The 55,272-nt window shown below is 75.3% G+C and carries 54 protein-coding genes, 1 tRNA gene, 1 other RNA gene and 1 riboswitch (2 of these 57 only partly in view); of the genes, 20 read left to right on the top strand and 36 right to left on the bottom strand.

Features of this window, described 5'->3' with window-relative positions; all coding sequences use genetic code 11:
- Nucleotides 1-616, top strand: partial view of a cytochrome P450 gene (locus SH587_RS06345; protein ID WP_320669738.1) — the 3' end only. 647 nt of this gene lie to the left of the window's left edge; the window shows 616 of its 1,263 coding nt (coding positions 648-1,263); its start codon lies beyond the left edge, outside the window; its stop codon occupies nt 614-616.
- A 4-nt stretch (nt 617-620) separates the two neighbouring features.
- Here SH587_RS06345 and SH587_RS06350 read toward each other — a convergent pair whose 3' ends face one another.
- The gene (locus tag SH587_RS06350; protein WP_320669739.1) at nt 621-1,001 is read right to left on the bottom strand and encodes an FKBP-type peptidyl-prolyl cis-trans isomerase; all 381 of its coding nucleotides are present in this window, start codon (nt 999-1,001) and stop codon (nt 621-623) included.
- A 24-nt stretch (nt 1,002-1,025) separates the two neighbouring features.
- Between SH587_RS06350 and SH587_RS06355 the strand changes: the two genes are divergently transcribed.
- Nucleotides 1,026-1,364, top strand: a complete 339-nt coding sequence (locus SH587_RS06355) for a translation initiation factor (protein ID WP_320669740.1) — start codon at nt 1,026-1,028, stop codon at nt 1,362-1,364.
- 19 nt (nt 1,365-1,383) lie between these two features.
- On the opposite strand, the gene SH587_RS06360 is transcribed toward SH587_RS06355, so the two are convergent.
- From SH587_RS06360 to SH587_RS06370, 3 genes are all read right to left on the bottom strand, one after another.
- Nucleotides 1,384-2,514, bottom strand: a complete 1,131-nt coding sequence (locus SH587_RS06360; RefSeq protein WP_320669741.1) for an ATP-binding protein — start codon at nt 2,512-2,514, stop codon at nt 1,384-1,386.
- 66 nt (nt 2,515-2,580) lie between these two features.
- Nucleotides 2,581-3,816: a threonine ammonia-lyase gene (locus SH587_RS06365; RefSeq protein ID WP_320669742.1), complete on the bottom strand. Its 1,236-nt coding sequence runs from the start codon at nt 3,814-3,816 to the stop codon at nt 2,581-2,583.
- Nucleotides 3,817-3,821: 5 nt separating this feature from the next.
- A complete protein-coding gene (locus tag SH587_RS06370; protein WP_320669743.1) occupies nt 3,822-4,214 on the bottom strand; it encodes a RidA family protein in 393 nt (130 codons plus the stop codon).
- A gap of 114 nt (nt 4,215-4,328) precedes the next feature.
- Here SH587_RS06370 and SH587_RS06375 point away from each other — a divergent pair, with 114 nt between their 5' ends.
- The 3 genes from SH587_RS06375 (at nt 4,329) to SH587_RS06385 (ending at nt 9,168) form a co-directional block, all read left to right on the top strand.
- Nucleotides 4,329-6,275, top strand: a complete 1,947-nt coding sequence (locus tag SH587_RS06375; protein ID WP_320669744.1) for an alpha/beta fold hydrolase — start codon at nt 4,329-4,331, stop codon at nt 6,273-6,275.
- A gap of 43 nt (nt 6,276-6,318) precedes the next feature.
- Entirely contained in the window at nt 6,319-8,343 is a 2,025-nt protein-coding gene (locus SH587_RS06380; protein WP_320669745.1) for a thioredoxin domain-containing protein, read from the top strand.
- 141 nt (nt 8,344-8,484) lie between these two features.
- Nucleotides 8,485-9,168, top strand: a complete 684-nt coding sequence (locus tag SH587_RS06385) for a hypothetical protein (RefSeq protein ID WP_320669746.1) — start codon at nt 8,485-8,487, stop codon at nt 9,166-9,168.
- Nucleotides 9,169-9,217: 49 nt separating this feature from the next.
- On the opposite strand, the gene SH587_RS06390 is transcribed toward SH587_RS06385, so the two are convergent.
- The 8 genes from SH587_RS06390 to SH587_RS06425 all read right to left on the bottom strand — a co-directional run bounded on the left by SH587_RS06390 (nt 9,218) and on the right by SH587_RS06425 (nt 18,164).
- Entirely contained in the window at nt 9,218-9,850 is a 633-nt protein-coding gene (locus SH587_RS06390) for a hypothetical protein (RefSeq protein ID WP_320669747.1), read from the bottom strand.
- Nucleotides 9,851-9,881: 31 nt separating this feature from the next.
- Complete coding sequence (locus SH587_RS06395; protein WP_320669748.1) at nt 9,882-10,232, bottom strand: hypothetical protein; 351 nt, start codon at nt 10,230-10,232, stop codon at nt 9,882-9,884.
- Nucleotides 10,233-10,254: 22 nt separating this feature from the next.
- The gene (locus tag SH587_RS06400; protein ID WP_320669749.1) at nt 10,255-11,592 is read right to left on the bottom strand and encodes a glutamine synthetase family protein; all 1,338 of its coding nucleotides are present in this window, start codon (nt 11,590-11,592) and stop codon (nt 10,255-10,257) included.
- A 53-nt stretch (nt 11,593-11,645) separates the two neighbouring features.
- Nucleotides 11,646-12,026, bottom strand: coding sequence for a winged helix-turn-helix transcriptional regulator (locus SH587_RS06405; RefSeq protein ID WP_320669750.1), 381 nt, complete (start codon nt 12,024-12,026; stop codon nt 11,646-11,648).
- A 119-nt stretch (nt 12,027-12,145) separates the two neighbouring features.
- Nucleotides 12,146-12,697 carry a carboxymuconolactone decarboxylase family protein gene (locus SH587_RS06410; RefSeq protein WP_320669751.1) on the bottom strand — a complete coding sequence of 184 codons (552 nt, stop codon included), beginning with the start codon at nt 12,695-12,697 and terminating at the stop codon, nt 12,146-12,148.
- A 289-nt stretch (nt 12,698-12,986) separates the two neighbouring features.
- Nucleotides 12,987-13,505, bottom strand: coding sequence for a hypothetical protein (locus tag SH587_RS06415; protein WP_320669752.1), 519 nt, complete (start codon nt 13,503-13,505; stop codon nt 12,987-12,989).
- 6 nt (nt 13,506-13,511) lie between these two features.
- Nucleotides 13,512-13,661: riboswitch (cyclic di-AMP (ydaO/yuaA leader) on the bottom strand.
- 186 nt (nt 13,662-13,847) lie between these two features.
- Nucleotides 13,848-17,525, bottom strand: coding sequence for a DNA polymerase III subunit alpha (locus tag SH587_RS06420; RefSeq protein WP_320669753.1), 3,678 nt, complete (start codon nt 17,523-17,525; stop codon nt 13,848-13,850).
- Nucleotides 17,526-17,567: 42 nt separating this feature from the next.
- Nucleotides 17,568-18,164, bottom strand: coding sequence for a DJ-1/PfpI family protein (locus SH587_RS06425; protein ID WP_320669754.1), 597 nt, complete (start codon nt 18,162-18,164; stop codon nt 17,568-17,570).
- A 72-nt stretch (nt 18,165-18,236) separates the two neighbouring features.
- On the opposite strand from SH587_RS06425, the gene SH587_RS06430 reads away from it, so the two are divergent.
- Nucleotides 18,237-19,307: a GlxA family transcriptional regulator gene (locus SH587_RS06430; protein ID WP_320669755.1), complete on the top strand. Its 1,071-nt coding sequence runs from the start codon at nt 18,237-18,239 to the stop codon at nt 19,305-19,307.
- Between the two features lie 47 nt (nt 19,308-19,354).
- On the opposite strand, the gene SH587_RS06435 is transcribed toward SH587_RS06430, so the two are convergent.
- The 4 genes from SH587_RS06435 to SH587_RS06450 all read right to left on the bottom strand — a co-directional run bounded on the left by SH587_RS06435 (nt 19,355) and on the right by SH587_RS06450 (nt 21,677).
- Nucleotides 19,355-19,774 carry a type II toxin-antitoxin system VapC family toxin gene (locus SH587_RS06435; RefSeq protein ID WP_320669756.1) on the bottom strand — a complete coding sequence of 140 codons (420 nt, stop codon included), beginning with the start codon at nt 19,772-19,774 and terminating at the stop codon, nt 19,355-19,357.
- The gene (locus tag SH587_RS06440) at nt 19,771-19,998 is read right to left on the bottom strand and encodes a ribbon-helix-helix protein, CopG family (RefSeq protein ID WP_320669757.1); all 228 of its coding nucleotides are present in this window, start codon (nt 19,996-19,998) and stop codon (nt 19,771-19,773) included. Before SH587_RS06440 ends, SH587_RS06435 begins: the two co-directional genes overlap by 4 nt.
- Entirely contained in the window at nt 19,973-21,289 is a 1,317-nt protein-coding gene (locus tag SH587_RS06445; protein WP_320669758.1) for a hypothetical protein, read from the bottom strand. The genes SH587_RS06440 and SH587_RS06445 overlap by 26 nt, the downstream gene beginning before the upstream one ends.
- 85 nt (nt 21,290-21,374) lie before the next feature.
- Complete coding sequence (locus tag SH587_RS06450; RefSeq protein WP_320669759.1) at nt 21,375-21,677, bottom strand: hypothetical protein; 303 nt, start codon at nt 21,675-21,677, stop codon at nt 21,375-21,377.
- A gap of 145 nt (nt 21,678-21,822) precedes the next feature.
- Between SH587_RS06450 and SH587_RS06455 the strand changes: the two genes are divergently transcribed.
- The 3 genes from SH587_RS06455 to SH587_RS06465 are packed head-to-tail and all read left to right on the top strand — an operon-like array spanning nt 21,823 to nt 23,834.
- Nucleotides 21,823-22,449 carry a DUF47 domain-containing protein gene (locus tag SH587_RS06455; protein WP_320669760.1) on the top strand — a complete coding sequence of 209 codons (627 nt, stop codon included), beginning with the start codon at nt 21,823-21,825 and terminating at the stop codon, nt 22,447-22,449.
- Nucleotides 22,450-22,506: 57 nt separating this feature from the next.
- Nucleotides 22,507-23,610, top strand: coding sequence for an inorganic phosphate transporter (locus SH587_RS06460; RefSeq protein ID WP_320669761.1), 1,104 nt, complete (start codon nt 22,507-22,509; stop codon nt 23,608-23,610).
- Entirely contained in the window at nt 23,607-23,834 is a 228-nt protein-coding gene (locus SH587_RS06465; RefSeq protein WP_320669762.1) for a hypothetical protein, read from the top strand. The genes SH587_RS06460 and SH587_RS06465 overlap by 4 nt, the downstream gene beginning before the upstream one ends.
- 10 nt (nt 23,835-23,844) lie before the next feature.
- On the opposite strand, the gene SH587_RS06470 is transcribed toward SH587_RS06465, so the two are convergent.
- The 4 genes from SH587_RS06470 to lexA form a co-directional block, all read right to left on the bottom strand.
- Complete coding sequence (locus SH587_RS06470) at nt 23,845-25,137, bottom strand: Y-family DNA polymerase (protein WP_320669763.1); 1,293 nt, start codon at nt 25,135-25,137, stop codon at nt 23,845-23,847.
- A 40-nt stretch (nt 25,138-25,177) separates the two neighbouring features.
- Nucleotides 25,178-27,064 carry an LLM class flavin-dependent oxidoreductase gene (locus SH587_RS06475; protein WP_320669764.1) on the bottom strand — a complete coding sequence of 629 codons (1,887 nt, stop codon included), beginning with the start codon at nt 27,062-27,064 and terminating at the stop codon, nt 25,178-25,180.
- 105 nt (nt 27,065-27,169) lie between these two features.
- An RNA gene (gene rnpB / locus SH587_RS06480) (RNase P RNA component class A) lies at nt 27,170-27,503 on the bottom strand.
- Between the two features lie 621 nt (nt 27,504-28,124).
- Nucleotides 28,125-28,754, bottom strand: a complete 630-nt coding sequence (gene lexA, locus SH587_RS06485) for a transcriptional repressor LexA (RefSeq protein ID WP_320669765.1) — start codon at nt 28,752-28,754, stop codon at nt 28,125-28,127.
- 108 nt (nt 28,755-28,862) lie between these two features.
- Here lexA and SH587_RS06490 point away from each other — a divergent pair.
- A tRNA-Leu gene (locus SH587_RS06490) sits at nt 28,863-28,947 on the top strand.
- Between the two features lie 85 nt (nt 28,948-29,032).
- On the top strand, nt 29,033-29,374 hold the full coding sequence (locus SH587_RS06495) for a hypothetical protein (protein WP_320669766.1): 342 nt from the start codon (nt 29,033-29,035) through the stop codon (nt 29,372-29,374).
- Between the two features lie 72 nt (nt 29,375-29,446).
- Here SH587_RS06495 and SH587_RS06500 read toward each other — a convergent pair whose 3' ends face one another.
- From SH587_RS06500 to SH587_RS06525, 6 genes are all read right to left on the bottom strand, one after another.
- Entirely contained in the window at nt 29,447-30,481 is a 1,035-nt protein-coding gene (locus SH587_RS06500; protein ID WP_320669767.1) for a sugar ABC transporter substrate-binding protein, read from the bottom strand.
- A gap of 65 nt (nt 30,482-30,546) precedes the next feature.
- Entirely contained in the window at nt 30,547-30,960 is a 414-nt protein-coding gene (locus SH587_RS06505; RefSeq protein ID WP_320669768.1) for a nuclear transport factor 2 family protein, read from the bottom strand.
- On the bottom strand, nt 30,957-32,222 hold the full coding sequence (locus SH587_RS06510; RefSeq protein WP_320669769.1) for a styrene monooxygenase/indole monooxygenase family protein: 1,266 nt from the start codon (nt 32,220-32,222) through the stop codon (nt 30,957-30,959). Before SH587_RS06510 ends, SH587_RS06505 begins: the two co-directional genes overlap by 4 nt.
- 16 nt (nt 32,223-32,238) lie before the next feature.
- The gene (locus SH587_RS06515; protein ID WP_320669770.1) at nt 32,239-32,643 is read right to left on the bottom strand and encodes a nuclear transport factor 2 family protein; all 405 of its coding nucleotides are present in this window, start codon (nt 32,641-32,643) and stop codon (nt 32,239-32,241) included.
- A gap of 78 nt (nt 32,644-32,721) precedes the next feature.
- On the bottom strand, nt 32,722-33,777 hold the full coding sequence (locus SH587_RS06520; RefSeq protein ID WP_320669771.1) for a helix-turn-helix transcriptional regulator: 1,056 nt from the start codon (nt 33,775-33,777) through the stop codon (nt 32,722-32,724).
- Nucleotides 33,778-33,839: 62 nt separating this feature from the next.
- Nucleotides 33,840-34,313: a flavin reductase family protein gene (locus SH587_RS06525; RefSeq protein ID WP_320669772.1), complete on the bottom strand. Its 474-nt coding sequence runs from the start codon at nt 34,311-34,313 to the stop codon at nt 33,840-33,842.
- Nucleotides 34,314-34,519: 206 nt separating this feature from the next.
- Here SH587_RS06525 and SH587_RS06530 point away from each other — a divergent pair, with 206 nt between their 5' ends.
- The 3 genes from SH587_RS06530 to SH587_RS06540 all read left to right on the top strand — a co-directional run bounded on the left by SH587_RS06530 (nt 34,520) and on the right by SH587_RS06540 (nt 39,362).
- A complete protein-coding gene (locus tag SH587_RS06530) occupies nt 34,520-35,359 on the top strand; it encodes a PaaX family transcriptional regulator (RefSeq protein WP_320669773.1) in 840 nt (279 codons plus the stop codon).
- Nucleotides 35,360-35,544: 185 nt separating this feature from the next.
- Nucleotides 35,545-37,710, top strand: coding sequence for a thiamine pyrophosphate-dependent enzyme (locus SH587_RS06535; protein WP_320669774.1), 2,166 nt, complete (start codon nt 35,545-35,547; stop codon nt 37,708-37,710).
- Complete coding sequence (locus SH587_RS06540) at nt 37,710-39,362, top strand: indolepyruvate oxidoreductase subunit beta family protein (protein ID WP_320669775.1); 1,653 nt, start codon at nt 37,710-37,712, stop codon at nt 39,360-39,362. The genes SH587_RS06535 and SH587_RS06540 overlap by 1 nt, the downstream gene beginning before the upstream one ends.
- 54 nt (nt 39,363-39,416) lie before the next feature.
- Here SH587_RS06540 and SH587_RS06545 read toward each other — a convergent pair whose 3' ends face one another.
- Genes SH587_RS06545 through SH587_RS06585 form a run of 9 tightly spaced genes read right to left on the bottom strand, consistent with a single transcriptional unit; the run spans nt 39,417 to nt 46,705 of the window.
- On the bottom strand, nt 39,417-41,054 hold the full coding sequence (locus tag SH587_RS06545; protein WP_320669776.1) for a phytoene desaturase family protein: 1,638 nt from the start codon (nt 41,052-41,054) through the stop codon (nt 39,417-39,419).
- A complete protein-coding gene (locus tag SH587_RS06550) occupies nt 41,044-41,526 on the bottom strand; it encodes a hypothetical protein (protein ID WP_320669777.1) in 483 nt (160 codons plus the stop codon). Before SH587_RS06550 ends, SH587_RS06545 begins: the two co-directional genes overlap by 11 nt.
- A 25-nt stretch (nt 41,527-41,551) precedes the next feature.
- Nucleotides 41,552-42,424 carry an alpha/beta fold hydrolase gene (locus tag SH587_RS06555; RefSeq protein WP_320669778.1) on the bottom strand — a complete coding sequence of 291 codons (873 nt, stop codon included), beginning with the start codon at nt 42,422-42,424 and terminating at the stop codon, nt 41,552-41,554.
- Nucleotides 42,421-43,173: an SDR family NAD(P)-dependent oxidoreductase gene (locus SH587_RS06560; protein WP_320669779.1), complete on the bottom strand. Its 753-nt coding sequence runs from the start codon at nt 43,171-43,173 to the stop codon at nt 42,421-42,423. The genes SH587_RS06555 and SH587_RS06560 overlap by 4 nt, the downstream gene beginning before the upstream one ends.
- Entirely contained in the window at nt 43,164-43,997 is an 834-nt protein-coding gene (locus SH587_RS06565; protein ID WP_320669780.1) for an SDR family NAD(P)-dependent oxidoreductase, read from the bottom strand. The genes SH587_RS06560 and SH587_RS06565 overlap by 10 nt, the downstream gene beginning before the upstream one ends.
- A gap of 14 nt (nt 43,998-44,011) precedes the next feature.
- Complete coding sequence (locus tag SH587_RS06570; protein ID WP_320669781.1) at nt 44,012-44,830, bottom strand: helix-turn-helix transcriptional regulator; 819 nt, start codon at nt 44,828-44,830, stop codon at nt 44,012-44,014.
- The gene (locus SH587_RS06575) at nt 44,827-45,231 is read right to left on the bottom strand and encodes a carboxymuconolactone decarboxylase family protein (protein WP_320669782.1); all 405 of its coding nucleotides are present in this window, start codon (nt 45,229-45,231) and stop codon (nt 44,827-44,829) included. Before SH587_RS06575 ends, SH587_RS06570 begins: the two co-directional genes overlap by 4 nt.
- Nucleotides 45,232-45,269: 38 nt before the next feature.
- Entirely contained in the window at nt 45,270-45,983 is a 714-nt protein-coding gene (locus tag SH587_RS06580; protein WP_320669783.1) for an SDR family NAD(P)-dependent oxidoreductase, read from the bottom strand.
- An 8-nt stretch (nt 45,984-45,991) separates the two neighbouring features.
- Entirely contained in the window at nt 45,992-46,705 is a 714-nt protein-coding gene (locus tag SH587_RS06585) for a FadR/GntR family transcriptional regulator (RefSeq protein WP_320669784.1), read from the bottom strand.
- A 94-nt stretch (nt 46,706-46,799) separates the two neighbouring features.
- Between SH587_RS06585 and SH587_RS06590 the strand changes: the two genes are divergently transcribed.
- The 6 genes from SH587_RS06590 to SH587_RS06615 all read left to right on the top strand — a co-directional run bounded on the left by SH587_RS06590 (nt 46,800) and on the right by SH587_RS06615 (nt 54,830).
- Nucleotides 46,800-47,954 carry a M24 family metallopeptidase gene (locus tag SH587_RS06590; RefSeq protein WP_320669785.1) on the top strand — a complete coding sequence of 385 codons (1,155 nt, stop codon included), beginning with the start codon at nt 46,800-46,802 and terminating at the stop codon, nt 47,952-47,954.
- Nucleotides 47,951-49,708 carry a hydantoinase B/oxoprolinase family protein gene (locus tag SH587_RS06595; protein WP_320669786.1) on the top strand — a complete coding sequence of 586 codons (1,758 nt, stop codon included), beginning with the start codon at nt 47,951-47,953 and terminating at the stop codon, nt 49,706-49,708. The genes SH587_RS06590 and SH587_RS06595 overlap by 4 nt, the downstream gene beginning before the upstream one ends.
- Complete coding sequence (locus SH587_RS06600) at nt 49,705-51,801, top strand: hydantoinase/oxoprolinase family protein (protein WP_320669787.1); 2,097 nt, start codon at nt 49,705-49,707, stop codon at nt 51,799-51,801. The genes SH587_RS06595 and SH587_RS06600 overlap by 4 nt, the downstream gene beginning before the upstream one ends.
- Nucleotides 51,798-52,712 carry an NAD(P)-dependent oxidoreductase gene (locus tag SH587_RS06605; RefSeq protein WP_320669788.1) on the top strand — a complete coding sequence of 305 codons (915 nt, stop codon included), beginning with the start codon at nt 51,798-51,800 and terminating at the stop codon, nt 52,710-52,712. Before SH587_RS06600 ends, SH587_RS06605 begins: the two co-directional genes overlap by 4 nt.
- Nucleotides 52,709-53,932, top strand: coding sequence for a M28 family metallopeptidase (locus tag SH587_RS06610; protein WP_320669789.1), 1,224 nt, complete (start codon nt 52,709-52,711; stop codon nt 53,930-53,932). Before SH587_RS06605 ends, SH587_RS06610 begins: the two co-directional genes overlap by 4 nt.
- Before the next feature lie 103 nt (nt 53,933-54,035).
- The gene (locus SH587_RS06615) at nt 54,036-54,830 is read left to right on the top strand and encodes an SDR family NAD(P)-dependent oxidoreductase (RefSeq protein ID WP_320669790.1); all 795 of its coding nucleotides are present in this window, start codon (nt 54,036-54,038) and stop codon (nt 54,828-54,830) included.
- Between the two features lie 89 nt (nt 54,831-54,919).
- Here SH587_RS06615 and SH587_RS06620 read toward each other — a convergent pair whose 3' ends face one another.
- A protein-coding gene (locus tag SH587_RS06620; protein ID WP_320669791.1) for a hydantoinase B/oxoprolinase family protein crosses the window boundary here: on the bottom strand, nt 54,920-55,272 show its final stretch. The gene runs 1,327 nt beyond the window's last position; only the last 353 of its 1,680 coding nucleotides appear in the window; its start codon lies beyond the right edge, outside the window — the gene reads right to left on this strand; its stop codon occupies nt 54,920-54,922.

A 55,272-nucleotide genomic window follows, 5' to 3' on the forward strand; every position in this document is an offset into this window, starting at 1 on the left:
CGAGCTGGCCGAGGAGCGGCGGGCGAGCCCGGGCGACGACCTGCTGAGCCAGCTGGTCCACGCCGAGATCGACGGCGAGCGGCTGCGGACCGAGGAGATCGCCGCCTTCTTCGTGCTGCTGTCGGTGGCCGGCAACGACACCACCCGCCACACCAGCTCGCACGCGATGGTCGCGATCGACCGCGACCCCGAGCAGCGGGCGCTGCTGCTGGAGGACCCGGACGCGCGGCTGCAGGCGACCGCCGTCGACGAGTTCGTCCGCTGGGCGAGCCCGGTGATGACCTTCCGCCGGACCGCGACCCGCGACTGCGAGATCGCCGGCCAGCCGATCGCGGCCGGCGACAAGGTGGTGCTGCTCTACCCCTCCGGCAACCGCGACGAGCGGGCCTTCGACCGGCCCGACCGCTTCGACGTCGCCCGGACCCCGAACCGCCACCTCGGCTTCGGCGGCGGCGGGCCCCACTACTGCCTGGGCGCGCCGCTGGCCAAGCTCCAGCTGCGGGCGCTCTTCGGCGAGCTGCTCACCCGCTACCCGCGGATCGCGGTCGGCGACCCCGACCCGCTGGTCGGGAACTTCGTCAACGGGGTCCGCTCGCTGCCGATGACGCTGGGGTGACGGTTCAGCGGACGCCGATCAGGTCGACGACGAAGACCAGCGTCTCGTCGGGCTTGATCACGCCGCCGGCGCCGCGCTTGCCGTAGCCGAGCATCGGCGGGATCGTGATCCGGCGGCGGCCGCCGACCTTCATCCCGGCCACGCCCTGGTCCCAGCCCTGGATCACCTGGCCGCGACCGAGCGGGAACTTGAAGGTGTCGCCGCGGTCCCAGGAGGCGTCGAACTGCTTGCCGTCCGACCACGCCACGCCGACGTAGTGGACCTCGACGACGTGGCCCGACGCGGCCTCCTCGCCGTCCCCCACCACCAGGTCCTCCAGCTCGAGCTGGAAGGAGGGCGGGGTGTCGGCCGGGATCTCGACCGTGGGCTTCTCGTTCAGGGCCATGCCCAGGACGCTACCGTCCCGGGCATGCCCCGCGGCGACTCGAACCTGGTCTGGTCCAGCGACGGCGGCGATCAGCGCCGGCGCGACCGCTCGTCCGCCCGCCCCGCCCCCGCCCCGGCCGCCGGCGGCCGGGCCAAGGTCCGGCGCGAGACCGCCGGCCGCCGCGGCAAGACCGTCACGACCGTCTCCGGGCTGCCGCTCGACGACGACGGCGTGCGGGCGCTGGCCGGCCGGTTGAAGAAGCGCTGCGGCGTCGGCGGATCGGCCAAGGACGGCGTGATCGAGCTGCAGGGCGACCACCGCGACACGGTGATGGAGGTCCTCGCCGCCGAGGGCATCGACGCCGTGCTCGCCGGCGGCTGACGCGGCGACGGGCGGCGGCTCAGCCCGCGGGCCAGCCACGCCGCGCCACCCAGCGGGCCAGCAGCGGGTCGACGAACCGCCAGCCGTGATCGTCGCGGACGACGTGCTGGCCCTCGGCGCCGAGATCGTCGAGCGCCGACTGGAGGGTCGCCCGCGCCACGCCGTGGCGGTTCGCGGCCCGGCTGCCGGTCGGGGCGAGGCCGTCGGCGATCGCCGCCAGCACCGCCTTGCGGCCGGCCGCGAGCCCGTCCCAGACCGCCTGGTGGGCCTCGGCGGTGTGGGCCAGGGCGCGGTCGAGGACGGCGTCGGCCAGCGCCGCGTCGCCGGTCGCGCCCAGCTGCAGCTCGCGGTGGAGCAGGTGCGCCAGCAGCATCGTCCGCTGCGGATGGCCGGCGGCGGCGGTCGCCAGCAGCCCCAGCGCCTCGCCCGGCTGCTCCTCCAGCTCGGCGAACCGCTCGTGCAGCTCGTCGACCACCTCGTCGAGCGGCAGCGGGCCCAGCTCCAGCGGCTCGGCCTGCCCGTAGAGCGGCCGCTCGCGGTCGGCGAAGAGCGCCCGCATCAACGACGGGTGGGAGCCGGCGTAGACGTAGACCGCCGCCTCGCCGTGGTACTGGACGTGCGAGCGCAGCAGCCCGTCGAGCCGCGAACCGGCCGAGAGCAGGTCCTGGAACTCGTCGAGCACGACCAGCGTCGGCGTGCCGTCGCGCTCGTGCAGCCGGACCGGCAGGTCGAGCAGCTCGGCGGCGGCGGCCAGCGTCGCCTCGCCGTGGTCGCGGCGGCCGGCCGGCGCGACCGAGACACCGGGACCGGCCGGCGTCAGCGTCAGCCCCAGCCGCGACCCGAGCACGTCGAGCTGACCGCTGACCCGGTGGTCGCGGAGCCCGCGGTAGGCGGTGGCGATCCGGCCGCAGACCTCGGCCAGCGAGGTCACGCCGTAGAGGTCGATGTGGACCGTCCGCCAGCCGGTCTGGCGCAGGCGGCTGGCGTGGGCCAGCAGCAGCGACGTCTTGCCGAAGCGACGCGGCCCGGCCAGCCGCACGTGGGCGCGATCGGCCGCCGCCAGGTGCAGGCGCTCGAGCGCGTCGTGGCGGTCGATCAGCGCCTCGGGCGCGATCGGCGTCTCGAACGGGAAGGGCCGGACCGGGGGCACGTCGCCAGCCTACCGTCCCTGTATGGCAATCGCCATACATTTCTGTATGCCATTTCCCATACAGGCTCAGCCCAGCTCGCGGACCGCGTAGCCCGCGCCGGTCAGTGCCTCCCGGACCGCCCGCGCGTGCTCCGGGCCGCGGGTCTCCAACGCCAGTTGGACCGCCGTCTCCCGCACGTGCAGGGCGACGCCGTCGCGGACGTGCTGGACCTCGACCAGGTTCGCCCCGGTCGCGCCGACCTCGGTCAGCAGCCGCGCCAGCGATCCCGGCCGGTCGCTGACCACGGTCAGCAGCACCAGCCGCCGGCCGACGACGCTCTCGTGGCGGCGGGCGATCGCGGCGACCAGCCCCGGGTCGACGTTGCCCCCCGACAGCACCAGGACCGTCGTGCCCGACGCCGGGGCCGCGATCAGTCCCGGTCGCGCGGCGGCGGCCGAGACCGCGCCGGCGCCCTCGACCACCAGCTTGGCCCGCTCCAGCAGCGTCACCATCGCCTCGGCGATCGCGTCCTCGTCGACGCCGACGACGTCGTCGAGCAGCGCCTCGACCAGCGGCAGGGTCACCTCCCCCGGCTGCTTGACGGCGATCCCGTCGGCGATCGTCGGCGTGCCCTCGTCGACCGCGCCCGCCGCTCCGGAGCGGGCCCGCAGGTAGGGCGCGCAGGCCTCCGCCTGGACGCCGATCACGCGCACGTCCGGTCGCGCCCGCTTGACCGCCAGCGCGATCCCGCAGGAGAGGCCGCCGCCGCCGAGCGGCACCACCACCTGGGCCAGGTCGGGCACCTGCTCCAGCAGCTCCTGCCCGACGGTCGCCTGGCCGGCGATCACGTCCGGGTCGTCGAACGGGTGCAGGAAGGCCATCCCCGTCGCGGCCGCCCGCTCGCGCGCGGCCGCGACCGCGTCGATCACCGAGGCGCCGCCGCGGTGGACGCGGGCGCCGAGGCCGGCGCAGGCGTCGAGCTTCGCGATCGGCGCCCCCTCCGGCATGAAGACCTCGCACGGGACGCCCCGCTCGCGGGCCGCGTAGGCGACGGCCTGGGCGTGGTTGCCGGCGCTGCCCGCGACCACGCCGGCGGCCGCGTCGGGCCCGAGCGCGGCGACCTTCGCCAGCGCCCCGCGGAGCTTGAACGACCCGGTCCGCTGCAGGTTCTCGGCCTTGAGGACGATCGGGCCGCCGAACCGCTCCGAGAGCCCGCGCGAGCTGAGCACCGGGGTCGGGCGGACGACGTCGGCGATCGCCGCGGCCGCCCGCGCGCGCCGCGCGTCGTCGACGACCGCCCAGGGATCGACCGCGGCGTCCATCGGCGCTACCCCGGCAGCAGGACGACGGCGTCCAGCTCGACCTGGGCGCCCTTCGGCAGCGCCGCGACCCCGATCGCCACCCGCGCCGGCGGATCGTCGGCGAAGAAGCGGCCGTAGACCTCGTTGACCTCGGCGAACGCGCCCATGTCGGTCAGGTAGACGGTCACCCGGACCGCGTCGGCCAGCGATCCGCCGGCCGCCGAGACGACCGCCCGCAGGTTCTCCAGGCACTGCTGCGCCTGCTCGGCCGGGGTCGTGCCGACCAGCTCGCCGCTGGCCGGGTCGAGCGGGATCTGGCCGGAGCAGAAGAGCAGGCCGTTGGCCGCGACGGCGTGGACGTAGGGGCCGATCGCCGCGGGGGCGTCGGGGGCGTTGATCGGACGGCGAGCGCTGCTCACGGCGGGCTCCGGGACGGTCAGGGCAGGGTCCGCCGACCATACCCCGCAGGGCGGCCGGCACCGCCCGTCCAGCCGGGGATCGTCTCGGACACGGTGCTCAGTAGCCTGGCGCGTGTGCCGACCCCCCGCCGCGCGATCGCGCTCGCCGCGACCCTGCTCGTCCCGCTGCTCGCCTCCCCCGCGGCGGCGGCGCCACCCACCGCGGCCTTCCGCTCCTGCGGCAGCCAGCAGCCCGGCCGCACCCAGTGCGCGCGGGTGGCGGTGCCGCTCGACCGGACCGACGCGAGCGCCGGCGAGGTCCGCCTGGCCGTCCGCCGGACGCAGGCCGGACGGCGGCGGTTCGCGGCCCGGCCGGAGGCGGTCCTCTTCCTGGCCGGCGGCCCCGGCGAGGCGACCACGTCCTCCCACGCGGCGGTGCTGGCGCCGCTGGCCCCGCTGCTGCGCGGCCGCGACCTGCTGACCGTCGACACCCGCGGGACCGGTCGCTCCTCCGACCTGATCGTCTGCCCCGAGCTGGCCAGCCCGACCGACCTGCGGGACCGGTCGTCGCTCGCCTCGTGCGCCCGCCGGCTGGGACCGGCGGCCGACCGCTACGGCACCGCCGACGTCGTCGCCGACCTCGACCAGGTCCGTGCCGCGGCCGGCTACGAGCGGCTGCTGGTGGTCGGGGTCTCCTACGGCACCTACACCGCCCAGCGCTACGCCGCCGCCCATCCCGACCGCGTCTCCGGGCTGCTGCTCGACTCCCCGGTCGACGGCGCCGGCGACGACCCGTTCGGGCTCGCCAGCGCCCGCGCGGCGGGCGAGCTGCTGGTCCGCGCCTGTCGCGGCGGCGCCTGCGCCGGGGTCACCCGCGACCCGCGCGGCGACCTGGTCCGGCTGCAGGCCCGGCTGCCCGTGCGGGCCGCGATCGACGGCGGTCGCGGGCGGCGGGTGCCGACGACGATCGGCGGCGACGCGCTGCTCCAGCTGAGCAGCCTGGGCGACGTCGACCCGCTGCTGCGGGCGCCGCTGCCGGGGGCGATCCGGCGGGCCGCCGAGGGCGATCCGGCGCCGCTGGTCCGGCTCGCGCGCGAGACCGGCCTGCTCGACGGGCCCGACGACGACGGCGACCCGACCGCGGCCGCCGGCTCCGCCGGGCGGCTGAGCCTGGGCACGCTGATGGCGGTCGCCTGCCGCGACACCGCGTTCCCGTGGACGACGGCGACCGCGGTCGGCGAGCCGCGGCTGGCGGCCGCCCGCGCCGCCCTCGACGCGCGGCCCGCCGGCGACCGCGGCGGCTGGTCCCCGGACGCGCTGATCGCCGCCGGGATGGCCGGCAGCTGCGCCTGGTGGCCGACCGGGCCCGATCCGGCGGCCGCCGTCGGTCCGCTGCCGACGGTGCCGACGCTGATCCTCAGCGGCCGCGAGGACCAGCGGACCCCGACCGCGGCGGCCGAGCGGCTGGCGGCCCGGATCCCCGGCGCGCGGCTGCTCGTCGCTCCCGGCGCCGGCCACTCGCTGCTGCTCGCCGACCGTCCCTGCGTGCGCGGCGCGGTGGCGCGGTTCGCGACCGGTGGGGCGCCGCCGCGCTGCTCGGCCCTCCCCGCCCCGCCCGCGTCGCCGCTGCCGCCGGCGTCGGCCCGCGAGCTCGGCCGCAGCCCGCGGGCCCGCGGCCAGGCCGTGGCCCAGCGGACGGTCGACGACGCGGTCACGGTGACGTTCCAGCGGATCCTGCGCGAGCTCGACCTGACGCAGCTGCTCTCCGACGACGAGCAGGCGCCGGTCTCGTTCCGGATCGCCGGCCTCCGCAGCGGCTACCTGCGGGTGACCGACGCGCGGCTGCTGCTGCGACGGCTGGGCTACGTGCCGGGCACGGCGGTCACGGGTGCGCTGGGAGGCCGCAAGACGGCGGTCGTCGAGGTCCGCGGGCGCGGTTTGCGGCCGGGCCGCTACCGGGTCCGCAACCCGCTCGGCGACCCGAGGCGGCTGCTGGAGCTGCTCGGGCTCGACCCGGACCAGCTGGAGCAGCTGAGCGACGGGGCGACCCGGGCGATCGAGCGGCTGGCGGGCCGTCGCTGAGCGTCCGCAGGCCCGCGGGCCCGCTCTGCGAGGCTGCGGGGTGATGCCGAACGCGCTCGCCGCCGAGACCTCGCCCTACCTGCTCCAGCACGCCGAGAACCCGGTCGCGTGGCTGCCGTGGGGTGCGGCGGCCCTCGAGCGGGCGCGGCGCGAGGACAAGCCGCTGCTGGTCTCGATCGGCTACAGCGCGTGCCACTGGTGCCACGTGATGGCCCACGAGTCGTTCGAGGATCCGGCGGTGGCGGCGCTGATGAACGAGCGGTTCGTCTGCGTGAAGGTCGACCGCGAGGAGCGGCCGGACGTCGACGCGCTCTGCATGGAGGCGGTCCAGGCGATGACCGGCCACGGCGGCTGGCCGCTGAACGTCTTCCTGACCCCGGAGCAGCAGCCGTTCCACGGCGGCACCTACTTCCCGCCCGAACCGCGGCGCGGGATGCCGTCGTGGCGGATGGTGCTGGACGCGGTCGCCGAGGCGTGGCAGGAGCGGGCCGGCGAGATCCGCGGCCAGCTGGCCGACGTCGCGGCCCAGCTCTCGGGCGCGGTGCGGCTGACCCCGGCCGACGCGGTGCCCGGTCCGGAGCTGCTGGACGAGGCGGTCCGCGGGCTGGCGGCGGGCTACGACAGCGTCCAGGGCGGCTTCGGCAGCGACGGGCCGAAATTCCCGCCCCACGCGGCGCTGCTGTTCCTGCTCCAGCGGGCGACCGAGGACGACGAGCCGGGGCGGCGGGCGGCGGCGATGGCCCGTCAGACGCTGCGCTCGATGGCCTCGGGCGGGATCCACGACCAGCTCGGCGGCGGCTTCGCGCGCTACGCGGTCGACGCCAGCTGGACGGTCCCCCACTTCGAGAAGATGCTCGACGACAACGCGCTGCTGGCGCGGGCCTACGTCGAGGGCTGGCGGCTGTGGGGCGACGAGCGGCTGCGCGAGACGGCCGAGCGGACGCTCGACTTCCTGGAGGCCGAGCTGCGCGGCCCCGAGGGCGGGTTCCTCGCCGCGCTCGACGCCGACAGCGAGGGGGTCGAGGGGCGGTTCTACGTCTGGACGCCCGAGCAGCTGCGGGCGGCGCTGGAGCCCGCGGACGCGGCGGCGGCGATCGACTGGCTGGGCGTGACCGAGGAGGGGAGCTTCGAGCACGGCGCGAGCGTGCTGGAGGACCGCGGCGAGCGGCCCGACGACGCGACGGTCGAGCGGATCCGATCCGGTCTGCTGGCGGCCCGGGCGACGCGGGTGCGGCCGGGGGTCGACGACAAGCGGATCGCCGGCGCGAACGGCCTGGCGATCCACGCCTTCGCGCTGGCGGCGGCCGCCTTCGGCGACGAGCGGCGGCTGGCGGTGGCGGTCGAGGCGGCGGCGTTCGTGCGGCGCGAGCTGACGGTCGACGGGCGGCTGCGGCGGACCTGGTCGGACCGGGTGGAGGCGGACCGGGCCCGCCACGACGCGGTCCTGGAGGACCACGGGTTCCTGTTGGAGGCGGCGGTCGCGCTCTACGAGGCCGGCGGCGATCCCACGCACCTGGCGTGGGCGGGCGAGCTGGCCGACGCGATCGTCGAGCGGTTCCGGGACCCGGAGCGGGGCGCGTTCTTCTCGACCGCGGTCGACGCCGCCGAGCCGCTGCCGGTGCGCCGGATCGAGCTCGACGACGCGCCGGCGCCCTCGGGCGGCGCGGCGGCGGCCCGCGGCCTGCTGCGGCTGGCGGCGCTGACCGGCGAGCCCGAGCGGGCGGCGGCGGCCGAGGGCTGGCTGCGGCTGGCGGCGACGGTGGCCGGACGGGCGCCGCAGGCGGTGGCGTACGCCCTGCTGACCCTCGACGAGCACCACCGTCCCCCGCGCGAGGTCGCGATCGTCGGCCCGCCGGAGCAGCGGGCGGCGCTGGTGGCGGTGGTCCGCGAGCGACCGCGGCCGGGCCTGGTGCTGGCGGTCGGGGACGGCGTCGACGACGGCGGCGTGCCGCTGCTGCGCGACCGCCCGCCGCTCGCGGGCCGGGCGGCGGCCTACGTCTGCGAGCGGTTCGCGTGCCGGGCGCCGGTGACCGATCCCGACGCCCTGCGGGCCGCGCTCGACGGCTGACCGGGACCGCCGGTCTACACCGTCCAAGCGGGGCCGGGGGATCGGCGCCGTGGCCCGCGCGAGCCAGTAGGGTGCGGCGACGCGGCACCGGGGATGCCCGGGTCGCGTTGTCCCACCCTCCCTTCTCCCCCGAGGAACCACATGCAGCTTCGCACCCTGCTCGTTGCCGCCCCAGTCGCGGTGCTTGCCGTCGGCGTCCCGGCCACGGCGTCGGCCGCCACGATCGCGCCGACCAAGGCCTGCTACACGAACGTCCCGACCAAGCAGTCGGAGAACATCACCTTCACGATCTCCGGCGGTACGCCGGGTGGTCAGTACCAGGTGATCGTCGACGGCTACGGTTCGGCCACCGGCACCTTCGACGGGGCCGGCAACGCCACGCCGACGCTGACGGGCAAGTTCAGCATGGGCACGATCGGCCCGGTCAGCGGCAAGAGCTTCCCGGTCAAGGTGACCGAGTTCGGCGCCTCGGGCCCGGTCGTCACCGGCAACACCACGGTGCGCGCGACCAACGCCGCCCTCGACATCGCCCGCAAGCCGAGCAACCCGTTCCGCAAGCGGACGTGGCGCGTCTCCGGCCTGACCCCGCTGTTCGGCGCCGGCTCGCTCTACGCGTCGTACGTCAGCGGCAAGGGCTCGAGCAACAAGGTCGTCAAGCGCGTCAAGCTCGGCCGGCCGAACGCCTGCGGCTACCTGAAGGTCAAGCGCCTGCTGCCGCCGAAGCGCGCGTACCGCACCTGGACGGTCTTCGTCCACGTCGGTTCGAAGCTCGACAAGAACAAGTCCCTGGGCTTCAACTTCCGCACCTTCCGGCGCTACTACTAGCCCCGGAGGCAGGTCCGGCCAGCCGATCGTCAGTCGGCTGGTCGGGTGCCTAGCGGTACGGGACGACGTCGATGGTGAGGCCGCGACCGGCCAGCTCGTAGACGTTGTCCCGTACCGTCGCCGTCACGGTCCGCCCGTCGGCGGTTCTCCCGCGGACCATCTCGATGCCGTCCGCCATCGCCCCTCGCACGACGTTCACGGGCGGCAGTGATGCGCTCAGCGGCCCAGCTCCCCGGTTCTGGCCGACGGCGCTCGCCGGCGAGCTCGTCTGCAGGATCTGGAGGCGATTCCGCCTGGCCGCGTCGAGCGGCTGACAGGCGCCCGTCCCGTCGCCGATGACGAGGCAGACCGCGTTCGCCCCAGGGACGAGGAACCACGGTCTGCGCGGATCTCCTCCGCGCGGAACCGCTGCGCGGGCCAGCGCTGGATTGGGCCGCGCGACCGCTCTCAGGCGTGCGTCCATCGCGCTGATGAACCGGCGCACGCGTGGAGGAACGGCGACCGGCGACGGCGTCCGGAGAACGCCGAACGTCTCCGCCGCTGTAAGCCCCGGCGCGCGCTCGTCGAGATCGCGTCCGCGCTGCGGCGTCTCCGCGCCGCCTCGCTCTCGGACCGTCACGACGGACACGGCCAGCGCCGTCAGGAGCAGCGCGGCAGCGACCGCCCAGCGCAAGCGTCGCATGACGGGAGCGGTGCCGCCGGCGCCCGTCCGCCTACCAGTTCTGCCAGGCGGTGAACCAGGTGGTGTCCGACGACGAACTGACGGTGACGCGTCCTCGCCTGGGCTTGCAGCCGCAGTAGGGGTGCGTGACGCCCTGGCTGCCGGTCACGTCCGCCGGCGTGCACCAGGAGCTCCCCGCGGGCTCGCCGTTGGATTCCAGCGCGTTGACGCACGCCACCGCGTGGCCGGGATAGGCGTTGTAGACCGCCCCCGAGACGCTCGTCAGGTTCTTGCTCGAGCCGGTGACCGTACGGTCGCCCGCCGACGCGCCGTCGTACATCCACTCCTGGCCCGCGGAAGCCTCGGCGCCGCCGATCGTGCCGAGGGCCAGCGCCGACACCACGAGCCCTCGGCCCCGCCACCCCTCAGAGCACCGGCAGGTACCGGTCCAGCTCCCACCGCGTCACCTGGACGCGGTAGTCCTCCCACTCCTCGCGCTTGATCTCCACGAAGCGGTCGAGGGTGTGCTCGCCGAGCGCCCGCAGCACCAGCTCGGACTCGGCCGCCAGCTCGACGGCCTCGCCGAGGGTCTCGGGCAGCTGCTCGATCCCCAGCCGCCGGCGGTCGTCGGGCGACAGGTGGTAGAGGTTGCGCTCCATCGGCTCGGGCAGCTCGTAGCCGCGCTCGATGCCGTCCAGGCCCGCGTGCAGCAGGAGGGCGAAGACCAGGTAGGGGTTGCAGGCCGGATCGGGACAGCGCAGCTCCATCCGCGTCGCCTGCTCCTTGCCCGGGTGGTAGAGCGGCACCCGCACCAGGGCCGAGCGGTTGCGGCGCGACCAGGCCACGTAGACCGGGGCCTCGTAGCCGGGCGCCAGGCGCTTGTAGCTGTTGACCCACTGGGCGAAGATCGCCGACATCTCGCGCGCGTGGCGCAGCTGCCCCGCGATGAACGCCTTGCCGACGTCGGAGAGGAAGTAGCGATCGTCCGGGTCGTAGAAGGCGTTGCGCCCGTCGCGGAAGAGCGACAGGTGGGTGTGCATGCCCGAGCCGTTCTCGCCCGTCATCGGCTTCGGCATGAAGGTCGCGTGCCAGCCGTGCTGCATCGCGATCTCCTTGACCGTCAACCGGTAGGTCATGCAGTCGTCGGCCATCTTGAGGGCGTCCGCGTAGCGGATGTCGATCTCGTGCTGCGACGGACCGCCCTCGTGGTGGCTGTACTCCACCTTCATGCCCATCGCCTCGAGCGCCAGGGCGGTGTCGCGGCGGACGTCGGAGCCGGCGTCGAGCGCGGTCAGGTCGAAGTAGCCGCCCTCGTCCAGCGGCTCCGGCTCGCGGCTGTCCTTGAACAGGAAGTACTCCAGCTCCGGACCGACGTTGAAGCTGTCGAAGCCCATCGCCTCCATCCGCTTGATCGCGCGCCGGAGGATGTAGCGCGGATCGCCCTCGTAGGGCGTCCGCTCGGGCGTGTGGACGTCGCAGAACATCCGGGCGACGCCCTCGGACTTCGGCGTCCAGGGCAGGATCGCGAAGGTCGAGGCGTCGGGCACGGCGATCATGTCCGACTCCTCGACGGCGTTGAAGCCGGTGATCGAGGAGCCGTCGAAGCCCATCCCTCCCTCGAACGCGTCGTCGAGCTCCGAGGCGTTGACCGAGAACGACTTCAGCTGGCCGAGGATGTCGGTGAACCACATCCGGACGAAGCGGATGTCGTGCTCCGCCACCAGGCGCTTGACGTCCTCGGGGGTGCGCGGGGTGTCGGCCACGGTGTCGTTCGCTCCTGCGGAAGGGGTCGGTGCGCGCGAGCGCACGCTGGAGGCTAGCCGAGCGGCGCGCCGGGGCCGTTCGCCGTCGGGACATCATCGGCCATCCAACGTTGTCCCCAGCGCTCCAGCGCGGCGACCACCGGCCGCAGCTCGTGGCCCTTCGCGGTCAGCCCGTAGAGCACCCGCAGCGGCGGGCCGGGATGGACCTGGCGCTCGACCACGCCGCTCAGCTCCAGCTCCTTCATCCGCTGCGACAGCACGCGATCGGAGAGCCCGGGCACCGCGGCGGCGACCTCGCTGAACCGCTGCGGACCCTCGGTGAGCAGGACCGCCACGATCGCGCCCGTCCAGCGGCGCCCGATCAGCTCGACGGCCAGGTGGTAGTGCGGGCAGCACCCGCGATCCGGCAGGTCGTCCTGGTCCTCGGCGATCATCGAGTCCCTTCCCCCACGGTGCTGATCCTACGGTCGGTCGCGGCGGCGTGGCCGGTCGCGCTCGCGCGGGAACGCCGAAGGCCGCCCGATCCGGACGGCCTCCGGGGCACCACGGACGATCAGGCGGCCCGCAGCTGGCGGGACTCCTCCATCGAACCGTCGACGGGGACGTCACCGGCGATGTTGACCAGCGCGGAGAAGACCTCGACCGAGCCGTAGGCGATCGCCTCGAGCAGCTCCTCCTCGGTCCAGCCCAGCTCCAGCGCCTCCTCCTGGAGGGCGGCCGGGGGCTGGCTGCGACGCTGGAGCAGGTGGCCGACGTAGCGCAGGAGCACGTCCTGCTTCTCGTCGGCCGAGCGGAACTCGCGGGCCAGCTGGACCTCGTCGATGCCGAGGCCGGCGATCCGCGCGGTGCGGCTGTGCATCTTGATCCCCGGCGCCGAGCGGAAGTGCTCGGCGACGGCGAGCGACAGCCGCTCCTTGGTCTGGGTGTCGAGCACGCCGTGACGCAGCTCGTTGCGGAAGCGGGCGTATCCGCGGAGCGCGGCCGGCGAACCCGCGAGCACCCCGACCAGGTTCGGCAGCTGACCGGCCGAGTGCAGCGCCCCCTTCAGGACCGGGAGCGACCCCTCGGGGGCCGACAGGTCGTCGTGGATGGTGAAACGGCTCATCGCGTTGGGCATGCGCGACCTTCCAGCGGGATCTTTATTCGTACTTCATCAAGTGAAGTGGCTTACCGATGATTAGTGTAGGCACCGGATCGCTGGTATGCAAGTACCCAAGCGCGCCAGATATCACACAGGCCGACTGAGATCTGCCGCAGGCCGGTGGGAGCAGCGTTCGCGGCCGTCGCGAGCCCGGGCGAGCGGGCCGTTCGGGGACGGCGGAGCGGACGGGCGAGCGCCGTCGGTTCGAGGAAGCCTCCCCCGTGAGCGGGAGGCCGAGGAAGGCGACCGGCGGCTAGCGGCCGGCGGTCAGCGCGTGGTGCACGACGGCGGCGTCCGACGTGGTCGCGGCGGCGAGCACGAGGAACAGGCCGAGCAGCGCGGCGTAGAGGAGCAGCTTCTCCGGTCGGGCGACCGGGCTGCTGGTGCGACGGCGGGCCGGCCGACGGTTGCCGGGGCGACGGGCGACGTCGGATCCGGGGCGGGCCCCGGCGGGGACCTCGCGCGAGCGCTCCCGGGCGCGGCGGTGCCGCTCGCGCTCGATCCGGTGACGCTCGTCGCCGCGCTCCTCGTTGCTGAAGGGCGACTCGTCGACCCACTGGTACTCGACCGCATCGGGCCGGCGCTGGCGGGCCCGACGCTGCTGGGCCGCGGCCCGGGCGGCGGCGGCACGGCGGCGGCGCGCAGCGGCGGACGCCCCACGCTCGTCGTCGTAGCGCGAAGGGGTGCGCTCGTCGAGGACTCGTCGGCGCGGCGCGCTGTGACGGTAGTCCTGCGCGTCAGCCCACCAGGGTTCGTCGCGGTCGTTCGCCATGATCGGTCGGTTCTCCAGCAGCGCTTACGGGGTTAGCTGTCGGACTCGCGCTGGAGTGCGCTACGGCCGTCAGGCCGATTCGCCCCAATACATGGGTCCCCCGCTTTCCGGACGCCGGCGGCAGGCGTGGTTCCGGAAATTCAGCGTTGCGGGCAGGATAGCAGCGTCGCCGGCGACTGCACAACGCGTTCGCCGTCGAGGGCCTTCTGCACGATTCCTTGCAGGAGCAGGAAGTTCTTGTGTATCGCCCCTGTTCCGTGGCACGTACGCGCGCGCACGCGGCGCGCGTGGCGCCCCCGGGAACCGGTGGTGGCGACGCCATCCTGCGGCGCGATCGGCGGCTCAGCGGCGCCCGCCCCTCCCGCGACCGAAGTGCATGACGTTCGGGGCCACCGGCCGGAAGCCGCCGGGCCGCGGGGCGACCCCGCCGCCGACCGCGATCAGTTCCGGCTCCTCCTCCGCCTGCCGGGCGCGCTGCTCCAGCTGCTCGGGGCTCAGCGTCCGCAGGGTGCGGACGGTCGCCGCGGTGTCCTCGGTCAGCTCGTCGAGCGCCCGGATCCGCCGCACCAGCACGTTGATCTGGCCGCCGCCCGCCGGCAGCTTCTCCAGCCGCCCCTCGGCGACGACCAGCGGCTCGGTCCGGACCGCCTGCCGGTCGCGCAGGTAGACCTCCGGCGGGACGACCAGGTTGATCGTGCCCTCCTCGTCCTCCAGCAGCAGGAAGACGACGCCCTTGGCGCTGCCGGGCCGCTGGCGGGCCAGGACCAGGCCGGCGACCTGGACGCTGCGCCCGTGCCGCAGCTCCTTCAGCTGCTCGCTGATCGTGACCCCGCGGGGCTCGACCTGGTTGCGCAGCAGCCGCATCGGGTGCGGTCCCGCGGTCAGGCCGGTGGTGGCGTAGTCGGCGATCAGTCGCTCCCACGGCGTCATCTCCGCCAGCTGCGGGTCGCGGGCGGCCGGCGCCGCCTCCAGCTCGAGCGCCAGCTGGGTGCCGGAGCGCACCCGCCGCCCCGGGTTCAGCAACCCCAGCTGCCAGAGCGCCGCCCGTCGCCGACGGGCCTCCGGCACCGAACCCTCACCGTCGACTCCAGCCTGACCCACGAGCTCGTCGCAGGCCCCGGCCCAGGCCAGCTGCTCGAGCGACCCGATGCTCGTCCCCAGCCGCGTGACGAGGTCGCCGATCGAGCGCCACGGGCCGTGCGCGCGCCGCTCCTCGACCAGCGCCGCGACCTCGTGGCGGTGGACGCCCTTGACGTAGCCCAGCCCGAGCCGGATCGCCCCGTCGGCGGTGGTGGTGCACTCGGCGTCGCTGTGGCGGACGTCGGGCGGCCGGACCTCGATCCCTCGCCGGTCGGCCTCGTGGATCAGCGCGTCCGGCGGGTAGAAGCCCATCGGCTGCTCGTTCAGCAGCGCGCAGAGGAACTCCAGCGGCCGGTGAACCCGCAGCCAGGTCGACTGGTACGCCAGCAGGCCGAAGGCGACCGCGTGGGCCTTGGGGAAGCCGAAGCCGGAGAAGCCCTTGACCATCCCCCACACGTGCTCGGCCAGCTCGGGCGTGACGTCGTCGTGGGTGCGGATCGCCCCCTGCACGAACGCCTCGTGCTGCTCCTCCATCGCTTCCTCCGAGCGCTTGCGGCTCATCGCTCGCCGCACGCCCTCGGCCCGGCCGGGGCTGAAGCCGGCGAACTTCTGCGCGATCTCCACCACCTGGTCCTGGAAGAGGATCGTGCCGAGGGTCTGCCGCAGCGGCTCCTCCAGCGACGGGTGGAGGACCGGCACCCGGAAGCGCTGGGCCTCGGGCACGCCGCGTTCCTCCTCGTCCCGGAGCCGCTGCTTGCGCTCGATGTAGGGGTTGACCGCTCCGCCCTGGATCGGCCCGGGACGGACGATCGCCACCTGGATCGTCAGGTCCTCCAGCGTCCGCGGGCGGGTCCGCAGCAGCGAGCCCATCTGGGCCCGGCTCTCGATCTGGAAGACCCCGGTCGTGTCCGCCTTCTGGATCGCCTCGTACGTCTCCTCGTCGTCGAGCGGGACCCGGGCCAGGTCGAACGGCTGCTCCTGGTCGGGACGGGCGGAGATCAGCTCGACGCAGCGTTCGACGCAGGAGAGCATCCCCAGGCCGAGCAGGTCGATCTTCGCGAAGCCCGCGTCGGAGCAGGAGTCCTTGTCCCACATGATCATCTGCCGGCCCTCCATCGCGGAGGGAACGACCGGGCAGCAGTCGATCAGCGGCTGGGTCGAGATGATCATCCCGCCGGGGTGCTGCGAGAGGTGGCGCGGGAGCCCGTGGGCCATCGAGGCCAGCCGCGCCAGCCACGCCCAGCGGCCCGGCAGCCCGCGGCCCGGGTCCTCCTCGAGCGGCCGCCACGGCGGCTCCATCCCGGGCGCGACCGGCGCCGGCGGCCCGAGCGCGATCGGCTCGCGCGGCGGCGAGGAGCCTTCGTCGTGGAGCGGGGCGTCGGCGTGCGGGACGCCGCCGTCGAGCCGCAGCCCGAGGGCGGCGGCGATGTCCTCGGCCACGCTCCGCCCCGACCAGCCCTCGGACCCGCGGGCGACCCGCTCCAGCTCGACCGCCGGCAGCCCGAGCGCCATCCCCAGGTCGCGGATCGCGCCGCGGGCGCGGTAGGTCGGGAAGGCGGCCACCAGCGCCGCCCGCTCCTGCCCGTAGCGCTGGTTGACGCGCGGGATCAGGACCTCGCGGATGTCGCGCGGGAAGTCGAGGTCGATGTCGGGCAGCGTCTGCTGCAGGTCCGCGTGGAGGAAGCGCCCGATCGAGAGGTCGTTGGCGATCGGGTCGACGTGCGAGAGCCCGGTCAGGTAGCAGACGATCGAGGAGACGCTCGACCCCCGGCCGCGGCCCGGGGCCAGCAGCGCCCGCGCCGCCGCCGTGCCGCGGACCTCGGCGGCGACCTCGGCGGCGAGCTGGAGGATCTCGTGGTGGAGGTGGAAGAAGCCGGAGAGGTCGAGCTTGGCGATCAGCCGCAGCTCCTCGTCGAGCCGGCGACGGGCCTGCTCCCGGACCTGGGCCGGCGACCGCCGGTCGCTCTTCGAGAGCTGGATCCGCTCGTCCACGTAGCGCTTCTCGAACTCCTCGTTGCAGACGGCCGCGAGCTTCCGCGGCATCTCGGCGTCCTCCTGCCCCGGGTAGCGGTAGCCGACGCTCGTCGTCAGGTCGAAGCCGTCCACCAGCCGCTCGGCCAGGCGGACCGTCTCCGCCACGGCCTCGGGCTGGTCCTCGAACCGCCGGACCATCGCCTGCGGGCCGGCGAGGGCGTGGCTGTGGTTGCCGCGGCGCAGCGGCTCGGAGGCGTCGAGCGTGGTCCGGTGGCGGACCGCGACCAGCGCGTCCTGCAGCCGCGCGCGCTGGCGCGAATGGGCGTGGACGTTGCCGGTGGCCACGCAGCGCAGGCCGAACCGCCGCGCCAGCTCCGTGCGCGTGCGCGCGTGATCGCGGTCGTCGCGCAGGTAGCGGCGCTGGAGCTCGACGTAGAGGTGGTCGCGGTCGAAGACCTGGAGCAGCGAGCGGATCCCGTCGGCGTCGTCGAAGCCGTGGTCGGCGCAGCCGCTGAGGCAGACCAGGCCCTCGGCGTGCTCGGCCAGGTCGCCGATCGTGATCCACGGCCGGCCGGCGGTCCGCTGCGGATGGTCGCGCGTGCGCGCGTGGGCGACGGTCAGCAGCCGGCAGAGGTTGCGCCACCCCCGCTGGTGCTCCACCAGCAGCGTCAGGTGGCGGGTCGGCGTCCGCTCCAGCTCCCAGTCGCCGACCATCCGGCCCTCCCGCATCGGCGGCAGGCCCTTCGACACCACGGTCACCTCGGCCCCGTGGATCGCCTTCATCTCCAGCTCCGCCGCCGCCTTGGCGAACTCCATCGCCCCGGCGACCGTGTCGTGATCGGTCAGGGCCAGTGCCCCGTACCCCTCGCGCTTCGCCGCCCGCAGCAGCTCCTCCGGCAGCGACGCCCCGTCGAGGAACGAGTAGGCCGAGTGACAGTGCAGCTCGACGTAGGGCGTGGACGACACGAACGCATGTTCGCATCGCCGGCGGACGCGACCCGCACCCCATCAGCCGACCGCCGTCACCCGCGGCTCGTACTCCATCCGCAGTGCCCCGAACCGGGCCGCGTCGGCCCCGGCGAACCGCTCGACCAGCCGCAGGGCGACGTCGAGGCCGGAGGTGACGCCGCCGCCGGTCAGCAGGTCGCCGTCGTCGACCACCCGCGCCTCGGGACGGACGTCGGCCCCCGCCGCGGCCAGGTCGGCGAGCGCCACCCGGTGGGTCACCGCCGGCCGTCCGGTCAGCAGTCCGCCGCGGGCCAGCAGCATCGCGCCGGTGCAGACCGAGGCCACCACGCTGCCGGCGGCGTGGCGGGCCGCGATCGCCGCGGGCAGGACGCCGCGCTCGTGCTCGGCCCAGGTGCCGGCGCTGCTGCGCGCGGCCCAGCCGCCGCCGGGGACGATCAGCACGTCGGGACGGGCGGCCAGCGCCGCGTCGGGCAGCACCCGCAGCCCGTGGGTGGCGACGACCGGGCGCTCCAGCGACCGCTCGTCCCCGTCGACCACCAGCTCGCAGCGGAAGCCGGCGGCGGCGAGGACCTCGAACGGCGCGATCGCGTCGAGCTCGTCGAAACCGTCGTAGAGGAGGATCTGCGCATCGGGCATCGGCCGATCGTGGCGGGGCGGCGCCAGCGCGACCAGTGGCAGGAACGACCCGGTTCGTGCTATTCCTGCCATGTGCCGGCCCTCCCCCTCCCCGACGCGCCGGAGACGGCGGCGCGGCCGCACGAGGTCGTCGCGCTCGTCCTGCCCGACGTCGTGCTGCTCGACCTGGCCGCGCCCTGCCACCTGTTCGGGCACATCGGCCACCCCCACTACCGGCTGCGGGTGGCCATGGCGCCGGCGACGCCGTCGAGCCCCGACGCGCCGATCCCCGACGGGCCCGGCGACCACGCGACCACGATCGGACCGCTCGGCCTGACGCTCGCCAGCGCCCACGGGCTCGAGGCGCTCGACGACGCCGACACGATCGTCGTCCCCGGCTACGGCCGCGCGGCCCGCGTGCCGCCGCCGGCCGCCGTCCTCGACGCCCTGCGGCGGGCCGCCGCCCGCGGCGCGCGGGTGATGTCGGTCTGCACCGGGGCGTTCGCCCTCGCCCACGCCGGGCTGCTCGACGGCCGCCGCGCCACCACCCACTGGCACGACAGCGAGCGGCTGGCGACCCAGTTCCCGAAGGTCACCGTCGATCCCGACGTGCTCTACGTCGACGCGGGCGCGGTGCTGACCAGCGCCGGCGTCGCCGCGGGGCTCGACCTCTGCCTGCACGTGGTCCGCCGCGACCTCGGCGCCGAGGTCGCCGCCACGATGGCCCGCCGGACGGTGGTCGCGCCCCACCGCGACGGCGGCCAGGCCCAGTTCATCCACCAGCCGGTGCCCGACCCGGTGCCCGGCGGCGTCGACCTGGAACGGACCCGCGCCTGGGCCCAGCGGCACCTGGACCGGCCGCTCGACGTCGCGACCCTCGCCCGCCACGCCCAGGTCAGCGAGCGGACCTTCGCCCGCCGCTTCCGGGCCGAGACGGGGACCACGCCGGCCCGCTGGATCGCCCAGCGGCGGGTGGCCCTCGCCCGCGAGCTGCTGGAGCGGGACGACCGGCCGATCGAGGCGATCGCGCTCGCCTGCGGGTTCGGCGACGCCGCCGTCCTGCGCGCGCACTTCGCCCGGATCGTCGGCACCACCCCGACCGCCTACCGCCGGACCTTCCGTGGCCGCGGTCCGCTTCCGGTGGCCGCGACCGGCGGACGCTGAGCCGCCGTCGCCCGCCGGCCCGCGCGGCCGTCGTCCGGCCCGGCCGCTCACCGTCGGACCTCGCCCGGCGCGACCGCCAGCCCCGCGGCCACCAGCGCCCGGTCGCCGCTGACCAGCGTCAGCCCACGGGCGGCGGCGACCGCCGCGTAGGCCGCGTCGTAGGCGGTCAGGCCGCGCTCCTCGGCCAGCTCGGCGGCCCGCCGCCACTCGCCGCCGTCGGGCACCAGCGGCGGCGCCCCGGCCAGCGTCCGACAGGCGTCGACCAGGCCCTCGGCGTCGGCGGCCGGACGCCGCCAGCCGCGCAGCACGACGTTCGCCAGCTCGTAGAGCGTCAGGTCGAGCAGCCGCAGCTCGACCCGCCGCGCGATCCGCCGCTCGACGATCCGCCGCGCCGGATCGTGGTCGGGCTCGCCGTCCGGGCGGGCCCAGGCCAGCCAGACCGAGCTGTCCAGCAGCAGCGGGCTCATCGGGCGTCGCGGTCGCGCCGCACCAGGTCGGCCGCGGGCGCGGCGTCGATTCCGGCGAAGCGGCCGGCGACCCAGGTGGCGGCGGTCCGCGCCGCCTCGTCCCGGTCGCCGAGCGCGGCGGCCGCCGCCTGCTGCAGGAACGCGCTGCGGGACAGGCCCCGCTCGCGCGCCGCGTCGTCCACGCGCAACAACAGATCCTCAGGCATCGAGATCAGCACCTTCATGGAGGGGAGGATATACGGATATATGGGAGATGGCCAGACAGTCGGGACGGGGGTCCCAGACGCCGCCCGGAGGGCGGGTGCGGGCGGCCACCAGCCGCGAGACCTCGCGCACGTCGCGCTCGTGGACGGCCAGGCGCAAGCCCAGCCCCAACTCGACCTCACGGCCGTCGACGGTCGCGCCGACGCGGTACTCGCGCTCGTCGATCCAGCCGTCCTCGCGCGCCCAGCGCCCGAGCGCGGCGGCCGCCCGCTGCGCCGCCGGCCCGCGCCCCGCGACCAGGCCCGCGATCAGCGCCCGCAGCTGGGCCGCGGCCGCCGGCCGGGTGAGATCCAGCCGCAGCTGGTAGTCGCGGCGGCGGGCGCCGTCGCCGCTGTCGATCCGGCCGGCCAGCCGCAGCTCGCGCGGGCGCAGGTCGCGGTCGAGGACCACCATCGCGGTCCGCTCGACCCGCAGGCCACCGCCAAGCTGCAGGCTCAGCGGCCCCGCGAGCCGCCCGGCGACCGCCACCGGCAGCGCCAGCCCGATCGTGGTGATCCCGGTCCGGCGGTCACGGGTGCCCTCGCCGTGGAGGCCGGCGACGGCGGTCCCGGACGCGCGCAGGTCGAGCGGCCCGGAGACCGAGCCGGCGAGCGTGCCGTCGACCCCGATCCGGACCCGCTCGACCCGCGGCGGCTCGACCCCGCGACGGGCGGCGACGGGGTCATCGCCCGTGATCTGCGCGCGCCGCCAGGCCACGTAGCGGCGGAGGAAGTCGTCGGCCGCGGCCCGGTCGGGCAGCTCCCAGCTGTCGCCCCAGCCGCCCCGCAGCCGCGCCTCGACCGACGCGGTCGCCCGCACCCCCACCCCACCGCGGGGCGCGTCGGCGTCGACCAGCTCGGCGTCGCCCGCGACCCGCCGCCCGATCCCGAAGCGGCCGCCGGCCGAGAGCCCCACGCCGCCCTCGAGGTCGCGGTAGGCGGTGATCGCCACCGTCCCGTCGGAGCGCCGCTCGACCACCATGCTCTCGCTGCTGCCGATGCGGAAGATCAGGAAGCCGGCCCCGCCCTCGTGCGTTCGCTCGTCGCGGGCGACGAGGCACGGCGGCTGGCGGTGGAACGGCGCGCAGCGAGCGCCGCTGGCGACGCAGAGCGCCCGCCGGACCCCGGAGTGGACCGCGTTGAAGAGCGCCGGCGCCCAGCCGAGCGCCGCCCCGCCCCCGAGCAGCAGCAGGACCAGCCCGGTCAGGGCGGCGTGCTCGACGCTGGCCTGACCGTCGTCGCGACGGAGGAGGAAGCGGCGGGGCGGGGACACACCGGCAGCCTGCCCCAGCCCGCTGTGACGGGACCAGTCCCAGTTCGTGCCGGAAGTGCGCCGATCGGGCGGCGGAAGCGCGCGGTCAGCGCAGGCGCCACCACTGCCGCGGCCAGCTGGTCAGGTCGCAGAAGACCACGACCGCCCGACCGCGGACGGTCACCACCTCCCACATCCGCCGCAGCAGCGGCTCGTCGGTCCACCAGCGGTCGTCGAGCAGCCAGGTGGCGACGACCGCTTCGACCGGCTCGCCGTCGACCACCTGCGGCCGTCCGCCGGCACCCCAGCGGACCTGCGCCGGACGCGGCTCGCCCAGCCGCCGCAGGACCGTCGGCGCCGGCGCCGCCCGCCGTCCGGGCGTCCGCGATCGGCGACGCGCGGGGGGCACGCGATCGGCGGAGCCGGCAGGACGTTCGACGGACGACACGAACGGATGTTCGCATCCGTCCTGGACGCTGTCCGCGACGCGGCGTGCACGGCCCCAACCGCGGCGCCCCCCGACGCTTCACATGGTGATTACATCCGGTTCACACATGGCTCGTCTGACGCAGATCATCACGGGGCGCGACACCTCGTACTTCGACCTCTTCGAGGAGTCGGCAGCCAACGCGGTGCGCGCCGCCGAGCTGCTCAGCCGCTTCCTCCACGAGTTCCCGGACAACCCCAAGATCGCGAAGGAGATCCGGGAGGTCGAGAGCGACACCGACCGGATCACCCACGACATCATCCAGCACCTCAACCAGACGTTCGTCACGCCGCTCGAGCGCGAGGACATCCTGGAGCTGGCCTCGGCACTGGACGACATCGTCGACTACATCGACGAGAGCGCGGACCTGATCATCCTCTACAAGGTCGAGGCGGCGATGGACCAGGCGCACGGCCTGGGCGACATCCTGCTCGAGGCCGCCCGCGCGCTGCAGCAGGCGATGCCGCGGCTGCGGACCTTCGGCGACATCCGCCACTTCACCGTCGAGGTCAACCGGCTGGAGAACGACGGCGACCGGCTGTCGCGGGCCGCGATCGCCGGCCTCTTCGACGGCGGGATCGACCCGATGGTCGTGATCCGCTGGAAGGACATCTTCGAGCACCTGGAGGAGGCGATCGACGCGTGCGAGCGGGTCGCCAACATCCTCGAGGGCATCGTCATCAAGAACCGCTGACGACCACCCCGCGCACGCCGATGACGCCCCGCACGCCGACCGCCTCCCCCTGACCCGATGGCCTCCGATCTGCTGTTGGCGCTGGTCGTGGGAGCCGCGCTGGCCTTCGACTTCACCAACGGCTTCCACGACACCGCCAACGTGGTGGCGACGTCGATCTCGACCCGGGCGATGGCGCCGCGGGCCGCGATCGCGCTGGCCGCGGTCCTGAACTTCATCGGCGCCTTTCTCTCGCTCGAGGTCGCCGCCACGATCGCCAAGGGGATCGTCGACTCCGGCGCGATCACGCTCCAGGTGGTCTTCGCCGGGCTGATCGGCGCGATCCTCTGGAACCTCGTCACCTGGTGGTACGGGCTGCCGTCGAGCTCGTCGCACGCCCTGATCGGCGGCGTCGTCGGCGCGATGCTCGTCTCGCACGGGCCGTCGCACATCCACGGCGACGGGCTGCTGGGCAAGGTCGTGCTACCGGCGTTCGTCGCCCCGGTGCTGGCGTTCGTGGTCGCCGGCGTCTCGATCCTGCTCGTCTACCGGATCGTCGGCCGCCTGCGACCGGGACCGGTGGCCCGCGGCTTCCGCCTGGGCCAGATCGCCTCCGGATCGCTGCTGGCGCTGGCCCACGGCACCAACGACGCCCAGAAGACGATGGGCGTGATCACGCTGGCGCTGGTCGCCCACGGGTCGCTCTCGGCCGCCAACCCCGAGGTGCCGTTCTGGGTCGTGATCGCGTCGGCCAGCGCGATCGCGCTCGGGACCTACTCCGGCGGCTGGCGGATCATCCGCACGATGGGCTCGAAGATCATCAAGATGGACGCCGCCCAGGGCTTCAGCGCCCAGGGCTCGGGCGCCGCGGTGATCCTGGCCGCGACCCACGTCGGATTCCCGCTCTCGACCACCCACGTGATCTCCGGCGGCGTCGTCGGCGCCGGGGCGGCCAAGCGGCTCTCGGCGGTCAAGTGGGGCGTCGCCGGCAACATGGCCGTGGCCTGGATCCTCACGATCCCCGCCGCCGGCCTGACCGGCGCGGCCGCCTACGGGATCTCGGCCCTCTTCGGCGGCGGCACACTCGGTCCGCTGGTCGTCTGCCTGGTGCTGGCGATCGCGACGGTCGCCCTGATCCGCGCCCGCAGCACCCCGGCGGCGCTGGCGGAGGACCCGGCATGAGCGACGCCAGCGACCTGCTCGAGGTGGTCTGGACCGGCCTGCTGGCCGGCGTCGGGCTGAGCGTGATCTTCGCGCTGGTGATCGCCGCGGTCACCCGCGCCGGCACCGCCCACCGCGACGGGCGCACCGGCGCCGCGGTCGTCCAGGGCGCGATCGCCGTCGTCGCCAGCCTGCTCTGCCTGGGCGCGGTGGCGCTGGCGCTGATCACGATGCTCAGCAAGTAGCGGCGCGGCGCTAAGCCTCGAACGGCGTCAGCGCCATCCGCCGCTCGGCCATCCGCGAGCCGGGATCGACCTCGACCACCCGCAGCGCGGCCTCCGCGCCGGCGACCTCGCGGACCTGGTGGACCGCCTCGCGCAGGCGCGCGCGGCGGACCGCCTCGGCCTCCTCCAGCAGCGGCCGGTCGGCGGGGACCGGGGCGCCGAAGCCGTCGACCCGCAGCGTCAGCCGCTCGGCCGGCGAGGGCAGCAGCGCCAGCCGCAGCCCCAGGGCCAGGCGGATCCGCTGTGGATCGACCATCGCCTCGCGGAGGACGATCCGCTCCTGCCACGTTCCCCGCTCGACCAGGTGGGCCTGCAGGACCAGCGACCGCAGCGGCCGGTGACGGCGCCGCGGATCGGCCAGCACGCGGTCGATCAGCAGCCCCAGCGCCTGGCCCAGCTGCTCGCCCGAGGCGGCCTCCGGCAGGCGCAGGTCGGCCTCGATCCGGTCGGGCGGGTCGCGCGGGCGCAGCGGCTCGTCCTGGCCCCGCAGCAGCTCCTGGGCGATCAGCCCCGGCCGCCCGAACCGCTCGCCGACCGCCCCCGACGGCAGCGCGGCCAGCGCCCCGAGGGTGGCGATGCCGAGCCGCTCCAGCGGCTGGACCAGCTCGGCCAGGTCGCGGCGCAGGCCGAGCGCGGCGATCGGCTCGTCGGCCAGCACCGGCGGCAGCAGCCCGCCGACCGGCACCCCGTGCCCGAGCCGGCCGCGCGTGACCCGGGTGCCCATCGCCGGCGGCTCGACCACCATCGGGTGCCGCTGGCGCGCCCGGCCGGCGGCCACCCGGGCCAGGAAGCGGGTCGGGGCGACGCCGATCCGGACCGGCTCCCGGATCGCGCCGTGGATCGCCGCCGCGGTGCCGGCGAGGGTGCCGCCGTGCAGCCGCCGGATCCCGGCCGCCGCGAACCAGGCGGTGCCGGTGGCGCCGGTCGCGCCCGGGACCCGCGCCTCGGTCGTCCCGCCGACCGGCCCGACGTCGACCGCCGCCCCGATCCCCTCCAGCCGCTGGACGATCGCCTCCCACGCGACCTCGACGGCGACCGGATCCGGCGGCAGCAGCCGCAGCCGCGGGCAGCAGGCCAGCGCCTCGCCGAGGGTCTGGCCGGGACGGACCCCGAGCGCCTCGGCCGCCGGCGAGACCAGGCCGATCCGCTGGACCTGACCGGCCTGCGGGGCGAGCGCGATCGGGACCCCGAGCAGCTCGTCGTGGCCGTCCGCGGCGACGACCAGCGGCAGGCGGGGGAAGTGGACGCAGACGACCGACGACACGAACGCATGTTCGCATCCGGGGAGGACGCGTCCGGGCCGCTCAGCCGCGGAAGAGGTCGCCGAGCCGGACCGCCAGGGCCAGATCGCCCTCCAGGTCGAGCCGCCCGGCCAGCAGCGCGCTGCCGGCGTCGATCCGGCCCCCGGCCAGCCGCAGCAGGTCCTCGGGCGCCAGCCGCAGGGTCAGCGACGGCTCGCGGGCGGCCCCGCGGCGGGCGATCGAGCGGGTCGGGGTCGCCTCGACCGTCCACGCCCGCACCCGACCGTCCGCCTCGAGCAGGTCGAACTGCAGCTCGCCGCTGAAGGCCCCGGCCCGGGCCGCCGGCCGCAGCGCGCGCGCCATCCCCCGGAAGACGACGGCGAGCGCGGGATCGCTGGCCACCGTCCGCCGCAGCAGGCCGGGGCCGCTGCGGTCGAGCAGCGCCCCGAACGCCGCCCCGCCGCCGCGGGCCAGGCCGGCGCGCAGAGCCTCGACCGCGCTGCGGCGGGCGATCGCCTCGTCGACCCCGCCGCCGTTGCCGGTCGCCGCGGCCAGCACCTCGTCGCCGGTCACCGGTCCGGCCCCGTGCGACCCGCCGCTGCCGTAGGCGGCGCCGGCGGTGCCCGCGCCGGCCGGGGTCCCGGGACGCGGCGGGGCGTCGCCGCCGACCGCACCCGAGACGGTCCCGAGACCGATCGGCGGGGCCGGCGCGTCGTCGTCGACCCCGTCCTCGCGCGGGAGCACGATCGTCTCGCGCTCGGGTGGGATCGGCCGCCGGCGGCCGAGCGCGGCGGCGATCCGGGGGTCGTCGGCGACCACCGCGTCCTCGTCGTCCTCGTCCTCGGTCAGCTCCGGCAGGACGGTCCGGCCGAGCAGCTCCAGCGAGCGGCGCAGGACGTCGGGCTCGAGCAGCCCGACCGGCGGGGCGAGCAGCACCTCCTCGACCCCGGCGTCGCGGTAGCGGGCCAGCAGCTCGACCACCTGGTCGGGATCGCCGACCGCGCCGCGGACGCTGCCGCCGACCCGGATCGCCAGCGGGGCGTCGGGATCGGCCAGGATCGGCGCCGGGTCGTAGCCGACGGCGGCGCGGCGGCGGGCGAACTGCTCGGCGACGCGAGTCCGGCCCGGCCGGTGGGCGCCGAAGCGGGTGTGGTGGTCGAGCAGGTGGCGGTGCAGGTGGATCGCGTCCAGCCCCTCGGCCAGCGCGGTCGCGGGGGCCTCGCCGACGTGCAGCGGGAGCGTCACCGCCAGCCCGGTCTCGACCGTCGCGCCGACCGGGGTGCAGCGGTCGGAGCGCAGGACCGCCCGCTGCTCGGCGACCCACTCCCCCGCCTCCTCCGGTTCCAGCAAGGTCCGGACCAGCGCGCCGAGGCCGGCCTCGGCGGCGGCGCGGACGTCGTCGGGCCGGTCGCAGGCGCGCCAGAGCGGCGGGTGCGGACGCTGGTGGGGACGCGGGACCAGCTGGCGGACCGGCAGGCCGTCGGGCCCGTCCTCGCCGCTGAACGGCTCCTCGGCCAGCAGCCGCGCGACCTGCAGCGCGGTCCGGTCGGCGGCGGCGCGGGTGCCGCGGCGGGCGATCCGCAGCGGCCGCAGCTCGATCGCGCTGGCCGGTTCGGCGAAGGCGACGGCGACGCGCCCGCCGGAGAGGGCGTCGAGCGCGGCCACGGCCGCCGCCAACCGCGCCGGGTGCTGGACGTGGGGATGGGCCAGCAGCGGCCCGAGGCCGAGCCCGAGCCGGCGGGTGCGGGTGGCGATCGCGCCCAGCAGCGCCTCGGGCGGGCCGCCGTGGTGCAATTCCTCGTGGAAGTGCCGCTCCGGCAGCCAGACCCGGGCGATTCCCAGCCGCTCCGCCTCGACGGCCAGGTCGACGAGGTCGCGCAGCCGCCGCCCGTCGCCGGTCGGTGCCCAGGGTCGAGGGTGGAGCGCCTCGAGCAGCAGCGCGAACCGCATCGGCGCCGGACGCTATCCCGCGCGCGAGCGGCGGAGGTGACCGTCCGGTGACCGGGGTCGGTGGGGCCACCCCGCACGTAGGAGGGCCCCGCCGAGGCGGGGCCCTCCCGTAGCAGGCCGGTAAGCCGGATTCTGTCGTTGCGCAGCCATCCATCTGTGCGACCTACCTGGACCTCGACGGGCCGCCTGCGAACGGTCCTGCTCGGTCTTGCACCGGGTGGGGTTTACCTGGCCGCCGCGTCACCGCGACGCCGGTGCGCTCTTACCGCACCATTTCAACCTTGCCTGTGCGGGCGGCGAACCGCCCGCCATCGGCGGTGTCATTTCTGTGGCACTTTCCCGCGGGTTTCCCCGGGTCGGCTCCCCGACCACCCTGCCCTGCGGTGTCCGGACTTTCCTCGAACGGGACGAGCCCGCCCGCGGCTGCGTGGCCTGCGGCGTGAACGGTACCGCGCCGACGGTGGAGGCAGACGGTTGGGTGGGGATGGTGTGGGTGTGGGTGACGGTCCGGGGCCACGCGGGCCGGTGCGCCACGAGGGCCGCCGGGGCGGGGGCAACGTCGCACACCCCTTCTCGGGCGGCGCGCCATGTCACGTTCGCCCACACCGGCGGGGGTGAACGTCGCACGCGCGGGTGGGGCCTCGGGGTATGTGACGTTCGCCCCCTCCCGCGGCCGGGCGCCACGACCCGCCACCACGGGCCACCCATCACCCCGCGCGGGTGGCGGCCCCCGACTACCCCAACGCCGTGCCGCAGTCCCCGCAGGCTCCCCCGGCGACGTGGCGGACGACGACGTCCGCTCCCCGCCCGTTGTGCAGCGGCCGCATCGGGCCGCCGCACAACGGGCAGGGAACGGCACGTCCGACGGACAGGCCCTCCCATGCGCCGACGAGCACCTCGTCGAGCACGCGCCTGCCCTCACGGCGAACGGGGCCGGTCGTCCCCATGGTCGCCGTGCCGGGTTGCGCCGTCGCGCGACCCAAGCTCGTTGCCCGCCGACGGCTCGGCAGGCGCTGCGGCCAACCGTCGGCGACCGCGTCCGGTGCGCCGACGGCCGCCATCAGTGGACCTTCCGCAGCACGCCGACGACCTTGCCGAGCACGCGCGCCTCCCGCGAGCGGATCGGCTCCATGTCGGGGTTCTCCGGCTGCAGGCGGATGTGGTCGCTCTCCCGGAAGAAGCGCTTGACGGTCGCCTCCTCCCCCACCAGCGCGACGACGATCTCGCCGTCGCGGGCGGTCTCCTGGCGGCGGACGACGACCAGGTCGCCGGCGAGGATGCCGGCCCCGATCATCGACTCGCCGCGCACCCGGAGCAGGTACTCGCCCTCCTCGCCTCCCGCGAGGTCGGGCACGGGCACGTGCTCCTCCACCTGCTCCTCGGCCACGATCGGCGCACCAGCCGCGACCTGGCCCAGCAGCGGCAGCCGTCGGGAGTGCCCGACGGCCCCGCGCACGCCCTCGACCGCCGACTCCAGCGCCCGGTCGAGCAGCTCGATCGCACGCGGCTTCGACGGGTCGCGACGGAGCAGGCCGAGCTTCTCCAGGTTCGCCAGGTGCGCGTGCACCGTGGACGAGCTGGCGAGGCCGACCGCCTTGCCGATGTCGCGTACCGTCGGGGGGTACCCGTTGCTCGACGTGTACTTCCGGATGAAGTCGAAGATCTCTTGCTGGCGCTTCGTGAGGTCCATGCCTGGGGCTCCGCTCTACCGAACGTGTGTTCGCAACGCTACCGGGCCGGCCGGCGGACTGCAACCAGACCTCGCCACGGACGCCGAACGGCTACACTCCGCCGTCCTGCGCCGGTGGCGGAATTGGTAGACGCGCAAGGTTGAGGGCCTTGTGGGGGATAACCCCGTGGAGGTTCGAGTCCTCTCCGGCGCATACGCAGGAACTCCGAGAAGTCCACGTGTCGCAGACCGTGGACTTCTCTCGTTCCGGGACCGCCGGCCGGTCCCGCGATCACCCCGTGGACGCCCTCCGTCGCCCCCTCTCCCCCGCCGCCGCCCACTGGCTGGCCGTGCTGGCCGGGGCCTTCGTCGTCGTCGCGACCACGGCCGGACGACGGACGTTCGACGGCCCCTGCGTGATCGGCGACGCGATCGGGAGCGGCTGGTGCGCGCCCTTCGAGGACAGCGGCGGCTGGTGGCTGATGGTCGCGGTGCCGGCGCTGCTGACGACCGCGGTGACCCTTCGCTGGCGACGGCCGCTCGCGACCTTCGCGGTCGTCCTGCTGATCGGCGCGATCGAGCTGGCCTACCTGCTGCTGCTCCGCGCGCACGGGGGCAGCGAGATGCTGATCATCAAGTAGGACCGACCGCCACCGCCCCGCCGCCCCGGACGGCGACGGGACGGGGCGGTCGGCGCTCCGCTCCCCGACGGCCTAGCCGCCGATCGTCGCCCGGCGCTTCTCCGGTGCGACCCACCGGTCGACGTTCGACGCGTCCACCGGGTTGCTGGGGATCACCCGGCGGGCCGGCATCGAGGAGGGCGGCTGGCCGTCGCGGAGGACGGGCGCAAGGACGTCGATCGCGGCCGCGCCGGCCTCGAAGGCGTTCTCGTCGTAGGTCAGGGTCAGCGAGCCCCGGCGGACCGCCTCGACGGCATCGACGTCGCCGTTGTTGCCGATCACGATCACGCCCTTGCGATCGCCCGACCAGATCTGCTTGCCGGCACCGGTGACCGCGGCGGCGGCCCCGATCGCGGTCGGGTCGTTGTAGCCCCAGATCGCGTCCACGTCCGGATGCTTGGTCAGCAGGTCCTGGGTGATCGCCTGGCTGCGGTCGGCGCTGTCCTGCATGTTGTCCTGGCGGTCGACGACCGTCAGGCCGGCCGCCTTGGCCGCGTCGACGAAGCAGCTCACCCGCTGCTTCAGCGCCGGCACCGGCGGCGGCCCGATCACCAGCACCGAGGCCTTCGGGGTCCGCTCGGCGATGTAGCGCGCCTCGGCCACGAACGGCTTGCAGGAGGAGGACAGCTCGGTCTCGATCACCGTGTTGGCGCTCTTCGAGGGCGAGTTGAACGTCACCACCGGCATCTGGGCCGCGCGCGCCCGGCCGAGCGCCGCCTCGACCGGCCCCGGGTCGAGCACCCAGGTGGTCAGCGCCTGCACCTTCAGGTTGATGAGGGTGTCGATGTGGCTCACCTGGCGGTCGGGCGAGAGGCCCGCGTCGAGCCCCCGCACGCCCCAGCCCAGCTGCTCGGCCGCGCGCTTCTGGCCCAGCTCCAGCGCCGTCAGGGTCGGGTTCGACAGGTTCGGGCTGACGTGGCCGATCACCACCTTCGGATCGCCGCCACCGCCGTCGCCGCCACCGGCCGTGGCCGTCCCGCCGTCGTCGCTCCCGCACGCCGCCAGCAGCAGCGTGCAGGCCAGCGCCGCCAGCGCCGCCAGCGCCGCACCGCATCTCTTGCGTTCCATCCTCGTCCCTTCCTCCGTCTCCGCTCGGCGCGGGCGCGCCGGGCCTGTCGTCCTGCCTGGGCGCCCTAGCCGTCCCGCCCGCCGAGCGCGTCGGCGATCGACCACGTGTCGCCGACGCTCTCGTGGCGGGTGATCAGGCCGTCGCGGACGACCCACAAGTTGGCCACGGGACCCTCGTAGGTCCGACCCGTCTCGCGGGCCACGCCCACCTGGCGCCCCCACATCAGGACCTCGCCGTCGCCGCCGTCCCAGATCCGGTCGGCGTGGACCTGGAAGCTCGACCAGTAGCGGCCGAAGGCGTCCAGCAGCCCCAGGATCACCTCCCGTCCCCGGCGGACCCCACGGCCCTCGGGGACGAAGTAGCCCTGCGGCTCGACCCACTCGATCTCGGGGTCGAACAGCTCCGCCACCCGCGCGATGTCGCCGCGGTTGAACGACGCGTAGACCTCGGCGGCGACCTCGACCGGCGACGCCGTCATCGGACCGTCTCCGCCTGCGCCTCGGTCTCGGCCGCGGCCTCGCGGATCCCCTCGGCCGAGCCGATCCAGGGGAAGAGCGTCGAGGGGTCGTTGCTGCCCGCGGCCAGCCGGTCGGCGAACGCCGGGCTGGCGGCGGCCGCGTCGAACAGCCCGCCCAGGTGCGGCGGCGGGTTCAGCAGCAGGTTGGTGAAGGCGGTCGGATGCTCCGCCACCCGCCAGCAGCGGTCGGCGACCGCGCCCACCCAGCCCTGGTCGAGCGGCCCGTCGCCGCGCTCGGCGACCGCCCGCCGGACGACGTCGGCCGCCTTCGCGGCGCTGTTCGAGCCCTGCCCGACCAGCGGGTCGTTCTGGACCACCAGGTCGCCGAGGCCGAGGATCGGGCGCCCGGACGGCAGCCGTCCAGCGGCGTGGCGGACGGCCGGCGTCAGCGCGCCCTTCAGCGTCCCGCCGGCGTCGGTCAGGCGGACGTCGTCGGTCCACCGCTCGGCCTCCCACGGCATGAACCGCTCGAGCAGCCCGCGCGAGGTCTCCAGCCAGCGCGCCTCGTCGTCGAGCGGGACCTCGTCGAAGCGGTCCATCGGCCCGCCGAACAGCGCCTCGAAGCAGATCGTGAAGCAGGGTCCGTCGACGGTCAGCGCCGGGCCGACGAAGCACTCGCCGACGCCCGGCACGATGTTGATCGAGAAGTACGAGCTGTCGAGCGGCGCGTAGCCGCGCAGGTAGGCGACCGCCAGGTTGCGCTGCGGCCGGTCGTAGGGCGACCGTGCCGGGTCACGCGGGAAGACCCGGTCGAGCAGCTCGCCGAAGCCGCGCTTGCCGGCGGCGAGCACCACCAGGTCGTGCTCCTCGGCCAGGCCGTCGAGGTCCTCCGGCTCCAGCGACTCGATCAGGACCCGGCCGCCGCGCTCCTCCAGCAGCTCCAGCCAGGCGGCCATCTTGCGCCGCTGGTCGACCGACTGCGCGGGCGCCGCCAGCCGGCCGCCGAACTGCAGCGCCAGGCCGCCGTCGGGCTCGCCGACGCTGTAGCGGATGCCCCGGATCTGGGGCGTCTCCTCCGGCCACAGGTCGAGGCCCAGCTCGCGCTCCAGGGCCAGCGACGAGTCGAACATGCACTGGGTCGACAGCACCCGGCCGCCGCGCAGCGCGTCGCTGTCGCGGTCGGTGATCAGGGTGACGTCGACGCCGTCGGCGACGAGGCCGTGGGCCAGCTGCAGGCCGGCCTGGCCGCCGCCGACGATCGCGATCCGCTTGCTGCGGGACATCTCAGCGCTCCGTCGCTCAGGCCGCGGGCATGCCGCCGAGGGCCTTCCACATCAAGGCGGTGTCGGAGAACGCCTCGAACGAGACCGCCTTGCCGTCGCGGACCAGCCAGACGTTGGCGAACCGCCCGCGGTACGAGCGGCCGGTCTCGCGCGCGGTCCCGTGCTGGCCGCCGAGCACCACGACGTGGTCGCCGGCCTCGAGGAAGGTCTCCGGCTCGAGCACGTTCTCGGTCCAGCGCTCGGGATAGGCGGCCAGCGTCCGCTCGACCTCCGCCAACCCGCGCACGCCACCGGGCGAGACCCAGTAGCCGGCCGGCTCGATCCACGCGATGTCCTCGTCGAGCAGGCCGAAGACCCGCTCCATGTCGCCGCCCTCGAACGCGGCGTAGATCTCGCGGACGACGTCGATGCTCTTGGTCATGCGGCGGAGCTTCGTCCGGCGGAGAACGCCCGGACAAGCCCTCGCACGAGGTCTCTTGGCTCTCCCTCGAACGAGGGGTCAGGGGCCGGCGGGGTGCCCGTCGGTCAGCACCATCCGGGTCAGCTCGACCCGCGAGCGGACCCCGACCTTTCGGTAGATCGCCTTCAGGTACTGCTTGACCGTGTAGACGCTCAGCGACAGCTCGCCGGCGATCTCGGCGTCGGTCCGGCCGGTGGCGACGAGCTGCGCCACCTGCCGCTCGCGGACGGTCAGCGCCGCCCAGGTCGGGGCCGTCAGCCGCGGCGCGGCGCCGGCGGAGGAGAGCACGGTGACCGTCCCCCCGCCCTCGCGCTCGCTGGTCCGCGAGCTGGCGCGGATCGTGCCCTCGCCGCCGTCGCGCCAGCGGACCGGGACCTCGCGCACGAACGCCCGCTCGCCGGGGCTGGTGCGGGCGGTCAGGGCGTAGACCAGGTCGCGGCCCTCGACGGTCCGGTCGAGCAGCCGCTCGGCCGCCGGGTTGCAGCGGACCTCGTCGCCGGGATCGTCGATCAGCACGATCGCCGTGGCGGTCAGCTCGAGTGCGGCCAGCGCCTGGTCGTGGCGGTGGCTCAGCCGTTCGTCGCGGCGGACCCCGGCCAGGGCCAGGCTGAAGGCGCTGGCGGTGTACTCGATCAGCTGCAGCTCGGCCCCGGTCAGGGTCGGCCGCGACTCGGCGCTGCCGAAGGCGAGCGTGCCGACCAGCTCGCCGTCGACCACCACCGGCGCCTGGACCGCGTGGACCATGTGGTGGATCGAGAAGACCTCGCGGTAGACGCGCGAGGCCATCCAGTCGCCGGGCGAGCGGCCGTCGAGGCTGTAGGCGACCCGCCGCTGCTGGGTCAGCCAGGCGATGTTCGGGTCCTCGTCGCGGCCGACCCGCTCGTAGCGGGCCAGGAAGACGTCGCTGACGTTGGTCGCGGCGTAGCGCTCGACGGCCCGGGTCCGCGGGTCGAAGAGGTAGACCCCCCGCATCGGCAGCGCGGCGACCGCCGCCGGCCGCTCCAGGTAGACCCGTTCGAGGTCGGCGACCGACGTCGCCGACGCGAGCTCCTGCGTCAGCTCGACCAGTCCGAGCACGGCCTCGTGGCTTGCCATGCCGCAGTCTAGACCGCTGCCGTGTCGACGTTCCACCCCCAAGCGGACGCCGTAGGCGCGCGCTAGCCGCGGACTGCGGCGAAGGCGCCCTGGTGGAAGACCAGCGGAGCGCCGTCGCGGCTCTCGAAGTCGACCACGCGGCCGATCGCGACGTCGTGGTCGCCGGCGGCCACCAGCTGCTCCAGCTCGCAGCGCAGGACCGCCAGCGCGCCGGCCACCGGCAGCTGCCCGCCGGCCTCCTCGACGTGCTCGCCGGGGAACGGCGAGCCGGGACGGGCGAAGGCCAGCGCCACGTCCTGCTGGCTGGCCTCCAGGACGCTGACGGCGAAGCTCCCGGCCCGCCGCACGACGTCGAGCGTGCGAGTGCCGTGGGCCAGGCAGACGCAGACCAGCAGCGGGTCGAGCGAGACCGACGTGAAGGCGTTGAGGGTCATCCCCGCCCGCTCGTCGTCGGCCCGCGCGGTGACCACGGTCACCCCGGTGGCGAACGCGCCGACGCAGCGGCGGTACGCGATCCGGCGGTCGGCGTCGGTCATCGTCGCTCCTCTCGTGGCAGGCACGGGTCGCAGCGTGGCCGCCGCGCCGACCGGCCGGCAAGCCCTCGGAGGGAGGGATCGGCGACTCCCTCGTTCGAGGAGGACCGCCACGAGAGACGACATCGCAGCGGGCTGCATAGCAGATGGTTCGGCCGATCGCCGATCCAGCCGTCCGTGGCTCTAGTCTGCGCGCGGGACGAATCGCGATGACGCCACTGCCGCTCCAGCCCCAGGACCTGATCCTCACCATCCTCGGCGCGCACCTGCGCGATCCGCGGGCGACCGTCTGGTCGGGCGGCGCGGTCGAGCTGCTGACCGAGCTGGGCTTCTCGACCGAGGCGGCGCGGGCGGCGCTGGCGCGGCTGGTCACGCGCGGGCTGCTGGCCCGCCACAAGCAGGGCCGGCTGGCCTTCTACGCGCTGACCACCCGCGCCGAGGAGCTGCTGAGCGACGGCGACCGGCGGATCTTCAGCTTCGGCCGCACGACCCCGGCCAGCGAGGCCTGGACGATCGTCTGGCACGCGATGCCGGAGAGCGAGCGGGTGGCGCGCTCGCGGCTGGCGTCGCGGCTGCGGTTCCTCGGCTTCGGCTCGGTCCAGGACAGCACCTGGGTCGCCGCCCGCGACCGCGAGCCGGAGGCGACCGCGCTGCTGCGGGCGCTGCGGATCGACGCCTTCGCCTCGGTCTTCGTCGGCCGGCTCTCGCGCGACCTCGCCCCCGCGACGCTCGTCGCCCAGGCCTGGGACCTGGCGGCCGTGGCCGAGCAGTACCGGGCCTTCGCCGACGCCTACGGACCCTACGAGACCGCGGCCCAGCAGGCCGCCCTCGACCCGCGCGAGGCGTTCCATACCCGCACGGTGATGCTCCACCGGTTCCGGATCTTCCCCGCGCTCGACCCCGAGCTCCCGCGCGAGATCGACGAGCTGCGGGAGCTGCGCGAGCGGGCGGTGGCGCTCTTCGACGCGCTCTACGGCGGTCTCGCCGACGCCGCCGACGAGCACTTCCGCAGCGTCGCCCAGCGCGAGCAGCTGCTGCTCGACCGCTGACCGGAGGGCTTCGCTAGACATAGGAGCGCGCTCCCGTGTAGACAAAGAAGGGCGGCATCGCTACCCTTGGACCAAGGCCCGTGCCGACCGCCGTCGTGCCCGGGCCGAGAGAGCGTTCGGGTCCGCGTTGGCGCAGCAAGTGCCATCCGGGCCGAGGTCCCAGAGCACGAGGGAACGAAGAGGAGATGGCCGAGCGATCCTTCACCGCCGAGGTCCAGCAGTTGCGCCACGGCGCCGGCACCGAGCTGCACGTCGAGGGCATCCTGGCGGTGACCAAGGCCCTGCTCCAGTCCGGCGTCGCGTACGTCGGCGGGTACCAGGGCGCCCCGATCTCCCACCTGATGGACGTGCTCGGCGACGCGCGCGAGATCCTCGACGAGCTGGGCGTCTACTTCGAGAACAGCGCCTCCGAGGCGACCGCCGCCGCGATGCTCGCGGCCTCGGTCCACTACCCGCTGCGCGGCGCCGTCACCTTCAAGTCGACGGTCGGCCTGAACGTCGCCTCCGACGCCCTGGCCAACCTGGCCAGCGGCGGCGTCAAGGGCGGCGCGCTGGTGATCCTCGGCGAGGACTACGGCGAGGGCTCCAGCATCATGCAGGAGCGCTCGCACGCGTTCGCGATGAAGTCCCAGATGTGGCTGCTCGACCCGCGGCCGAACATCTCGGCGATCGTCGACGCGGTCGAGGCCGGCTTCGAGCTGTCGGAGGCCAGCAACACCCCGGTGATGCTCGACCTGCGGCTGCGCTCCTGCCACCTGCACGGCTCGTTCACCGCCAAGGACAACCAGCGTCCGCCGATGACGGTCAAGGACGCGATCGAGCACCCGACCCGCGACGTCAGCCGCGTGGTGCTGCCGCCGGCGAGCTTCCTGCACGAGCAGGAGAAGATCAACGACCGCTGGCCGGCCGCGATCCGCTTCATCAAGGAGCGGGGCCTGAACGAGGTGATCAACGACGGCGCGGCCGACATCGGGATCATCACCCAGGGCGGGCTCTACAACACCCTCAACCGCTCGATGGAGCTGCTCGGCTGCTCCGACCCGTTCGGCAACACCGAGGTCCCGCTCTACGTCATGAACGTGACGTACCCGGTGGTCGACGACGAGATCATCGAGTTCTGCTCCGGCAAGCGCGCGGTGCTGCTGCTGGAGGAGGGCCAGCCGGACTACCTCGAGCAGAACCTCAACGCGATCCTGCGCCGGGCCGGCGTCGACACGGCGCTCCACGGCAAGGACCTGCTGCCGGTCGCCGGCGAGTACACCTCGGCCGCCATGACCAAGGGCATCGCCGGCTTCCTGAAGCAGTACCGGCCCGACCTGATCGTCCACGAGCCGTCGCTGCTGCGCGACCGCGACGACCCGGCCAGCCCGTTCGCGGCCCCGGTCGATCCGGCCGCCGTCCTCCCCCGGCCCCCCGGTCTCTGCACCGGCTGCCCCGAGCGGCCGATCTTCAGCGGCATGAAGCTGGCCGAGCGCGAGACCGGCCAGCACCACGTCAGCGCCGACATCGGCTGCCACCTGTTCGCGATCAACGCGCCCTTCGACCTCGGCGCGACGACGATGGGCTACGGGCTCGGCTCGGCCGGCGCCTCGGCCCTCAACGCCGCCGGCGCCGACCGCTCGACGGTCGCGATCATGGGCGACGGCGGGTTCTGGCACAACGGCCTCACCAGCGGCGTCGGCAACGCGGTCTTCAACAAGAACGACCAGGTGCTGGTGGTCGTCGACAACGACTACAGCGCCGCGACCGGCGGCCAGGACGTGCTCTCGTCGCACGCCGACACGCCGTTGCGCTCGACCCAGCACCCGATCGAGAAGGCGGTCCGCGGGATCGGCGTCGAGTGGGCGAAGACGATCGACAACACGTTCGACGTGACCGAAGTCCGCGACACCTTCGTCGAGGCGTTCGAGGCCAAGGACGCCGGCCCGAAGGTGCTCGTGATGCAGAGCGAGTGCCAGCTGAACCGCCAGCGGCGCGTGAAGCCCGAGATGCGCAAGGCGCTGAAGGAGGGCAAGCGGGTGGTCCGCGAGCGGTTCGGCGTCGACGCCGAGACCTGCACCGGCGACCACGCCTGCATCCGGATCTCCGGCTGCCCCTCGCTCTCGATCGCGTCGAACCCCGACCCGATGCGGACCGACCCGGTGGCGAAGGTGCTCGACAGCTGCGTCGGCTGCGGCGTCTGCGGCAACAACGCCCACGCCGCCGTCCTCTGCCCCTCGTTCTACCGGACCGACGTGGTCCACAACCCGACCCCGCGCGACAAGGCGCTGGTGCGGGTCCGCTCGTGGTGGATGCGGGCGATGTCCCGCGGCCTCGAGCGCCGCGCCGCCCGCTACGAGCTGGCCGCCTGATGTCGAGCTGGTCGGAGGGACGGCGTCCGCTGACGCTGGCGATCCTCGCCCTCGGCGGCGAGGGCGGCGGCGTGCTGGCGGACTGGATCGTGTCGGTCGCCGAGGGCAACGGCTGGTACGCGCAGAACACCTCGGTCGCCGGCGTCGCCCAGCGGACCGGCGCGACCGTCTACTACGTCGAGATGTTCCCGCCCGCCGCGGGTGGGGACGCCACCGGCGGCGTCCGCCCCGAGCCGGTGATGAGCATCTTCCCGACCCCGGGCGAGGTCGACGTGGTCGTCGCCTCGGAGCTGATGGAGAGCGGCCGCGCGATCCAGCGCGGCTTCTCGACCGCCGACCGCACGACGCTGATCACGTCGACCAGCCGCGTCTACTCGATCGACGAGAAGATGGCGATGGGCGACGGCCGCGTCGACGACGCCGAGCTGCTGGCCGCCGCCGCGCGCGGCTCGAAGCGGCTGGTGGCCGCCGACTTCATGCAGATGGCCGAGGACGCCGGCAGCGTGATCAGCGCCTCGCTCTTCGGCGCCGTCGCCGGCTCGGGCGCGCTGCCCTTCAGCCGCGAGGCGTTCGAGGCCCCGATCCGGGCCTTCGGCAAGGGCGTCGAGTCGTCGCTGGCCGCGTTCGCCGCCGGCTACGACGAGGCGACCGCGCCACCGCCCGCCCCCGCCGCCGCGCCGGTCGAGCTGCCGATGAGCGGCTGGGCCAGCGGCAGCGGGACGACGGCCGACGCCGGTCCCGCGCGGCCGTCGCGCGCGCTCGAGGCCCGCAAGCAGCACCGCGAGGAGGAGCGGCGGCGGATCGCCGCCGACGATCCCGCGTCGCTGGTCGGTCCCGGCCTGCGGCCGCTGGCCGAGCGGGTCCGCGAGCTGCCCGAGGCGTCGCGCTCGATGGTCCTCCACGGCCTGGTCCGGACTGCGGTCTACCAGGACGCGTCCTACGCCGAGCGCTACCTGGAGCGGGTCGGGCGGTTCGCCGCCGCCGATCCGGAGCGCGACGGCGACGCGCGGCTGACCCGCGAGGCGGCCCGTCACGTGGCGCTCTGGATGTGCTTCCAGGACATCATCCAGGTCGCCCAGCAGAAGACCCGGCGGGCGCGGATGGACCGGATCCGCAAGGAGGCCAAGGCCAAGCCCGACCAGCTGCTGCAGGTCCACGAGTACCTGCACCCGCAGTTCGACGAGCTGACCGACTCGATGCCGTCGGGGCTGGCCAAGCGGGTCCGCAAGTCGCGGATCGTGCGCCGGATCGTCCAGGCGGTGACCCGCCAGGGGATGATCCTCAACACCACCTCGGTGCTCGGCTACACCCAGCTGTCGCTGCTGGCCCGGATGCGGCCGCTGCGCCCGCGGACGCTGCGCTTCGAGCGCGAGCAGCAGGCGATCGACCGCTGGATGGACCTGGCCCTCGGCGCCGCCCCGCTCGACCCCGAGCTGGCGCGCGAGATCGTCGAGTGCCAGGGCGTCCTGAAGGGCTACGGCGCCACCTACGAGCACGGCAGCGAGAGCTTCGCGAAGCTGATGGAGGCCGCCGCCGAGCTGACCGGCCAGGCCGGCGCCGCCGAGCGGCTGGCCGAGCTGCGCGCCGCCGCGCTGGCCGACGAGCACGGCCGCGAGCTCGAGGCCAAGCTGCCGAAGGCGCCGGCGCACTGAGCGCCGGCGCCGGGTTCCCGGCTCGCGTGGCGGTTGGCCCCCGGACGCCGGGGGTCAACCGCCACGCGAGCTGAGGGGGCGCCGCAGCCGCGCCCGCAGCCGCTCGCGCGGGCTCGGCGCCAGCAGCGCCTGGGCCACGATCCGGCCCGAGGCCGCGTTCAGGCCCGGCCCCGGGTAGGTGCTCGCGCCGCACTGGTAGAGGCCGCCGACCGGCGTCGCGTGCGAGCCGAAGCTCGGCAGCGGCCGCCACAGGTACGACTGGTCGAGGTCGGTCGCGCCGGCGTAGATGTCGCCGCGGACCAGGTTCGGGTTGCGCCGCTCCAGCTCGCGCGGGCTGAGGATCGCGCGACCGACGATCGACTGCTCCAGGCCCTCGATGTGCGCGCCCAGCCGCTCGACGATCCGGTCGGCGTAGGCCGCCTCCAGCTCCGGCGTCCAGCGGCCGTCGCCGACGTCGATCGTGCCGGCGGCGTCGCCGGTCGGCCGGTAGGGCACCTCCTGCAGCTGGATCCAGATGATCGCGCCGCCCTCGGGCGCGCGGCTCGGGTCGATCACCGTCGGCTGGCCGCAGACGATCGTCGGCTCGGCCGGCAGCAGCCCCAGCGCCGCGTCGGTGCAGGCGCGGGTGACCCCGTCGACCCCCGACGTCAGGTGGATCAGCGGCGCCTCGGCCAGCCGGGCGTCGCCGCGCCAGCGGGGCGGGGCGTCGAGCGCCAGGTGGATCTGGGTCCCCGCCCGGCGGCCGTAGCGGAAGCAGGCCGCCTCGGCGGTCGCCTGCGGCGGGGCGCTGCCGGTCGGCAGCAGCGCGCCGTAGAGCTGGGTCGGCGTGACGTTGGCGATCACGGCCCGGCGGGCGGCGATCTCCTCGCCCCCGGCCCGGACGGCGACCGCACGACCGCCGCGGACGACGATCGACTCGACCGGGGTGCCGGTGCGGACGCTGCCGCCGTGCGACTCGATCAGGCCGACGAAGGCGTCGACGAAGCCGACCGAGCCGCCGCGGACGACCGGCAGGCCGCCGGCGTGGAGGCCGCCGGCCAGCGCCAGCAGCGAGAACGCGCCGCCGGCGTCGTCCGGGGTCAGGCCGGTGTGCAGGCCCCACGGCGCCAGCAGGTCGCCGACCGCCCGGCCCTCGAAGGTCGACTCCAGCCACGAGCGCGAGCTGGCGGCGACCCGGGCCCCGAGCGCGGTGAACGCCCGCCCGCCCATCGCCCGCCGCAGCCCGGCCGCCTGGCGCAGCGCGCCGAGGCCGTGCAGCTCGACCCCGAGCAGGCCGCCGATCGACTCGATGTGCTGGCCGAGGTCGGCCAGCTCGGCCAGGTAGGCCGCGCCGTCGCGGTCGCCGAAGCCGGCCGCGGTCCGCTCCGGGTCGCGGTGGCCGACCACGGCGCTGCCGTCGGGCAGCACGCTGGCGGTGACCGCGTCGTCGGCGTTGACGTAGTCGAGCCCCTGGGCCCGCAGCTCGTCGCCCAGCTCGGCCCACGCCGCCGACCCCTGGAACAGCGGGTGCCAGCTGGAGAAGGTGTCGTGGCGGTAGCCGGGCGCGGTCAGCTCCTCGGTGGCGACGGCGCCGCCGGCGCGGTCGGCCTGCTCCAGGACCTCGACCGACCAGCCGGCGCGGGCCAGGTAGGCGGCGGCGACCAGCCCGTTGTGGCCGCTGCCGACGATGACGGCGTCGACCTCACGCGCCATGGTCGCCCTCCCCCGCGCCGCGACCGACGGCCAGCGCGCTGCTCGAGTCGAGCCGGCCGCGGATCAGGTGGACCTCGGTCTGGAACGCGTGGTACGTGCGGGCCCAGCTGTCGGGCCGCTCGTCGCGGGTCCGCCAGACGGTCAGGGTGATCACCGATCCGCCCTCCTCGTGGCCGAGCTCGTGGCGGTCGACCACCCGCGCCTCGACCACCCGCCGCAGCTCGGTCGGCGTCGGGCCGACGGCGTAGTCGACCATCCGCAGCTCGGGGTGGCCGCTGACGCGGACGTACAGGTCGCTGCCGTCCCACAGCGACGTGCCGCGGTAGACGTCCCCCTCGACGTGCTCGCGGTCCCAGCTGCCGAGCGCCCAGTGGGTCTGGAGCCGGCCGGAGGACATGAACGCGAAGGCGTCGTCCGGCGACGCGTCGACGGCGATGCTGGCGGTGTGGGCGTAGGGGTCGTTCGGGGGCACGTCGGCTCCGGGGTCGGGGTCGGGATCAGCGGGTGAGCGGATGGGCGTCGAGGAACCGGACCGCGGCGGCCGCGGCCTCGGCGGGCCGCTGGGCCAGCACGTAGGCCGGGTGGGCGTCGGGGATCGTCGCCAGCTCGAAGCGCGCGATCCGCTCCCGCATCAGGGTCAGCGAGGGGTCGTCCTGCGGCCGCAGCGGGCTGCCGTCCCACGCCCGCGAGCCCTGCAGCACGCAGGTCGGGGCGGCGATCGCCGACAGCTCGTCGCGGACGTCGGCGCGGGTCAGGCAGTAGCCGACCGTCGCGTCGACCGTCTCGGGGTGCAGGACCTCCTCGACGTTGCGCGCCTCCCAGACGCCGAACCACGGCAGGTCGGAGACGTCGAAGACGTTGGCCAGCACCCGCGCGCCGAAGCCGGTGGTCCCGAAGTTGCGCGTGATCGCGCCGTAGACCTCCCAGATCTTCGGGTAGGCCTTCGCCTCGTCCCCGGCCCAGACATCGCTGTAGGTCAACAGCGCGCCGACCCGCTCGGGGTGGACGGCCGCGAAGCGGTGGGCGATGTAGCTGCCGAAGCCGGTCGCCCACAGCTGCACCCGCGGCAGGTCGAGGGCGTCGAGCAGCGCCGCCAGGTCATCGGCCCAGAGCGCCACCGAGTACGGCTCGGCGGTCGGGTCGGGGCGGGCCGAGGCGCCGAGCCCGCGCGGCTCCCAGGTGATCAGGCGGCGGCCGGCCAGCCCGTCGCGGACGTGGTCGAAGACGAAGTGGCCGGCGGTGAAGCCGCCCAGCAGCACCAGCGGCTCGCCGTCGCCGCCCGTGTCGTGGCACCAGAGCGGCACGCGGGCCGTCTCGACCACCCGTCCCTGCTCGATCGTGGCCCGGTTGCGGAAGGGGTCGATCGTCATGCGTAGCTCCCGTTGATCGTCAGCGCGCCGTCGACGACGACCACCTGGCCGGTCAGGTAGCTCGCTCCCGGCCCGGCGAGGAAGGCGACGACCGCGGCGATCTCGGCCGGGTCGCCGAGCCGCCCGCCGAGCGGGATCCGCCGCCGCCAGCCGGCGACGTCGGCCTCGGGCAGCGACCCGTCGTCGAGCGCCTCCTGGACCATCGGCGTCAGCACGTGGCCGGGCGCGACGGCGTTGACGCGGACCCCGTCCGGCGCCCACTCGACGGCCAGCGTGCGGGTCAGCGAGGCCAGCGCGCCCTTCGAGGCGGCGTAGGCGGCGAGGCCCGGCTGGCCGCGCAGCGACGAGATCGAGGCGACGTTGACGATCGCCCCGCCGCGCTCGCGCAGGTGCGGGTGGGCGGCCTGGCTGCAGGCGAGCGCCCCGCGGGCGTTGACGGCCACGACCCGGTCCCAGGCGTCGTCGGCCAGCGTCGCGGCGTCGTCGATGTGCATCACGCCGGCGTTGTTGACCAGCACGTCGAGCCGGCCCCAGCGCTCGATCACCGCGGCGACGGCGGCCTCGACCTGGGCCCGGTCGGAGACGTCGCAGACGAGCGGGAGCACGCCGTCCTCGGCCGCGCCCGACGACGGGTCGCGGTCGGCGGCGGCGACCTCGTGGCCGCCGTCGCGCAGCGCGCGCACCGTCGCCTGCCCGATCCCGCGGGCGGCGCCGGTGACCAGCGCGACCGGCCGCTCGCTCACTTGCACGTGAAGCCCCCGTCGACCGGCAGCGAGATCCCGGTCACGTAGCGGGCGGCGTCCGAGGCCAGCCACTGGACCGCGGCGGTCACGTCGGGCGGCTCGATGTGGTCGACGCCGGGGAAGATCGTCGAGGCGCCGCAGAGCCGCGAGACCTCCTGGAAGTAGGCCTGGCCGACCTCCATCAGGTGGTCGAGCATCGGCGAGCTGACGACGGTCGGGCAGACCGCGTTGACCGTCACGTCGTGCGGGGCCAACTCCAGCGCCAGCGTCTTGACCTGGCCGACGATCCCGTGCTTGGCCGACTGGTAGTGGACCTGGCCGGGGATCCCGACCAGGCCCGAGGTCGAGCAGATCGTGACGATCCGGCCGCCGCCGTCGCGGCCGGTCATGTGGCGCGCGGCGTGCTTGCTGCAGAGGAACGGCGCCTTCAGGTCGACGTCGACGACTGCGTCCCACTGGGCCTCGGTCAGCTCCCAGCAGCGGCCGCCGGAGATCACGCCGGCGTTGTTGACCAGCACGTCGAGCCGGCCGAAGCGCTCGACGGTCGCGTCGACCATCGCGGCCACGGTCGTCTCGTCGGTCATGTCGCCGGGCAGCCGCAGGACGTCGGCGGCGCCGGCGTCGGTCAGCAGCCGGACCGTCTCGTCGAGGTCGTCGCCGCTGGCCGTCGCGTACGGCACCCCCTCGCCGAGGTCGCGGCCGTCGAGGTCGTTGACCGCGACCTTCGCGCCGGCGCGGGCGAAGCCGAGCGCGATGTCGCGGCCGAGGCCGCGGGCGGCGCCGGTGACGAGCACCGCGTCGCCACCGAAGTCGAACGAGATGGTTCCCATGGTCTGCCTTTCCGTCAGGACGATTCGGCCGACCGTAGCCCCGCCTCCGGGGCCGATCCATGACTCGGACAGGGCATCTTGGGCGGCCCGTCGGCGCCCAGCCAGCGGCGGGTCAGGCCGACCCGCGAGCGGACCTCGAGCTTGCGGTAGACGCTCTTCAGGTGCTGGCGGACGGTGTGCGGGCTGACGTGCAGCGCGCGGCCGATCTCGGCGTCGGTCAGGTCGCCGGCGACCAGCGCGGCGACCTCCGCCTCGCGCGCGGTCAGCCCCGCCGCCGCCAGCAGCCGCGGGTCGACCGGGCCCGCCGCCGGCGCCGGGGCCGGCCGCGCCGCCGCCCGCCGGCGGTGCTCGCGCAGCACGACCGCCAGCGCCTGCGAGACCCGCGTGACCTCGTGCAGCTCGGCGCGGCGGAAGGGCGCCCCGCCCTCGTCGTCGCCGACGTTGACCGTCGCCGTCACCCGTCCGCCGCTGACCGCCGGGGCGATCACCACGTGGGCGAAGCGGTCGAGGTGCGCCGCTCGCCGGTAGACCTCGGTCCGCCGCCAGCGGGCCAGCGGCATCAGGCTCAGGTTGTAGGTGGTGGCGCGGCGCCGCAGGGCGGTCGAGAGCACCGGGTCGATCGCCCGCCCGGCCCGCTCGTAGCTGGTCGCGAAGGCGTCGCTGACGTTCCAGGTCGCCGCGTGGCGGGGCCCGCCGCTGGCGCCGTCGATCAGGTAGACGCCGATCATCGGCCGGTCGAGCAGCCGCCGCAGGATCGCCACGCAGCCGGCCGCCGCCTGGTCGGCGTCGTCGGCCTCCAGCAGCTCGTCGACGATCGCCAGCGTGCTCGTCACCGCTCGGCCTCGGGCGGGTCGCCGATCGGGCCCAGCTCGGCCCGCAGCAGCTCCATCGCGGTCGACGCGCGCGGGTAGCCGACGTAGCCGGCCAGCAGCACGATCACCGCCTCCAGGTCCTCCGGCGTCAGGCCGTTCTCGCCCGCCCACCGCAGGTGCCCGCGCAGCCGCCCCTCGACCCCGCCCTGGGTGACGAGGCTGGAGATCACGATCAGGCTCCGCTCGCGCATCGTCAGCCCGTCGCCGCTCCAGGCGCCGCCGCTGGCGTGCTGGGCCTCCTCGGCCATCCGCGCGCCGAGCATCCCCGCCATGTGGTCGTGGACCTGGTCCTCGGGGACGCCGAACTGGCGGGCGTACATGGCGATGCCGCGGGCGCGGCGATCGGGGGTCGACTCGGTCATGGGGTCTCCGGGGGGAACGGGCGGCGGCGGCGGCGCGCTCAGCGCATCAGCAGGCCGCCGTTGAGGTCGAGGGTCGCGCCGGTCACGAAGCCGGCCTCGTCGGACGCCAGGTAGGCGACCGCGGCGGCCACCTCCTCCGGCCGCCCGAGCCGCCCGACCGGGATCGAGGCGGCGATCTGCGCCTGCCGCTCGGGATCGATCGCGTCCATCACCGGGCCGGTGATCGCGGCCGGCGCGACCGCGTTGACCGTCACGCCGTGGGCCGCCAGCTCGGCGGCCACGACCTTCGTGAGGACGATGATCCCGGCCTTCGAGGCCGCGTAGTGGGCGCCGCCGTTGACGCCGCCGCGCTGGCCGGCGATCGACGAGACGTTGACGATCCGGCCGGCGCCGCGGTCGCGCATGTGCGGCGCCGCGGCCCGGCAGCCGGCGAGCACGCCGCCGAGGTTGACGTCGAGCACGTCGTCCCACTCCGCGCGCTCGATCTCCCAGAACGAGCGGGCGACCGAGCGGGCGGCGTTGTTGACCAGCACGTCGAGCGCGCCGTGCTCGGCGACGGTCGCGTCGACCAGCGCCCGCACCGCCTCCCAGTCGCGGACGTCGAGGACCGCCGCGCGGCCGCCGATCTCGTCGGCCACGACCCGCGCCCGCTCGCCGGCCAGGTCGGCGACGACGACGTGATCGCCGCGGGCGGCCAGCGCGCGGGCGATCGCCTCGCCCGTGCCCTGGGCGGCGCCGGTGACGATCGCCACCCGCCGGCTCACCGCGGGCCGCCCGGGTCGGGGGCGAAGAAGTCGGAGGAGCGGCGCAGGTGGCGGCGCATCGCGTGGGCGGCGGCCGCCGGGTCGCGGCGGTCGACGGCGTCGAGCACCCCGTCGAGCGCGACCACGACGTCGGCCGGGCCGAGCGCGGAGCGGCCGGGACCGAGCCCGCGCAGCGCCTTGACCGTCTCGCGGGTGGCGCGGACGAGGAAGGCGTCGTGGGTGCACTCGGCCAGCAGCCGGTGGAAGCGGAGGTCGAGGTCGAACGCCTCCTCGACGCTCTCCGGCAGCCCCTCCGCCGCCGGCAGCGCCGCGGCCAGGTGGTCGAGCTCGCGGGCGGTCCGGTGGTTGGCGGCGAAGCGGGCGGTCAGCACCTCCTGCGAGCGGCGCAGCTCCAGCAGCGTCGCGTAGTCGGTCCGCTGGCCGGCGCCGCCGCGGGCGGCCGCCCGCCGGTGCTGCTCGCGGGCGACGGCGATCGCGTCGCGGGTCACCCGGTAGCCGCCGTGGCGCCCGCGGGTGACCGACAGCGCGCCGTCGTCGCGGAGCGCGCGGAGGGCGATCTGGGCGGTCGGCGTCGAGACCCCGAACTGCTCGGCGATCACGTCGACCCGCGGCAGGGCGTCGCCGGCGGCGAGCGTCCCGTCCAGGACCAGCTCCTCCAAGCGGGCCCGGAGCTGCTGCGGTGCGGTGAGGACCGGATGCTCGGACAGCACTCTGACTCATACTCTGCACGACAGCGCGCCATAGTGTCAAACATCAAAAATCTTGCGTTGACGATCGCCCGGCGGCTGTGGTCCGATGGCGTGCATGGCAGGCCTCTCCACCGCCGAGCATCAGCGCCGCGTCGGGTTGCTGCACCAGCTCCTGGACGACCACGACCTCGACGTCCTCGTGCTCGCGGCCAACGACTACCGCGGCCACAAGGGCACCCTCCGCTGGGTCGGCGACTACAACCTGGCGCACCGCTACGGCTACGCCGTCGTCGCCCCCGGACGCGACCCGGTGCTGGTCCTCCCCGTCAACCTGACGATGAACCCGCGCGGCCGCGACGACGTCGCGGTCCGCTACGCCCGGCGGGTCGCCGACGGGCTGCTGGAGGAGCTGGGCCGCGGCCCCGCCCCGCGCCGGATCGGCGTCGTCGGGCTCGGCCAGGTGATGAAGGTCGAGGACTACCTGGCGATCGCCCGCGCCCACCCCGAGGCCGAGATCGTCGACGCGAGCGCCGCCTTCGAGCGGGTCCGCGCGATCAAGTCCGAGGAGGAGCTGGCCGGCGTCGTCGAGTCGACCCGGATCGCCGAGCGCTGCTTCGAGCGGCTGCTCGAGGTCGCCGGCCCCGGCGTCACCGAGCGGGCGATCGGGGCCGAGGTCGCGCGGGTCGCGCTGGCCGAGGGCGGCGAGGACCTGCTGTTCCTGACGATGTACGGCCGCGACCGCGGCGACGGCACCGTCGAGGGCCACTTCGGCCAGGCGGTCGACCGGCGGCTCGAGCCCGGCGACCTGCACATCTTCTCGTTCGAGATCGTCGGCCCGCTCGGCTACTGGATGGAGCTGTCGCGGATGGTGACGATCGGCCCGCCGAGCGAGCTGCAGCAGCGGATGAACGCCGCCGTCGTCGCCGGCATGGACGCCGGCCTGGCTACGCTGCGACCCGGCAGCGACCCGGCCGACGCCCAGCGCGCGATCGAGGCCGCGGTCGCCGAGCACGGCGCCCGCTGCGCCTACTGGTCCGGCCACGGGCTCGGCCAGGACGTGCTGGAGGAGCCGTGGATCGGCCTCGACCTGGTCGAGGACCGCGCGACTGGCGCGATGGCGATCGCCGAGGGCATGACCCTCGCCCTCCACCCCTACGTGGTCGACGACGAGGACCGCGCGATCGGCTACATGGCCGACTCGCTGATCGTCGGCCCCGACGCCACCACCGCGGCGTCGCCCCTCTCCCGCGAGCTCTGGAGCGTCGCATGACGACCCCCGATCCGATCCTCGCCTCCGTCCTCCAGCGACGGGTCCAGGCGATCTCCCACGAGATGGCGACGGTGCTGATGCGCTCGTCGCGGTCGCCGATCTTCAACGAGGTCGGCGACCTGGTGACCGTGGTCTTCGATCGCGACGGCCGCACGCTGGCCCAGACCGAGTACGCCTCGATCATCGCCAACGGCGCCCAGCCGCCGCTGCAGCAGATCATCGAGTACTTCGCCGGCGAGATCCACGACGGCGACGTGATCCTCCACAACGACGTCTACTCGGGCGGCAACCAGAACGCCGACGTCGGCGTCTTCGTGCCGATCTTCTGGCACGACGAGCTGGTCGCCTGGGCCGCCAGCAAGGGCCACGTGGCCGACATCGGCGGGATGACCGCCGGCGGCTACGACCCGCGGGCGCGCGAGATCTGGCAGGAGGCGTTCCGGATCCCGCCGCTGAAGCTGCACGACCGCGGCGAGCTGCGGCGCGACGTCTGGGACCTGGTCCGGGCCAACATCCGGCTCGAGATCGTCGCCGAGGACATCAAGGCGATGATCGGGGCCTGCACGATCGGCCGCCGGCGGATCGTCGACCTGCTCGACCGCTACGGCGCCGAGAGCTTCGACGCCCACATGGACTACGTGATCGAGGCCTCCGAGCGCCAGGTCCGGGCCGAGATCGAGCGCTGGCCCGACGGCGTCTACCGCGGCGAGAGCTGGATGCAGTCCGACGGGCTCGACCCGACCGCCCGCTACCGGGTGGCGGTCGAGGTGACCGTCGCCGGGTCCGACATCACCTTCGACTTCAGCGCCACCGACGACCAGGCGCCCGGCTTCACCAACATGCCGGCGGCGTCGGCGATCGGCGCGATCCGGATCGCCTTCCTGATGCTGGTGACCGCCGGCGGGCTCTCGATCCCGGCCAACCACGGCGTCTTCGCCCCGATCCGGACCGTCTTCCGCAAGGGCTCGCTGATCGACCCGAATTTCCCGGCCTCGACGATCTTCGGCAACCAGATGTGCGACGAGGTGGTCGAGTCGATCATGCTCGCGCTCGCCGACGCGCTGCCCGACCGCGTGACCGCGGGCTGGAACCAGTTCCTCTGCACGGCACTGAACGGGATCGACCCGCGGACCGACGAGCCCTCGGTCTCGCTGACGATCTTCCAGCGCGGCGGACCGGGCGCGATGCGCGGCGCCGACGGCTACGACGCGCTCGGCTTCAGCGGCACCCCCGGCTCGATGCGCTCGCCCGACATGGAGATGTTCGAGCTGTCGACGCCGCACCTGATGCACTACTACGAGTACCTGCCCGACTCGGCCGGTCACGGCGAGTGGCGGGGCGGCTACGGCACCCGCTCGAGCTGGACCTTCCAGGGCGTCGACGAGGCCGGCACCACGATCGGCGACGACGTCGCCAGCGAGGGCGCCGAGCGGCCCCACGGGCTCTTCGGCGGCGGCCCCGGCGGGCTCAACGAGCTGACCCTGGAGTACCCCGACGGCCGCACCAAGGCCTGGGGCTCGAAGGAGATCGTCGAGGGGATCCCGGCCGGCACCGTCTGCGTCTCGCGCAACGGCGGGGGCGGCGGCTACGGCGACGCCCGCAAGCGGCCGGCCGAGCAGGTCCTGGCCGAGGTCCGCGACGGCCTCCTGAGCGCCGAGGCCGCCCGCCGCGACTACGGCGTGGCGATCGCCGACGACGGCCGCACGATCGACGAGCAGACGACCCGCCGCCTGCGGCAGGAGGAGCGCGCATGAGCTACCGGATCGGGATCGACGTCGGGGGCACGTTCACCGACTTCCTGCTGCTGGGCGAGGGCACCCGGCTGGTCCACAAGACCAGCTCGACCCCCGACGACCCCTCGCGCGGCTTCGTCACCGGCCTGCGCGAGATCGCCGAGCAGCTCGGCCTGGACCTGGAGGCGTTCGTCGCCCGCCTCGACCTGATCGTCCACGGCACCACCGTCACCACCAACGCGGTCCTGACCCACCGCGGCGCCCGCACCGGGCTGCTGGTGACCGAGGGCTTCCGCGACGTGCTGGCGCTGCGCGACGGCACCCGCGAGGAGCCCTACGACAACCGTCTCCAGCCGCCGACGCCGCTGGTGCCGCGCTACCTGCGGCTGCCGGTCGGCCAGCGCACCGACCACGCCGGTCAGGAGCTGCGGCCGCTGGTCGAGGACGACGTCCGGACCGCCGCGGCGAGCTTCCGCGACGAGGGCGTCGAGGCGGTGGCGATCTCGTTCATGCACTCGCCCGCCGACCCGACCCACGAGCGGCGGACCCGCGACCTGCTGCGCGAGCTGCTGCCCGACGCCTACGTGACCGCGTCGAGCGACCTGCTGCCCCAGGTGCGCTACTACGACCGCACCAGCACGACGGTCCTCAACGCCTACGTCGGGCCGATCATCTCGCGCTACCTCGACGCCCTGACCGGGCGGCTGGAGGAGCTGCGGTTCGGCGGCACGCTGCTGATCATGCAGTCCAACGGCGGCGTCGCGACCCCGGCCGAGATCAGCGAGCGGGCGGCGCTGTCGCTGCTCTCCGGTCCCGCCTCGGGCCCGACCGCCGGCCTCTGGCAGCTGGCCCCGCACGGGCTCCGCGAGTGCATCACCGTCGACATGGGCGGCACCAGCTTCGACGCCGCGCTGGTCAAGGACGGCGAGCCGCTGCTGATGAACGACGGCACCGTCGACCGCTGGCGGCTGGCGCTGCCGACGATCGACATCCACACGATCGGCGCCGGCGGCGGCTCGATCGCGTGGCTCGACGAGGGCGGCCTGCTGCACGTCGGCCCGCAGAGCGCCGGGGCCCAGCCGGGACCGGCCTGCTACGGCCGCGGCGGGACCGCGCCGACCGTCACCGACGCCGACCTGGTGCTCGGGTTCCTCGGCGAGTCGTCGTTCCGCCACGGCGGGATGACGCTCGACCGCGAGGCCGCCGTCGCCGCGTTCGCGCCGCTGGCCTCCGGGCTCGGGCTGTCGGTCGAGGAGGCCGCCGCCGGCGTCTACGACCTGGTCAACGTGACGATGGCGACCGGCGTCCGCGACATCAGCGTCCGCCGTGGGCTCGACCCGCGCGACTTCCCGCTGGTGGTCGCCGGCGGCGCCGGGCCGCTGCACGCCGCGGCGATCGCCCGCGAGCTGGAGATCCCGGCGCTGCTGGTCCCCCGCGAGTCGTCGATCTTCTGCGCCGCCGGGATGCTGATGTCGGACTTCAAGCACGACGACGTGCGGGCCTACAAGACGCCGCTGGCGAGCGCCGACGAGGACCGGATCGCGGGCCTGCTCGACGAGATGGAGCGGGCCGGGCGCGAGACGCTGACCCGCGAGGGCGTGCCGGCCGACCGCGCCGAGGTGCGGGCCGCGCTCGACCTCCGCTACGTCGGACAGTGGCACGAGCTGACCGTGGCGGTCGACCTGCCCGTCGACCGCGAGGCCGTCGCGCGGGCCTTCCACGACGAGCACGACGCGCTCTTCGGCCACGCCTCGCCCGACCAGCCGGTCGAGCTACTGGCCGTCCGCCTGGCCGCGATCGGCCGGACCGAGAAGCCCGGCCTGACCGAGGCCGGTCCGGCGACCGGCAGCGTCGAGGCGGCCCAGGTCGACACCCGGCCGGTCTGGTCGTCGTCGGCCCGGGCGCTGGTCGCGACCGCGGTCTACGACGGCGCGGTGCTGCCCTCGGGCGCGCGGCTGGAGGGCCCGGCGATCGTCGAGCTGCCGAGCACCACGATCGTCGTCCCCGACGGCTTCGTGCTCGACGTCGACGCCTACGGCGCGTTCGCGGTCCACGAGGGCGAGCGGGGCGCGGCCTTCGCGGCCGGCCTCCACGGCGTCGGGGCGGCGGCGTGAGCGCGGCGCCGGTCTGCGGGGTGCTCGGGGTCGGCGCGCTCGGCGGCGCGATCGCCGAGCGGCTGGCGGCCAGCGGGTTCGTCGTCCACGTCCACGACCGCTCCCCCGAGCGGGTCGCGGCGCTGACCGGCGCGATCCAGGCCCAGGCGACCCCGCGCGAGCTGGCCGCCGCCTGCGACGTGGTGCTGGTGCTGCTGCCCGACACGCCCGACGTGCTGGAGTGCGTCGACGGCCCCGACGGGCTGGCGGCGGGCGCCTCGGCGGGCGACGTGGTCGTGCTCTGCAGCACGGTCGCGGTCGCCACGCCGGCGCTGGTGGCGGAGCGGCTGCGGCCCTCCGGCGCGGCGGTCGTCGACGCCCCGGTCAGCGGCGGGCCGGTCGCCGCCCGCGAGGGCACGCTGGCGATCATGGTCGGCGGCGAGGACGCCGACGTGGCCGCCTGCCGGCCCGCGCTCGCGGCGATCGGGAACCCGGTCCACGTCGGGGCGCTCGGCCACGGCGAGCTGACGAAGCTCGTCAACAACCTGATGGGCTCGGTGATCTCGGTCGCGATCGCCGAGGGGCTGGCGCTGGCCGCCCGCGCCGGCGGCGACCTCGACCGGATCCGGGCCGCGATCGCCGGCGGCAGCGGGTCGAGCTGGATCCTCGAGCAGTGGATGCCGCGGACGGTCCTGGCCGGCCGCACCGAGGCCGACTTCGCGGTCCGGCTGATGTGCAAGGACCTGCGCGTGATCGCCGAGTACGCCGACGAGCTGGGGGTGCCGCTGCGGGCCGCCGCGCTCGCCCGCGAGAGCTATGAGGAGGCCCGCGACCGCGGCCACGGCGACCGCGACTTCTCGGTCCTGGTGGCCCTGCGGGCCGCCGAGGCCGGCGCCCCGATCGCCACCGACCTGCCACCCGAGGCGCTGTGAGCGACCCGCTCGCGGACGAGGCCCTGATCGCCGACGTCCGGCGATTGGCGGCGCTCGGCCCGCGGGCCTGCGGGACCGGCGGCGAGGCGCGGGCGCGGGCGATCCTGCTCGACGACCTGCGCCAGGCCGGCGCGGCCCGGGTCCGCTGCGACGAGCTGCCCTACCTGGCCTACCGCCCCGAGCGCGCGACCTGCGTGGCGGTCGGGATCGGCTCGCTGCCGGCCCGCGGGCTGGAGGGCACCGCCGCCGCCGGCGCCACCGGTCCCGGACGCTTCCTCGGCGGCGGCGAGGAGCACGAGATCGCCGCCGAGATCGCCCGCGGCGGTCCGCTGGCCGGCGCGGTGGCGGTCGTCCGCAGCGACCTGCTGTTCCCGGTCGCCGCCCGCCTGCGGCCGCACGCCGTGGCCGCGCTGGTCCACGTCGGGTCGGCCCCGGACGGGCTGGTCGGGGCGTTCACGGCCAGCTTCCACCCGCCGCCCGCCGGGCCGCCGTGGGAGGGCCGGGTGCTGCCCTTCCCGGGCGTGACCGTCGAGGCCGCCGCCGGCGCGCGGCTGATCGAGCGGCTGGCCGACGGCGCTCCCGCTCCCGCGGTCGCGGTCGAGCACGGCGCCCGCTACGGCGCCGACCGGACCGCGAACGTCGTCGCCGAGATCCCCGGCCGCGGCCGCGAGCGGATCGTCGTCGGCGCCCACTACGACAGCCAGCGCGACAGCCCCGGCGCCTCCGACAACGCCACCGGCCTGTCCGCGCTGCTGGGCCTGGCCCGCTGGTGGGCCGGCCGTCCCGCGCGGCCGCGGCGGACGATCGAGCTGGTCGCCTTCGCCGGCGAGGAGCCGGCCTGCTGGGGGTCGAACCACCACGCCCGCCGCTGCGATCCGGCGCGGACGGTGGCGATGGTCAACCTCGACGCGCTCGGCCCGCCGTTGGCCGCCACCCGCACGATCGTCGCCAGCCCCGGGATCGCCGCGCTCGCCCGCGACGCGGCCGCCGCCAGCGGCTGGGTCGCCGAGGAGCAGGTCGACGCGGCCGCCTTCCCCTACGCCGACCACGCGCCGTTCGTCGACGCCGGGATCGACGCCTGCTGGCTGTGGCGCTGGCCTCCGCCCCACCCCTACTACCACTCGCCCGGCGACACGCCCGAGCACGTCGACCCGCGGCGGCTGGGCGAGGACGCCCGCGCCGCCGCCGCCGTGATCGGGCACCTGGCCGACATCCCATGACCCACCGCCTCGCCCGTCCCACCCGCACCGCCCGCCTCGCGTGGCGGTTGACCCCCGGCGCGCGGGGCCGATCCGCCACGCGAGCGTGGGACGGAGGCCACCGATGACGTCTGCGCGCCTGACCGGCCGGGTCGCCGTGGTGACCGGGGCCGCCAACGGGATCGGCCGGGCGATCGCCCTCCGGCTGGCCGCCGAGGGAGCCGCCGTCGCCTGCCTCGACCTCGACCCGACGCCGCGCCGCCCCGACCTCGACGGGCCGCTGCCGACCCACGAGCTGATCGCCGCCGACGGGGTCGGCCGCGCGATCGCGGAGCCGTGCGACGTCGGCGACGGCGATGCCGTCCGGCGGGCCTTCGCCGCCACGCTCGAGCGGCTCGGCGGCCTCGACGTCGTGGTCGCCAACGCCGGGATCTCGCCCCAGCCCGCGACCGAGCTGCCGGAGGAGGATCCGGAGGTCTACGCGCGCACGGTGCGGGTCAACCAGGACGGCGTCTGGTGGACCGCCCGCGAGGCCTGCCGGATCCTGCGCGACCGCGGCCAGGGCGGCCGGATCGTGCTGACCGCCTCGGTCGCGGGACTGGTCGGCGGCACCGGCGCCGGCGCCCACTACTGCATGACGAAGGCCGCGGTCGCCCAGCTGGCGCGGGCGCTGGCGGTCCAGATGGGGCCGTACGGGATCACCGTCAACGCGGTCTCCCCCGGGATGATCCGCTCGCCGCTGACCGCCGACCACCTGACCGATCCCGAGACCGACGCCGCTGTCCGCGCGCTGACCCCGCTCGGCACGGTCGGCGAGCCGGACGACATCGCCGCCGCGGTCGCCTTCCTGGCCAGCGACGATGCCCGCTTCGTGACCGGCGTCGACCTGGCGATCGACGGCGGCTACCTGGCCCGCTGACCACCCCGTCCGGCCCCCCACCCCCGCTCGCGTGGCGGTTTGCCCCCGGACGCCGGGGGTCAACCGCCACGCGAGCGGGGTGGGCGACCTCAGCCCTCCCAGCCGTACAACTCCCGGGCGGCCTCGGGGGAGACGACGCCACCGCGGACGTCGGCGGCGACCGCCTCGCGGTCGCGCTCGCGCGGGTCGCCGTAGCCGCCTCCGCCGCCGGCCAGCTGGCGGTAGACCGTCCCGCGCGGGATCGCCGTCACCAGGTCCTTCAGCCGCGGGCGGTGGACCTCGCCGTCGGGGTAGCGGAACTCGATCTCGTTGACCGACCCGCGACCGCCGCCGCGGATCCCGAAGGCGGTCGTGTCGGGCGTGTCGCCGTCGCCGAAGATGCTCGCCTGGGCGCCGTCGTCGAGGAACTCCAGCTCGGTCACCACCCCCAGCCCGCCGCGCC

Source organism: Patulibacter defluvii, assembly GCF_034096925.1.
Lineage (GTDB): Bacteria > Actinomycetota > Thermoleophilia > Solirubrobacterales > Solirubrobacteraceae > Patulibacter > Patulibacter defluvii.

What these genes read in the sequence shown, in the direction of transcription:
- SH587_RS06350 (WP_320669739.1), bottom strand. Translation starts at nt 1,001, where the DNA reads ATGGCCCTGAACGAGAAGCCCACGGTCGAGATCCCGGCCGACACCCCG.
- SH587_RS06355 (WP_320669740.1), top strand. Translation starts at nt 1,026, where the DNA reads ATGCCCCGCGGCGACTCGAACCTGGTCTGGTCCAGCGACGGCGGCGAT.
- SH587_RS06365 (WP_320669742.1), bottom strand. Translation starts at nt 3,816, where the DNA reads ATGGACGCCGCGGTCGATCCCTGGGCGGTCGTCGACGACGCGCGGCGC.
- SH587_RS06380 (WP_320669745.1), top strand. Translation starts at nt 6,319, where the DNA reads ATGCCGAACGCGCTCGCCGCCGAGACCTCGCCCTACCTGCTCCAGCAC.
- SH587_RS06385 (WP_320669746.1), top strand. Translation starts at nt 8,485, where the DNA reads ATGCAGCTTCGCACCCTGCTCGTTGCCGCCCCAGTCGCGGTGCTTGCC.
- SH587_RS06390 (WP_320669747.1), bottom strand. Translation starts at nt 9,850, where the DNA reads ATGCGACGCTTGCGCTGGGCGGTCGCTGCCGCGCTGCTCCTGACGGCG.
- SH587_RS06405 (WP_320669750.1), bottom strand. Translation starts at nt 12,026, where the DNA reads ATGATCGCCGAGGACCAGGACGACCTGCCGGATCGCGGGTGCTGCCCG.
- SH587_RS06410 (WP_320669751.1), bottom strand. Translation starts at nt 12,697, where the DNA reads ATGAGCCGTTTCACCATCCACGACGACCTGTCGGCCCCCGAGGGGTCG.
- SH587_RS06415 (WP_320669752.1), bottom strand. Translation starts at nt 13,505, where the DNA reads ATGGCGAACGACCGCGACGAACCCTGGTGGGCTGACGCGCAGGACTAC.
- SH587_RS06425 (WP_320669754.1), bottom strand. Translation starts at nt 18,164, where the DNA reads ATGCCCGATGCGCAGATCCTCCTCTACGACGGTTTCGACGAGCTCGAC.
- SH587_RS06435 (WP_320669756.1), bottom strand. Translation starts at nt 19,774, where the DNA reads ATGAGCCCGCTGCTGCTGGACAGCTCGGTCTGGCTGGCCTGGGCCCGC.
- SH587_RS06440 (WP_320669757.1), bottom strand. Translation starts at nt 19,998, where the DNA reads ATGAAGGTGCTGATCTCGATGCCTGAGGATCTGTTGTTGCGCGTGGAC.
- SH587_RS06455 (WP_320669760.1), top strand. Translation starts at nt 21,823, where the DNA reads ATGGCTCGTCTGACGCAGATCATCACGGGGCGCGACACCTCGTACTTC.
- SH587_RS06460 (WP_320669761.1), top strand. Translation starts at nt 22,507, where the DNA reads ATGGCCTCCGATCTGCTGTTGGCGCTGGTCGTGGGAGCCGCGCTGGCC.
- SH587_RS06465 (WP_320669762.1), top strand. Translation starts at nt 23,607, where the DNA reads ATGAGCGACGCCAGCGACCTGCTCGAGGTGGTCTGGACCGGCCTGCTG.
- SH587_RS06475 (WP_320669764.1), bottom strand. Translation starts at nt 27,064, where the DNA reads ATGCGGTTCGCGCTGCTGCTCGAGGCGCTCCACCCTCGACCCTGGGCA.
- lexA (WP_320669765.1), bottom strand. Translation starts at nt 28,754, where the DNA reads ATGGACCTCACGAAGCGCCAGCAAGAGATCTTCGACTTCATCCGGAAG.
- SH587_RS06500 (WP_320669767.1), bottom strand. Translation starts at nt 30,481, where the DNA reads ATGGAACGCAAGAGATGCGGTGCGGCGCTGGCGGCGCTGGCGGCGCTG.
- SH587_RS06505 (WP_320669768.1), bottom strand. Translation starts at nt 30,960, where the DNA reads ATGACGGCGTCGCCGGTCGAGGTCGCCGCCGAGGTCTACGCGTCGTTC.
- SH587_RS06510 (WP_320669769.1), bottom strand. Translation starts at nt 32,222, where the DNA reads ATGTCCCGCAGCAAGCGGATCGCGATCGTCGGCGGCGGCCAGGCCGGC.
- SH587_RS06515 (WP_320669770.1), bottom strand. Translation starts at nt 32,643, where the DNA reads ATGACCAAGAGCATCGACGTCGTCCGCGAGATCTACGCCGCGTTCGAG.
- SH587_RS06520 (WP_320669771.1), bottom strand. Translation starts at nt 33,777, where the DNA reads ATGGCAAGCCACGAGGCCGTGCTCGGACTGGTCGAGCTGACGCAGGAG.
- SH587_RS06525 (WP_320669772.1), bottom strand. Translation starts at nt 34,313, where the DNA reads ATGACCGACGCCGACCGCCGGATCGCGTACCGCCGCTGCGTCGGCGCG.
- SH587_RS06530 (WP_320669773.1), top strand. Translation starts at nt 34,520, where the DNA reads ATGACGCCACTGCCGCTCCAGCCCCAGGACCTGATCCTCACCATCCTC.
- SH587_RS06535 (WP_320669774.1), top strand. Translation starts at nt 35,545, where the DNA reads ATGGCCGAGCGATCCTTCACCGCCGAGGTCCAGCAGTTGCGCCACGGC.
- SH587_RS06540 (WP_320669775.1), top strand. Translation starts at nt 37,710, where the DNA reads ATGTCGAGCTGGTCGGAGGGACGGCGTCCGCTGACGCTGGCGATCCTC.
- SH587_RS06545 (WP_320669776.1), bottom strand. Translation starts at nt 41,054, where the DNA reads ATGGCGCGTGAGGTCGACGCCGTCATCGTCGGCAGCGGCCACAACGGG.
- SH587_RS06555 (WP_320669778.1), bottom strand. Translation starts at nt 42,424, where the DNA reads ATGACGATCGACCCCTTCCGCAACCGGGCCACGATCGAGCAGGGACGG.
- SH587_RS06565 (WP_320669780.1), bottom strand. Translation starts at nt 43,997, where the DNA reads ATGGGAACCATCTCGTTCGACTTCGGTGGCGACGCGGTGCTCGTCACC.
- SH587_RS06575 (WP_320669782.1), bottom strand. Translation starts at nt 45,231, where the DNA reads ATGACCGAGTCGACCCCCGATCGCCGCGCCCGCGGCATCGCCATGTAC.
- SH587_RS06590 (WP_320669785.1), top strand. Translation starts at nt 46,800, where the DNA reads ATGGCAGGCCTCTCCACCGCCGAGCATCAGCGCCGCGTCGGGTTGCTG.
- SH587_RS06595 (WP_320669786.1), top strand. Translation starts at nt 47,951, where the DNA reads ATGACGACCCCCGATCCGATCCTCGCCTCCGTCCTCCAGCGACGGGTC.
- SH587_RS06600 (WP_320669787.1), top strand. Translation starts at nt 49,705, where the DNA reads ATGAGCTACCGGATCGGGATCGACGTCGGGGGCACGTTCACCGACTTC.
- SH587_RS06615 (WP_320669790.1), top strand. Translation starts at nt 54,036, where the DNA reads ATGACGTCTGCGCGCCTGACCGGCCGGGTCGCCGTGGTGACCGGGGCC.